Source organism: Treponema sp., assembly GCF_045641405.1.
Taxonomy (GTDB): Bacteria; Spirochaetota; Spirochaetia; order Treponematales; family Treponemataceae; genus Treponema_D.
The window spans coordinates 1-51,453 of record NZ_JAZUGX010000011.1 but is presented as its reverse complement, the minus strand read 5'-3'; the positions used below and the strand labels follow the sequence as shown (position 1 = coordinate 51,453).

Below are 51,453 nucleotides of genomic sequence, written 5' to 3'. Positions count from 1 at the left end.
ATTAAATCTGGAATTGATTTTCAGGTCGGCCAAAGAACTTGACCGATTCATTTTGCTGACATATTTAAGATTTGTCTTTTTTCCTTCCCTGTTCCTGTCGAAGAGCGACCGTCCTGTGCGACGGTGACGAAGAATATACATTCCATTTTAAATAATGTCAACTGAATTTACCGGTATTTTGAAGAATTTTCATGAATTTTTATAAATTTCTTGCCTTAATGGCGTTTTTGACTGAAAAGGCTTGAATTTGTTGGAAATCCTGGCATTTTCACATTGACAACATAGGGGTCTGTCCCCGTTAATTATGAATTATGAATTGTGAACTGGGAAGTATATCTGGATCGGGGGATTCTTTGGCGGCCTAGCCCCGGGTGAAGCGGAATGCGCGGAGCCCTGGCGAGCACATTGGAGCGCAAGACGGGTTTAGCAAAACCGGTGCGCTCCTGAAAAAAATCAGTAAGACCTATTCAGCCTCTGTATAATCTGCATTTTCTGCCGATTCTTCTTCAACTTTTTTTGCTTTCTTGTTTTTCTTTTCCTTTTTTGACTTCGTTGTCTGTTTTTCGTCTACTTCATCAGAAGCTTCATCATACTCTTCGACTGATTTGTCTGCGTCTGCCTCCTGATACTCGTCATCCTCCGGCATATCAACAACAAGAGAAGACAAGGCATTCCCTATCTGAGATTCTTCCATGGCAGAAAGAAGTTCCTTTAACTGAGCTCTTGTGAAATAGAGGATATTTCCAACATACTGAACAACAATATCACCTTTTTTTTCTTCCGCAACGGTCTGAGGAATCTTGATGGCAAAATACGGTGATTTTCCTACGAAAACATAACCGAACTGAAGTTTAGGATGTGCTACAGCTTTGTCGCTAATCATCTTCCATACAATCTTAGCTCTTGCTACACCGTATGCATTATTAAACTTTTTTCCCTTGCTAAGCTTTTTGCCTTCATAATCCTGAAAGTACTGGTCAGCGGCTTTACGAAGTGCTTCTCTTGCATCTTTGTCAAAACGAAGAGATTCCTTTGACGCAAGATCCGTCTTATATGCAATGCCAAGAGTTCCATCTTCACTGTACAGCTTTACGGCATAGTCTGTTGCCAGAAGCTGAGAACCAAAGGTTTTCTTTATCCTGAAAGTTCCTTCATCAATATCTAGTTCCTTGAACTTTCCGATCTTTTCTTCGTAAATCCTATCCTTGACGCTTTTCTTTGCTGAAACGCCAGCCAAGGCAACCGCTGCCAAAACAAATGCTGCAATAATTTTTTTCATTCCAATGCTCCAAATTTATTTTCAATAATTCTATTCCAAATCCAATGAATTGAGGAGTTTCTTAAGCTCTGCCAATTCAGCCTTGGTAAAAGTAACACCTTTCCCCATCTTGTTATGTTCAGGATCCCATGAGCGGATGTCATACTTTGCAGGACGTCCTCCCCATGAAACAAAATTCAGCTCAAGCTTCCATCCTGCCTTTGATTCTGAAAGAACCCCCAATTCCTTTTCGATTACTGGTGGCGTAAATTCTTCTGCCATGACGACCTCCGTTCATTACATAGAAACAACCAGTTTCAATCTGGTTACACAAAAGATATGCAATTCTAGAACAGATTGCAAGTTTTGTAAAACGAAAAGCAAATTCCCATTTAACAGCTTTCCTTTATTGCCGAAACTATATACATATAGTAGACTTTATTAATGCTATTATTCCAATAGGGAGGATACAATGATCAAAAGTAAATTGGTAATGCTTACAGCGATTTTTGCCGCAGCATCACTCTTCATGGTTTCCTGCGGTTCAAAGCCAGAACCAGAGCCAGCTCCAGTAGAAGATTCTGCTGACGAGACAAAGACTGAAGAAACAGCTACAGATGAGACACCTGCAGAAGAAGACACATCAAGCGAAGATGCAGATTCAACAGGCGGAATCGATTCAATCTGGGCTTCACTTGATTCAATGAGAAAAGATGCAATCGATGCAGGTGCAGACAAGGCAGCTCCAGATGCATTCAAGGCAGCAGAGGACGAATACAACAAGCTCAAGAACGGAAATGCATCAGAAGAAGAACTCCTTGCGCTCAAAGCCCGCTACGCAGCACTCAAGGCATTTGCAGACGCAAAGGCAAAGAAAGAGAAGATCGATTCACTCGGACTTGCTTCCTACAACCAGAAGGTTTACGACGAAGGAAGCGCTTTGATTGCAGAGCTTGATGGGGACAAGACCATTTCTTCCGCCGACTGGAGCGCAAAGGCAGTTGCCGCAAACACTTCAATGACAGTCGTACTTGAAACTGGACTCAGGGCAAAGGCAAGGGAAGAACGCGACGCAGCAGTAGCAGCACAGAAAAAGGCAAACAGCGTAAAATGCTACGTTTCTCGCAAGGCTGAATACGAAACATTCGTAAATGCATTCAAGGCTGGCGACCAGAACTTTGTTACAAAGAATCCTGAGGGTGCCCTTGAAAAGTACACAAAGGCAAAGGTTGGATTTGAAGGACTTTACACAGAAGTTTCCGAAGCAAGGGCAAAGGCACAGACTGCCATTGACGAAGCAAAGAAACGCGTCGCAGCATCAGAAAAGACCGCAGTCCAGGCTGACATCGAAAAACCTCTTGGAGATGAACCTGTAGAAGGCATCGAAGCAGCAGACACAAAGCTTCTTGAAGAAGACGATTATTCAGAATCAGCAAGCGCTGAAGTTGACCTTACAGCCGAAGAAGTTCCTGCAGAGGATCTTGTTGAAAAAATTGAAAACAAGGTCAATTCCGTTCTTGATACATTGGAGGCAAAATAATGAAAAAGATTATTACTTGTATTGCCGCTGCAGTGATAGCAGCATCAGCATTTGCCGCCAGCTACACAAACAACACATACCAGAAGCTTGCACGTGAATACACGATCAAGGCAGAAAAAGCACTTGACGCAGGCGAATATGCACTCGCTGAAGAATACGCAGCAAAGGCAAAGGAAAACGCAGATCTTTCCGACCAGTACATCAACCACATGCTTGCAAAGGAAAATGCTGAAAAGAACCTGAACCTTGCAAAGAACAGAGTTGCATATGTAGAAGGCATCCACGGAAAAGAAAACTATCCTATCGCCTACGAAGCAGCAACAAAAGCACTTGCACAGGCTGAAGCAGCTTTCGCAAAAGAAGACTGGGACAACGCAAACGCATACGCATTGCAGGTTCTCGACATCCTTGCTGAAGTAAAGGAAATCACTCCTCTTCCTAAGTACTATGTTGTTCGTCCATGGGCAACAGACAGGGACTGCTTCTGGAACATTTCGGGACGTCCTTATGTCTACAACAACCCATACCTTTGGGAAAACCTTTACGAAGCAAACAAACAGGCTCTTCCAAAGCCTAATGATCCAAACCTTATTCTTCCTGGCATGAAGATGGAAATTCCTTCTTTGACTGGCGAATACCGTGACGGAACATACAATCCTAAGACAGAATACGAACCATACAAGGGTCGCTAATTCAGAGTCCAGGAACTAAAAAGAAGCCTTCAGTTTTTGCTGAAGGCTTTTTCATTTTAAATCAATATTAATTTTCCATTACAAACTTCTTGCCATATAAAGGGCCGCTGCAGAACACATGAGGGCATGGGGATATTCTGCAGACCCCATTTTTTTAAGGACATCTTTCTTTGGAAGTTCCAGGTAATCAAGAAGTTCATCATGATCAAGTTCCTGTTTGCCGCTGAAAGTCAAACCGGTTGCAAGATAAACATGAAAATGATTAGCAAACAACGCAGGATTTGGATTCATGGAACCAAGGTGGACAAGACTCGATGCCGTTGCCCCTGTCTCTTCAAGGAGTTCGCGAGCGGCAGCCTGTTCTGGAGTTTCTCCTGCATCAATTACGCCGCCAGGAAATTCAATGCTGAGTCTTTCTTCTCCGTGACGGAACTGCTTTACCATCAGGAAGCTGTCATCCTTTTCCGCAATGACTATTACCCAGTCAGGGCATTCATTTACGATGTAGTCGCCTTCCACTCCTGAGGCACTTCTATTATGCCTTGATGTGACCGTGAACACAGGTGTCTTGCAGACTTCCTTTTTGCTCAACCTTGTCCACATCAATTCTTCGTCTTTTTTCATTTTACTTACTCTACTGTAACGGACTTTGCAAGATTGCGTGGCTTGTCAGGATCGATTCCACGGAGAACGGCACAGTAGTAGGCAAAAAGCTGAGTTGGAATTACAGTCAAAAGGCTTGAAAGGGTTGATGAACATTCAGGGATTTTGAACACTTCATCGGCTTTCCCTTCAAATGCTTTTTCATTCTGAGTGATTACAAGTACCGTAGCACCACGAGCCTTTACTTCAACCATGTTTGATCCGATTTTGTCGTAAAGTTCCGGCTCACTGGAAATTGCAACGACAAGGGTCTGAGGATCAATCAGGGCAATAGGACCGTGCTTCAATTCACCGGCGGCAAAAGCTTCCGAATGCATATAGGAAACTTCTTTAAGCTTGAGGGCACTTTCCAAGGACGTGGCGCTGTCAAACTGACGACCAATATAGAAAATTTTATCCTTGTTGAACTGCTTGGAAGCAAACTTCTGGATGATGTCCTTACCGTCAAGAATCTGCTGAACCTTTTCAGGCATTGTCTCAAGTTCGGCAAGAAGCCTTGATGCTTCATCATCACTCAAAGTTCCCCTGAGTTTTCCGGCCTTGATGGCAAGCATGTACATGCAGAGCACCTGGGTTGTATATGCTTTTGTTGAAGCAACGGCAATTTCAGGCCCCGCAAGTGTATAGATTACATCATCAGCTTCTCGGCTTACAGTTGAACCAACACAGTTTGTAATGGCAACAACCTTGAGACCGTTCTGTTTGGCAAGGCGAAGTGCGCTCAATGTATCTGCAGTTTCACCGGACTGAGAGACAACAATGAAAATATCATCCTTGTCCAGGATAGGATCACGATAGCGGAATTCTGAAGCAACATCGATATCAACCTTCATGCGTGCAATCTTTTCAAAGGCGTACTTTGCAACAACACCAGCATGGTAGGCAGTACCACAGGCAGTGATAACGACACGCTTTGCATTGCGCCATGACTCATCCATCTTGTTCTCTTCAAAATGAACATCGACAGACTTTCCAGACGAATCCTTAACGATGCGAGGACGCATGGTATCAGTAAGCCCCTTTGGCTGCTCGTGTATTTCCTTTATCATGAAATGAGGATAGCCACCCTTTTCTGCGGCTGCCATATCCCATGCTACATGGCTTGGTTCCTTAATGATTCTTTCACCTTCAAAATTAAAAAGATCAACATGATCAGCGTAAAGAACTGCAAGTTCCTTTTCACCCAGATAGTAAACATCACGGGTGTGCTCGAGAAGAGCTGGAACGTCAGATGCGATGAAGTTTTCTCCGTTGCCAATGCCGACAACAAGAGGACTTTCCTTGCGGCAACATATGATCCTGTCTGGAAAATCCTTGCAGATGACGCCAAGAGCATATGAACCTTCGAGAAGATGAATCACCTTAAGGACAGCCTTGAAAATATCTTTTTTTTCTTTATATGCTTTGTCTATGAGATGAACTACAACTTCTGTATCTGTCTGAGACTGGAACACTACGCCTTCAGCCTGAAGCTTCGCCTTGAGTTCAGCGTAGTTTTCTATTATTCCGTTATGAACGATGGAAATACTTCCGTCCATATTTGTATGAGGATGGCTGTTGGTATCACTAGGCTCTCCATGAGTAGCCCATCTGGTATGTCCTATACCGACATTTCCCTTTATGAAATCGGCAGTCCTTTCATAGATTGCCATTTCCTGCTTTTCGTATTCAGGATCCGTTTTCGATGCCGTAACAAGTTCACCAGTGATTCTTTCACCAAGATTCTTGAGGGCACCCTTTACCTTGCGAACCACGATCTCGTCAGCTGTATATACTGCAATTCCTGCGCTGTCGTAGCCACGATATTCAAGCTTCTTCAAAGCCTTGATTAAAATTGGTGTCGCATTTTTAGTTCCGATATATCCTACAATTCCACACATAGGTAAAAATATAACCTAAAGACACAATAAATAGAAGTATCATGCCATTCTTTATGGAATCTTCTTAATATGCTAAAATAATCAAGATGATACGAAGAACCATATTCACCGCATTCCTATTATTCTCATGCTTCGTAACGGCACCTCTGCTTCATGCCGCCACAATCAAGGATGCAGAAGCCAGAATTCAGACTATCGAAACCTACAAGCTGATACTAGCCTCGGGCAACAGCAGCTATGTTTTTACTCCAGAAGAAATCGCCACCATCAATGCCATGTATGCAGAACTGGAAAACGATGTGTATACCATTTCCACAAGAGACGGTTCCCTTAAGATGGATATTGGAGAATACAATATAGACAGGACTATGTGGCCAGTAAAACTTTCGGGTTCCTATTTTGAAAAGCACGTCACGATCAACAGGGACATTCCTCTTCTATATTCAACACTGATGGAAAGACGCTATGTTGCAGAGAAGGACATGGCTGACTATCAGAGAAGGGACTACGAATACTATGTGACTGAATATGAATCAAAGATAAGATCAGGGGAAGATGTTTTCTATGCAGAGATCCACTTTAAGATACAACGATGGAACAAGCCATCGCAATATCGATTCATGCCTGAAGATCTGGTTCTTTATAAGATTGCAAAGCAGGATAGAATCATAGACACGGCAAACGACCTGACTCCTGTCATCTGGTCTTACAAACCAGAAATTGAATACAGGACAAAAAAGGAAATTGAATCAGACATCCAGAAGACCAAAAGGATTCTCTATGCTGAATCAAGGCAGTCATCGAAGGACAATGAACCTGAACCAGAAACAGAAGAGGATGAGTACAAGGGAAGACGCGCCATCTATTTTTCACTGGAAACATTCAAGGATAAATCAGATGATCCGAATTCTCCGTCAATCTCTACCATCAAGCTGAACAGCTTTGACGCAGCGTTGACTTTCGGAATCGGAAACTACGCCTTTGCAGGACTTGAACTTTGCTTTGACCTGAACGAACAGAAGAAACATACGGTCTATTCATTCGGCAGTCTCCTTGGCGGAAACATTGAGGTATTCAATTTTTTTAGACCCTACATCCAGACGGGCTTTGCTGTACGGACGGACGACAGGTTTATCTTCAAGGCAGGTTTAGGACTGGACATAAAAATTGGTCATCTTTTGATTACAGGCTCCTTCAACCATGTCTGGAACAATGCATTCTCATCTGACAAAGCAAATTCAATGGACAGAGAGGACAAGGCATACAACGCTTTTTCAACAGGCATTGGAATCACCTGGTGACAGAAGGACAAAGATCGGAAAGGACACATTCATTGCATCTTGGATTCCTCGAGAGGCACACATAGCGGCCATGGAGCAAAAGCCAATGATGGGCATGCAATCCAAATTCCTCAGGAACAATTTTCAGAAGATCTTTTTCAACTTCCAGCGGAGTTTTACCACCACTTAAGCCAAGACGATTTGCAACGCGAAACACATGGGTATCTACAGGCATGGTAGGCTTCTTGAACCAGACATTCAGCACGACATTTGCAGTTTTTCTTCCGACTCCAGGCAGAGTAACAAGCTCTTCAAGATTATCGGGAACAACAGAATTGAATTTTTCAACTAGAGCCTTGCTAAGCTCAATGACATGCTTTGATTTGTTCTGGTAAAGGCCGATGGGTTTTATATAAGGAATGAGTCTTTTCTGTCCAAGGGCAACCATTTTTTCAGGCGTATCTGCAACTTTAAAAAGATCTTTTGTCGCAAGGTTTACGCTCCTGTCAGTCGCCTGGGCAGAAAGAACCACCGCCACAAGCAGAGTATAGGCGGAGGTAAAATCAAGCTCAGGAAGAGGATTTGGATTCCCGTCCCTGAGTCTTTCAAATATTTCTTTTACTTCTTCTGAACGCATTTCTTGAGGGCTTCAACCTTGTCTGTCTGTTCCCAAGGGAATTCCTTGCGCCCAAAGTGACCGTAAGCTGCAGTTGCAGAATAGATTGGGCGCTTAAGGTTAAGTGTCTTAACGATTCCAGCTGGAGTACAGTCGAATACTTTCTTTACTGCTGCTTCGATATCTGCAACAGGATACTTTTCTGTTCCGAAAGTTTCGACCATGATCGAAACAGGATATGGAACGCCGATTGCATAGGCAAGCTGAACTTCTGCCCTGTCGGAAAGTTTTGCCGCAACAATGTTCTTTGCAATGTAGCGTGCCATGTATGCTGCAGAACGGTCAACCTTTGAAGGATCCTTTCCGCTGAAGGCACCGCCACCATGACGACCCATTCCACCGTATGTATCAACGATGATCTTGCGTCCTGTAAGGCCAGAGTCTCCATGTGGACCACCAGTTACAAAGCGGCCTGTAGGATTAACATAGAACTTTGTCTTTTTATCAAGGAGACCTGTTGGTTCAAGAACAGGCTTGATGATCTGTTCGATGATTGTCTTTTCGATTTCTGCATACTTTACTTCTGGTGCATGCTGATGGCTTACAACAACTGTATCGATGCGGACTGGCTTGAATCCTTCATATTCGATTGTAACCTGTGACTTTGCATCAGGACGAAGCCACTTGATCTTTCCGCTCTTACGAAGCTTTGCAGCCTTGAGGAGAATCTTGTGTGAATACATTACTGGAGCAGGCATAAGCTCTGGAGTTTCGTTGCATGCAAAACCGAACATCATGCCCTGGTCGCCTGCACCCTGCTGTCCCTTGAATTTCTTAAGACCTGTTCCGACAACACCCTGGTTGATGTCAGGTGACTGTGTGTGGATTGCATTGAGGACCGACATTGAATCGCAGTCAAGACCAAATTCAGCATCCGTATAGCCGATTTTTCTTGCTGTTTCGCGGGCAATCTTCTGGATATCGAGAGTTGCCTTTGTAGTGATTTCTCCGCCAACAAGAACCATGCCTGTCGTTGTAAAAGTTTCGCATGCTACATGGCTTTCTGGATCCTGACGAAGACATTCATCAAGAACTGCATCTGAAATCTGGTCGGCAACCTTGTCTGGGTGTCCTTCGCCAACTGATTCTGAAGTAAATAAATAGTGATTTTTTGAAACGATAGTACTCATATAGAGCCTCCTGTTTAGCAATTAGCGCCTGCAATTTGGATAAATCAGCGTCTAGAAATGTTAGGGAAAATATACCGAATTCTCCATTTTATAGCAATATGTTCAAACAGAATGCTCAGATTGAAACAAAATTCAGCAGCCTTATTGTAATTTTTTCCCAAAAAATATAAACTACAAAAGGATTTTAAGAAAAAAGTTTTTGGGTCAGAAGACCTTTGTTTATGCATTTTTGAAAGGAGATAAAAAATGTCATTGAAGAAAACTTATTCAAAAGATAAGAAGACATGCACAGTAACATTCACTGTAAAGGCAAATGAAACACACGGAGCTGAAAAGATCACTCTCGCTGGAGACTTCAACAGCTGGAGCAGCACAGATACACCACTCGTCAAAGGAAAGGACGGCTCGTTCTCAGCAAAGGTAAAGCTTGAACAGGGAAAGGAATACCAGTTCCGTTACCTTCTCGATGGAAAGCATTGGGAAAACGACTGGGAAGCAGACAAGTACATTCCTGCTCCATTCAGCCACACAGACAACTCTGTGGTAATCTGCGAACAGAAATAATCAGGCATACATCCATAGAAAAGGCTGCAGTTCATTTGAATTGCAGCCTTAATTTTTTTCATCCCTTCTAAAATCTATCTTTCAAGAATTCTATACATCGGTGATTCACCAGGGTGGAGCTCAAGAACATGCCTTTCGCACGGAAGCACTTCTGATAGATCATGAGTGACATGGAGCAATGTCGTAGTTCCTGTTTCCGCAATGGTCTCAAGGAGATCAAGAATTTTTTCACGGTAATCTGCATCAAGACCGTGGCAAGGTTCATCAAGGATTAAGACCCTAGGAGATTTGACTGCAGCACGGAGAATCAAAACCGCACGCTGCTCACCATAACTAAGGTTGCCAAAGGCCTCATGCTCACGTCCTGAAAAGCCAGCAAGCTTAAGCCATGCTCTGGCAACTGCAATTTCATAGTCAGTCGGCATCTGATAAAGACCGATACTGTCGTGGAAACCAGAAATGATGACATTCTGAAGGTCAGTACCACCAACCATCCTGTACTCAACATGAAGACGGTAACTTACGATTCCAAGACGTCGCTTGATGTCCCAGATGGTTTCACCAGTACCTCTTCTATTGCCAAAAAGATATACAGGTTCTCTAAAAACCTGCATATTGTCTCCAGTGATAAGCTCCATAATCGTCGTCTTTCCACTGCCGTTAGGTCCACGAACAAGATAATGGTCTCCTTTCCTGACTTCCCATTCAAGATCGACAAGTACACGATGGTCTTCCCAGCCGACATTCACTTTGTCAAATTTTATAAGGCTGTCGGGAACATCCTCCGAATTGATGTCATCTGAAATAGCCTTGCTTTCGCTTCGGATTTTTTCAAGCTCTGCAAGAAAAGCTTTTTTGTCTGCTTCGCGGGTCTTGGCATTTTCTTCTTCCACCTTCTTAAGAAGAACTTCATAGTCTTCCCGTGTTCCACAAAAGGAAATTTTCCTGTCCTTGAATTCCACAACCCTGTTTATGGAAGCAGGAATTTCATGAAAGCGTTCCATGCAGAGGATGATGTTTGTCGATTCACCTCCAGTCATCTGTCTGGAAACTATCGTGGTAAAAAACTCAAGAAGGATTCTTCTGGACTCAGCATCAAGACCTGCAAAAGGATCGCTGAGCACAAGAAGTCTGCATCCAGAAAGAAGGGCACGGCAAAGAAGTGTACGGCGAATCTCACCTGTCGACATATACCTAAGTCCACGATCAAGGATTTTTTCCACACCGCAAAGCTTTACCTCTGGCATGGTTTCAAGACGCCAGGCAATTTCAGGAAGAGGTGCATTCTTTTTGCTTGATCCACCAAGCACTTCAGAAATATATGCACGTCCAGTTCGACCTATATCTTCCTTGTCCATGTATTCGCTTTCATCGCGGTTTCTTTCTTCCTCGATAAGAGATGCTGCTTCTTCCAGGGAAACTACCGCAACACTTTTTTCAAAGCAGTTCATGTATTCAGCATCAACATCATCATTTGGAACAATCGAAAGCTGTCCCGCAAGTGCCTTTACAAAATCAGCCTTGCCTCCACCGTTTGGACCAATCACAAGCCATGACTCGCCCTTCTTGAATTCCCAGTCCAACATCGGGAAAAAAGTCTTTATCTTGTTCTGTATCCTGCAATTCTTTGCTGTAATCAATCTGTCCGCCATTTTGTCCACCTTGATGGAAAAAGAGTTTATCACTTTGTTCCTAATTTTTCCAAGGGTATGTTCCGATAATGAAAACAGAATTCTATGTTTACATAGGGAGGAAATGAAAATGAAAAAAATCACATTGCTCGCAGCTACAGCTCTTATGGCAGGAAGCCTCTTTGCCTTTGACAATGACCTTCTTGAATTCAAGGGAAAGCCTGAATCCTACACAAAGACAGAATATGCAGTTACATCAAGATTTGGGGAATACTTCCGCACAGTTTCAATCAAGCATGTACACACATTTGCAAATGGACTCAGAATGGAGACTGTTTCATACAGTCCAAAGGATGAAGTTCTTGATTCTGTAACATATGAATACAATGCAGGAAGAAAACTGATCGCAGAAGTAAGCAAGGATGCGGAAGGAAAGATTACAAGAAAGCTCGTATATGAATACAGCGCAGACGGAAAGGTCAAGGCTGAATCGGCATACAACGCAGATGATGTACTTACTTCTAAAAACATCTACAAGTATGAAGCAAACAAGACAATCGAAAGCCTTTACAATGCAGAAGGCAAGCTTGTAAGCCGCATAAACCACATCATGGAAGACGGAAAGGAATCTGAAGTCGCATACTATTTCGGAGATGGAACTCTTTCACACGCAGAAAAATACACCTACACAGAAAGCGGGGACATCGCATTGATCGAAAACATCGATTCTGACGGAAACAAGGCAGGAAAGACGGTCTACCGCTACGACGACAAGGGCGCACTTGCAGAAATTCAGATCTATGCAACAGACACAGATCTCATTGAACGCGACATCTACAAAAACGACGCCAAAGGAAATCCTTCAAAAGTCAGCATCTACAGCATCGCAGAAAAGTTTGGATCTACAGCAAATGAACTTATCTCCATCACAGACTATGTTTACGGTACTTCAACTGCAAACGCAAAATAATTAAAAACAAAAGATTACCAGCCCCCTCAGGCACCGGCTTCCAGGGGGCAAGGCGTTCACCATTTTTTTACATGGCCTATACACGAATTGCCCCTGCAATTCGTGGGACGAAAGTTACCCCTGGTACCGGCCCCCAGGAAACAGAGCTTTCGTCAAGTTTTCTCGTGACCTATACACGAATTGCCCCCGCAATTCGTGGGGCGAAAGTTACCCCTGGTACCGGCCTCTAGGAAACAGAGCTTTCGCCCACCAACTTTATTTTTCTACCTATATATTGTATTCTTTTAGAATGAATCCTGAATTTACAAGGCATCTTCAGAACATCGAAGAATCTATAACATCATTTCTCCCCTCAAATGCTGAACCAAAATGGCAGAAAGACAGCTTTGGAATTCTACCGACGGCGGTAAAGGCAGAGCACATACACCCTCTTCTTGAAACCACCCGTTCCCTTGTGGACTTAGGCGGCAAAAGATGGAGACCTCTTTTGCTTGTCCTTTGCGCCCGTGCAAGTTCATCGGAAAACAAAAAAACTGAATCAGAAAAATTCGCCTACCAGTTAAGTACCCTTGTAGAATTCGTCCATACGGCAAGCCTTATCCATGATGACATTGAAGACAAATCTGAATCCAGACGAGGGAAACCTGCTGCCTACATAACCTATGGAACAGACACAGCTATAAACGCGGGTTCATGGCTTTATTTTCAGGCTCCAGTCTGCATCAACGGATTGGATTGCAATGCTGAACTCAAGCTCCGTCTTTACGCAACCTATGCCGAGGAATTACGCAGGCTTCATCTTGGACAGGCCATGGACATCAAGTGGCACAACGACAACACGAAGGAACCATCTCAGGAAGAATACATCGCCATGGTCAAGAACAAGACTGGAACACTTGCTTCCCTATCTGCAAAAATTGGAACACTCGCAAGTGGTGCCGATGAAGAAACCGTCGCAAAGGCTGGAACAATAGCAGCCGAAATCGGCGCTGGATTCCAGATAATAGATGACGTCATAAACCTTACGACAGGAAACCCTGGAAAAAAACGCGGAGATGATATTGTTGAAGGCAAGAAGTCTCTGCCTGTCCTTTCTTTCATTGAAAAGAACAAAGGCAGGCAGGATAGAATAAATGCCCTCCACGGTTGCTTTGAGACTGCAGGCAAGGAAGGAATCGACAGTCCAGCAGTCGAGGAAGCAGTCCACATGCTTATTGAAAGTGGTGCTGTTGAAGAATCACGGCGCAAGGGAATCGAATACATAAGCAATGGATGCGACAGATTCCTTGAGCTTTTCGGAAAGGACAATTCAGAAGCCCTTCTCATAAAGGAACTTTTTACCGCAATGATTCCACCTTCAGTAAAAGGAGAAGTCCATGCTTGAAAGCAGCGAACAGCTCAACAATCAGGGAGTAAGGCTTGCGTTCAAGGGAGAATATACTGAAGCCATAGCCTGCCTCAAACGCGCCATTACCGTAGAAAAGGAAAACTATCTCCTCTGGTTCAATCTTGCACTGACCTACAGGGATGCAGGAAATTTCGATGCGGCAAAGACTTCAATGGAATATGCACTGAGACTCAACAGAAGCAACGAAGAAATCATCGAAGCCCTTGCAAATCTATGCATCAGCATGGGACTTCATGACGACGCCATGTTCTATTGCATAACGGGGCTTGAAGTAAATGACATGAATCCACATTTCTGGAACACAGCGGGAGTCATTCATTTTCAGATCGAGGAATATGCAGAGGCTGCTGACTTTTTCGAACATGCGGTTTCTCTTTCACCACACTACTATGATGCACTTTTCAACCTGAAGGATACATACGAGCAGTTGGGAAATCACGCAGGTATCGAAGAATGCAGCAGAAGACTTGAATCATTCAAAGGAAACAACTGATGAAAGAAAAGGCACTTATAATTTCAATGGAAGACAAAATCGAAGCGATTCATTTCGAGAAGGAAGAATGTGCTTCCTGCACCACTGGCTGCGCAAAGATAAAGAACTCTTTTGAAATTTCAAACCCAGACAACCTGGAAATCAAGAAAGGATCAGTTGTCATGGTTGAAGCAAGCAAAAAGTCACAGGCGCTTCAAGGAATCCTATCCTTGCTCATACCTTTCCTCAGTTCCATCGCAGGGTACATATTCGCTCCCAGCATCATGGGTCTTTTGGGAAAAACAATATCAAATGATGCAAGAGCTGTTTTTGTACTTCTCTTCTTGACCGTCTCCGCATCCATAGTATTTGTCATCACAAGAAAATATCCAATGCCAGGAAAACCAGAAATTGTTGAAGTTCTTTGACCTTTTACCGACAGTTCTACTATCCGCATTTCTCATGCTTTCATGCTCACTTAAATATGATGAACCTGTGAACACCGAGGATATTTCTCCAGAGCTTCAATTCACAAAGGTGGATTATAAAAGATACAAGGAAAAAAAGCTCGACACTCAGATAAAGGCCGACATTCTTGAACGATACAGAAGTGACGGATCGGCATATGCAAAGAACGCAGAATTCTATTCATGGAACAAGGATTCAGAGCTTACGACTGAAGGCAGCTGTGCCCTCCTTGGGATTGACTCAAGCAATGACATCTATTCCCTGTTCAACAGCATTTTTCTTCACAACATCGAGCAGAATTTCCAGCTTAAGGCTACGAACCTTAAATGGAATGGAAAGACTGAACAGCTTGTTTCTGGGAAAGACGACACTGTATACCTTATCCGTGACGACATCGAAATAGAAGGAACAGGTTTTTCTGCAAGTGGAATATCAAGGAGCTTTACCTTTGAGAATTCAGTTTCAGGAATCATAATCACCGAGGAGGAGAAAGATGAAGAAATACAGTAAATGCATCCTGGCATTATTTCTTGCATTCTCCTCACTTGCCTTCTGTGAGAAAATAACCTTCAGCGCAAACAAAATGAGCGGCGTGGCAGGAAACAAGAACAGTGTGACCACGCTAAAAGGTAACGCAAAGGTCAACACAAAGACCATGATCATAAATGCGGATTACATTGAACTATCGGGAAAAGATTTCCGTATGATCAAGGCAGAAGGAAACATCTCAGGAAAGAACACTGAAAGCAACCTGGATTTTACCTGTGGAAAACTGACCTACGACAGGGAAACAAAAATCGCCACACTTGAGAACGACGTAAAGCTTGTGGATCTAGACAATGATGTTGTCGCACAGGCACAGATAATTGAATACAACCAGAATTCAGAAATTGCCGTCATGCAGATAAAGATCAACCTTACTCAGAAAGACAATGTCTGCACTTCAGCCTATGCCATCTACAAAAAGACAGAGCAGATTCTTGAGATGAGTGGAAATCCAAAAATCATCCAGAACGGAGATACCTTCCGAGCACAGACAATCAAGCTGGACATGGACTCACAGGAAATCACACTGTCAGGAAGAGTAAAGGGTTCCGTCGTTACGACCGCCGCAGAAGAAAATGATGAAACCACTGCAGAACCGACATCTGATGGCGAGATAAAAGTCTCGGAAGATACCGCAGAACCAGAAGGAGATACAAATGAGTGATATCATCAGCGAGAATTCAGGAGTCCAGGATTTTCCAGAAAAGAAAGACACTCTAAGGGTTTCCTCACTGTACAAATCGTTCGGAAGAAAACGTGTCGTAAAAGGAATCGATTTTTCCATGACCACAGGAGAAGTTCTTGGACTTCTTGGACCAAATGGAGCAGGAAAGACAACGACATTCTATATGATCGTAGGCTTCTACAAACCGACTGCAGGAGATCTTTTTCTGAACAACCATTGCATCACAGGACTGCCAATGTACAAGAGGGCACAAAGCGGAATTTCCTATCTTCCACAGGAGCCAAGCGTATTCCGAAAGCTCACGGTCGAAGAAAACATCTGGTCCATCCTTGAAACACGAAAGGATCTTACAAAGGTCCAAAAGCATCAGAAGCTTGAGGAACTTATAGATGAGTTTGCCATTGGAAGAATCAGAAAGCAGCAGGCATACACCTTGTCAGGAGGAGAACGCCGAAGAACAGAAATAGCTCGCTCCCTTGCGATCGAACCTAAATTCCTTCTGCTCGATGAACCTTTTGCAGGAATCGATCCTATCGCCGTTGCCGACATCAAGGGCATGATAAAGCTGCTTGCCCAGCGTGGAATTGGAATCCTCATCACAGACCACAATGTCCGTGACACACTTGAAATCACAGACCGCGCCATAATCATTTCAAACGGAACCATCATCACCCAAGGAAACAAGGAGCAGATCCTTCAATCTCCTGAAGCACGCGAGATTTATCTTGGAAAAGACTTCTCGATGTAAATAAAAAAAGGCTCAGGTAATCTACGGCACAATGACCATCCTCATACCGTTGCTGTGTTCCCACTCTGGCGGGGTTTTGAGGCGGACACTTGCATAGCACCTGAACCAATGACTAGAGTATATTTTTATTCTGTCCTTGTGTCAATTAAGCTGGGCTGTTTAACTCCATAAGCCTGCCAAGTGCTCCTTCAGCAAAAACTCAATTATCAACGGCAATACATTTTGATATAATGGAACCATGAAAGTTACTATGATCGGAATGGGGGCAGTTGGTGCTGTCGTTGGAAAAAGGCTGAATGATTTTCTTGGCAAAGAAAACCTTCATTGCATTGCGGAAGGAGAAAGGCTTGAACGCTATAGAAATTCTGGTATCTTAATCAATGGAGAACGAATCGACTTCAATTATGTCACTCCACAGGAAGCTCAGATTGCAGACCTTGTAATCATCGCAACCAAAAACCTTCAGTTGAAAGAAGTTCTTGTACAGATTGAAAAATCGGTCGGTCCAAATACTGCCATCCTTTCACTTCTAAACGGAATACAAAGCGAAAAGGAAATTGCAGAAAAATACGGTGCAGAAAAAACACTTTACGGTTACATCGTAAGTTTAAGTTCTACAAATGAAGGCGGTATGATTACCTGCGGACACGAAGGTACAATATACTTCGGGGAAAACGACAACTCAAAATCAGAGCGTATTCTTGAAATCAAAAAATTATTTGACGATGCAAAAATCAGCAGCGTAATTCCGGAAGACATCCATTTGAGTCAGTGGAAAAAATTTCTCCTGAACGTTTCATGCAACACAATTTCTGCCTTGTGCCGTCAGACCTACAAGGGATTCAGGAATGAAGTCACCCAGAATCTGGTACGCCAGTGTGCAAGGGAAGTTGTAAAGATTGCAAACGCAAAAGGAATTGCCCTCACAGAAGAAATGATCGAAGACAACATCAAGATGACCGCTGCCCTAAATGATGACGGCAAGACTTCCATGTTCCAGGATGTGGAAGCAAAAAGAAAAACAGAAAACAACTATTTTTGTGGAACCATCGTCAGGCTTGGAAAGGAGCTTGGCATCGAAACGCCAGTCTGCGCTATTCTTCAACAGCTTGTTGAATGTGTCGAAGCGGCATTCTAATTGAAACAAAACACATAAAGCATTAAAATTATGGAAACAAATTTCTACACAATGAAGGAGCATTCCTATGAAAAAAATAATCAGCGGTAAAGTACGCGAAGTCTATGATCTTGAAGACGGACGCATGGTTATCGTTACAACAGACCGCATCTCTGCTTTTGATGTAATTCTTCCTACAATGATCACAGACAAGGGCAAGGTTCTCAATGCTCTTTCCAATTTCTGGTTCAACTACACAAAAGACATCTGTGCAAACCATATGATTTCATCGGACCTTAAGGACATGCCAGAAGAATTCCAGAAGCCAGAATTTGAAGGCCGCACAATTCTCGTAAAAAAACTTAAGATGGTTCCATATGAAGTAATCGTTCGTGGATACATGTTCGGTTCAATGTACGAAGCTTACAAGAAGGGAGAACCTTTCCTTGGCCACAGCTTTGACAAGGAATACCAGCAGGCAGAAAAACTTGCCGAACCAATCGTAACACCTTCAACAAAGGCAGCAGAAGGACACGACATCAACGTTACTCTCGAATACATGAAGAACGACCTTGGTGAAGAACTTGGAACAAAGATTGAACAGGCTGCCCTTGCTATCTACAAGAAATGCTACGACCACGCATATAAGAACGGAATCATCATCGCCGATACAAAGTTTGAATTCGGTCTTACAGAAGACGGAACTCTTGTTCTTGCTGATGAAGTCCTTACTCCAGATTCAAGCCGTTTCTGGGACCTTTCAAAGTATGCAGTTGGTTCAAGTCCAGCAAGCTACGACAAGCAGTTTGTACGCGACTGGCTCAAGGACAACAATCTTGCAGGAGACCCTAACATCAAGGAAATTCCTGCAGACGTTGTAGCAAAGACAGCTGCAATCTACAAGGAATGTGAAATCAAGATCTGCTGCTAAACGGTCTGTATGGCAGAACATATCGTAAAAAATGGGGTATACATTCCTGACTCGGGAATCGTGTACCCTGAAAAACCAGACACTCCCATCCACAATCCTAAGATCGTTTTTGATACAGACTTTGAAAACGACTATCCTTTTTTGGATAAATCTCTTTATGGCAAATGGAACAGGTTCATAATATACGCGGGAATATTCCTTATTGTATTCCCATTGCACCTGGTGCTATATGGACTCAAAATAAAGGGAAAGGAAAACATCAGAAAAAACAGGAAACTTTTCATCAACGGTGCAATGACTGTCTCAAACCATGTATACGCATGGGACTTTCTTGCCGTTGTCCAGGCTGTAAAGTTCAGAAGATTATGGTTTCCTGTCCGTGCCCTTCAAGTTAAAAGCAGATCCAAATTCATGATCCGTGGAGCTGGGGGTCTCCCTATACCAGAGACACCTGCGGCAGCCAGAAAATTCAACAATGCATTCAATGAACTTCACTCAAAGAAAAAATGGATCCATATTTTCCCCGAAGCATGCAGATGGGACTACTACGAGCCTATCAGGCCATTCAAGAAAGGTGCCTTCAAGATGGCATACCGCTATGACATTCCAGTCATTCCAATGGCATTTTCCTACAGGGAGCCAAAGGGAATCTATAAACTCCTTGGCATAAAGCATCCTCTCATGACATTGAACATAGGCACTCCGATTGTTCCAAAGGACATGGAGGGCAACAGCAGAAATGAAATATGTGATTCAATGAGGAAGAATGCCCACGAACAGATAGCAAGGATGGCAGGCATAGAAAAAAACATGTGGCAGCCTGAACTAGATTAGTCGTTGCTTCCGATGATATTTGATAAGAATTGTTCCCAAGAAAGAACCGTAATGTCCTTCTCATTCAATTCGTTTTCCATCTTTCCAATCTTAATGAATTTCATACCGCACTTTATCGCGCCTTCGCCGTCAGTATCAGCCCTGTCTCCGACAACAAGGATTTCCTTAGGATCGACGTTCAAATCCCTAGAAATATTCATCAGCCCACGAGGACATGGCTTTAGGAGGCCCAAAGACTCAGAATCATAGACAGAGGAAACAAGATCACGGGAAAGACCTATTGCCTCCATTCTTTCTTCAACACGATTATAATCAGAAAAAACAACAATCTTTATTCCTGCCGATTTAAGGACATTCAAGACAGAGGAAGTATCTTTTCTTGCCTTGTAACGCTTAAGCACCTTGATCATGGCAGGCATAAAGACATTGTCTTTCCATTGCTTTGCTTTTGGACCGATGAAACGGCAGTACTCTTCATAGAATCCCTCGGAACTACCAAAGTCTCTACCCCTGTTCATGCGTCTGAATTCCCTGTCCCCCTTGAGGTACACGAGAGAAGAAATACATGAAAACATAAGTCGTCTTTTGATTCCGTGAGAAGCATAAAAAGTACCGTCAAAATCAAATATTACGGCTTTGATTCCATCAGTCAAAGTCCGCATCATTTCACCAACTGATCGAACATTGCACGACGTTTTTCATCCTGCATAAGAAGGTTGAGCTTAAACTGTCCATCACGACCGTTACCGCTGCTGATGCAGTTTTCCTTGTAGGTTTCAAAGGAATTTCTGATCATCACATGAGGAACAGGCATTGAAATACGAAGGGAATTACGCTTAGTCTCATATTCACAGTTGACTTTCTTGAGCTTGGCATCGATTGCTTCGTTAAGGATCTTGACTTCTTCTTCCGAGATGTTCTCGTTTTCAAATTCATAGTACATATGGTAAACGGAATTCTGAACATCAGCAAAACCTACAAAGAACCTAAGCTTTATCTTAGTATCCTTCTGAGCCATATCAACAGCCTCGATGAACTGACGCTCATGAAGCTTTTCTCCAGTCATTGAAATGATTCCGTTGATTTTCTGAATGAATTGGATCGTAGGAATCGTTCCGTAGTGGCCAGTAACTTCTATGAGGTCATTCATATTGTAGCGGTAGAGTCCTGCATAGGTCGTAACGAAAATGGAATAACGCTTACCAACTTCAAGCTCATGCAACTGAAGGAATTTTGGATTTGGATTTTCAAGATCCTCCTCGCCGATGAATTCAAAATAATGGAAATGTGGGAAAAGAACGGTATCGCTTTCTCCGTTGAGTACAAGACCAGTACGACATTCAGAAGCAAAGTAAGAGAATTCCTGATAGAGAGTTTTATCTGGGAAAGACTCTGTGAATTTTTCCATATACACATGCGTATTGCCGCATTTCCAGGTTGTAAGGACCTGAAGATTTGGCCAATAGTGCTTTGGAAGAACTGTTGAATGCTTAGCCTTGATGTCACGAAGCTCCTGAGCACGCTTTGGATTAGGAGAAAAAACAGGAGCAAGAGCCTTTCTTACCTCAGGTGAAATATCAAGCTTCTCATTGAGTGTTCCGTTCTCAATGTCCCTTACGTAATCATCGTAGAATTCATTCATGTTGTTCTGCATCTCGATGATGGTCGATGGATTTGCGGTAATGACGATATGGACATCCTGTTCGATGGCAATACGCATGATGGTATAATAGCGTGCCGTATAGTCAGTGATGTCAAATACCTCAGCAGGTGCAGAGTGGATAGGCTTAACGAAATCAGGAATGTCACGGCGTGTAACACCAGAAACAGAGCCATATACTGTTCCATCAGGAGCATAGCCTTCAATAGATTTGCCGACAATGGAAACCGCAGGACCATAGAAAGACTTTTTCCTATGCATAAGGAATGTATAAAGCCAAAGCTTAGTCATCTTGTTGTAGATGTTGTCATAATATTCATTTGTGATTGGAATCCATTTTGGTTCTTTTGTCGTTCCGCTTGTAGTGGCATACATTTTTGGTTTGCCAGGGAAAAGGACATTCTCTTCTCCATGCTTATGCCTTTCTACCATGGGACGAATATCTTCGTAATCCGTAGGAGGTACATTTTTCTGCCAAAGCGAAAAAAGTTCTTCATCAGTCTTTGCCTCTAGGATTTCTGCATAATTGTGGTTCTTTCCCCATTCAGAATCTTTTGCATACTCAAGGATACCACGAAGTGTTGTTGCCGATGTCTTCTTGCAGTCCTTAGCTGCCTTCTTCACTTTTTTTAACTGAGCACGACCTGCAAAACCAAGCGCAAATGTAATGAGCGCAGGGTTTCCCTTCTTTGTTGCCATAATGAACTCCAAAAAAAATAGTATATCTCCTCTTCTAAGGCAAATAATACCGTTTTTAGGACTGAATTTCAAACAAAAGCAGATATAAAAAACAATCAGTTCTTTACAGAAGGAACATAAAGAACCTTTCCAATCTTAAGGATTGCATTTTCCTTGATTCCGTTGGTATCGCACAGAGCCTGTACAGTTACACCAAACTTACGGGAAATGCTCCAAAGGGAATCTCCTTTTACAACCGTATACTGAAACGGGAATTCAATAGGCTGGATTCTAGTGAGGGCAAGCTCCACATCTTCTTTTTTACCTACAGGCAGACGAAGTTGATATTCCGCCGCTGGAGGAGTGAATCCTTTGGTAAGGGCTGGATTAAGATGCTTGAGAATCTTTTCACTTACGCCTGATTCCTTGGCAATGGCAGAAACCATGTAAGGCTTCTTTACGGGAACATAGTCAAAGATCGCATCACGCTCATCAACCAGTTCTTCATATTCAGTATCATGTCGAGGCAGATCCACTTCATATTTTTCATAGTTGATCGCAAGATCAGCAATGGCTATCAGCTTAGGGAGATATTCCGCAGTCTGCTTTGGCAGCGCTTTTTTTTCCACAAGCTCCCAATAGTCACTGGTTCCTGCCCTACTTATGGTCTTTCTCATTTTGCCGTTGCCACAGTTATAGGCAGCGATGGCAATCAGCCAATCATTGAAAATCTTATAGTTATCCTTGAGTTTTGCAATTCCTGCCTGTGTTGAAAGCCAAGGATCATAACGCTCATCAACATATTCATTAAGCTTGAGGAAGGGCTTTACGCTGTTTGCCATAAACTGCCACATACCGATCGCACCAGACTTTGAACGAACTGCGGTCTTATACCCAGATTCAACAACAGGAAGATATTCAAGCTCAAGAGGAACTTCCTTTTCCTGAACGCACTTTCTTACATATACACGATATTCAACTGCATTCTCAAGAATTCCCCTCAGGACCTTCTGCCATTTTTCAGTAAGATATATGTTTCTCCAGTATTCAACCTCTGGACGATCTCCATATAAGGCAACAAGATCAGGGACCTCTACAGGTGCATTCTCTGATTCAACTTTGGAATCAGCTTCCGCAACCTTGTCGTCTGTTTTTTCCTTTTCTTCTGCAGGCTTATCTTCTATAAAAACATTTGAATCCACAGGTTCAGAGGCATTGTCACCAGCAACGGAATTATCCTCCTGGGCATAGACAATTGAAAATGCGAGTATCGAAGTAACAATCAGTTTTTTCAGGCTCAATTTCATGTAAGTGCAAATTTACCATGTAAATAAAGTATTGTAAATTCATTTGAAATCAGAAATAAAATGCTATATATTCAATTTTAAGAGGAGGAAAAACATATGGCAGGAATGCTTACTTCTGACATTTACAAGGAATTCGTAAGGGCAGTTGTTGCCGACAATTATATTTCCATTCAGCAGCTGGAGGCTGGACTAAAAAAACACATCTCGCTCATCTCCAAACAGATCAACCTTGGTCAGCTGAGCTGCGTTTATATCGCTCCGCCTACACCACAGAACCCTGAAGGAATGAAAAACTTCAGCATCCTTTTCTATTCATCAGAAGGATTCGGAAGCGAACCATATGAAAAGAATTTCGGTACAGGTGAAGGAGGAACCATCACACTTACATTCAACACATGTGGTGAAAGGGATTGGACCGATGAAGAACTGAAGGAGCTGGACACATTGGCAGACTTCATCTACCTTCTTTCATCAAAAGCCAGACTGACATCAAAGGTCATCGAAATGTCCGATGTAATATCAAGGTTTTCAAGAGGCTGAAATTCACTTTCAGGAAAAAAATGGGGATGTCCGACAAGCATTTATTCCAGAAGGCATTGGATATGGCAACTTCCGTATCCAACCATCCTGGGATATGCTTTTGGAACATCCCCATTTTTTTATAGGACTGGAGCCTCTTCTTCTGACGGCTCTGGTTCAGTTTTCTTTTCCTTGATATCCTCAGCTGTTGCTTCGAAAGTCGACCTCAAAGCCCCCTGAACAAGACAGACAGGAGACTTACCATCTATGCGCACATAGCTTTGGCTTCCCGTCGCCGTGTTCTTTCCTATGAAAAGGCTGCGTACAAGTTTTTCCCCAGAGTAGGCTTCAACCGTAATTCCACCATCAAAACCGTAGCGTTCATTGTCAGCAGCAGACCCCGCCGCAACATTTCCTAAAACCTTGACTTCGCTTATTGCATTTACGATTCCATTGGCACGGCTTTCCTGACATGGAAATTTTTCATCTCCCACGTACCATATGTCACCGTTCTTGCGGATGGAAAGCTTTGCTCCATTGTTATCGATCATCACATAATCAATTGGTTCCTCAGTCGTAAGAACCTTTACCTTATTTCTGCCACCAACAGCAAGCTGAAGAATGTACACCGCAAGAAGCACAGCTATAGCAGAAAGCAGAATTATTTTTCTTGTGTATATCCTATTCATTTTTTACTCCCCCATCCTTGGATCATTGGGATTATATGTCCTGCGGATTCTTTCCCTGTGATTTTTGCGGACCGCAAGAACAATGAGACCTGCGATGGCTACAAGAACAGCAAGGCCAAACTGATTGAAATACTTCATCGCAACAGCAAGACCGTTCTTTGTTTCCTTAAGCATGTTTGTACTGAGGTCCTTTGTCCTCATGAGACAGAGATCTTCCTTGCCGCACATGTAGTCCACTGCATTGCGCATGAAATACACGATAGGTTCCCTTGCATCAGGCTGAATGAGCTGAGCGGTCGTAATGAATGAAGTTCCCGCAACAAAAATCTTTGACTTCTGTTTTCCGTTGAGAATATGGGACACAGAACTCAAGGCACCTTCCCTGTTTTCTTCTTCCGATGGAGCTGAAGCATATGCACTGTCAAAATTTCCCTCCAGAAGGACACAAAGATCCCTGGATCCAAGCTTTGCATCGTCAGAAGGAACGGCAAAGGCAAATGGAGAAAGCATGAATCCCTCTGTAACTGGAACCGTCCAGGAGCGGGAAGAACTTTTTGCAAGAACCGTGACATCAACGCTCTTGTTCTCCTTTGCATTAGATGAATCCAGAGCAAAAGATTCAAGGAAGAATACATCACCAAGATTCCTTCCGATTGGATTTTTCTGGTCAAGACAGTTTTTCTGAATTCTTGGTACATGATAGAAATTCATTTTTCCATACTGCTGGTCCATGCGGACAAAACACTTTTCATCAAGAACATATTCGCTGCCGACCTCAACTCCATACTTTGAAAGCAGCTTTTCAAGACCAGTGCGAACAGGCACATAGGATGGCTGCTGATAACCTGAAATCTGTTCATCATAGGAATCGATGAAGAACATTACGTTTCCACCACGCATTATGAATTGGTCGATCTTATACAGTTCCTTTTCGTCAAAGGCTGATTTAGGACCGTTGATTATGACAGTTTCTGCGGCAACAGGAATGTCATCCTCAATAAGATTTACACTCTCAAGGCTGTATGTGTCGGACAGCATCCTACGGAAATACATGGCATCATTTTCATCTTCGATATTGCGTTCTCCATGCCCCGTAATGTATGCAACGACAGAGGTCTTTGAAACAAGGCTTTCAACCGACTGGCTGATGCTTTCATCAAGGTTTTCAAGACCAGATATCACATAAGAGAAAATGGCATTGGTAAGCCTCAATGGAACAATGCGGAATTTATCTCCGTACTCAAGGACAAGTCCCACGGTTCCTTTTCCTGTCGTTCCGTCAGGGTTGTTCCATGTCACAGCCTGAAGCCCATACCTTTCGGCAGCCTCGTCAGTTGTAGCGGCATCAGGATTGATTTTCTGGTATTCAATCCTACCTCGAAACTTTTTGTTGGCGGCAGAAAATGCATTGCTTACGGCACTGTCAATGGCATCGAAATTCCCGATGTTGAATTTTGCAAGGGCTTCAGACTTATAAAGCACAAGGCGAACATTTTCGGAAAGTCCTGAAAGAATGTTTGTACTGGCAATGATCTTTCCAATAAGTCCCGTAATCTTGTATTCGAGACCGTCACTTGAGGAGATGCCGTCAAGTTTTTCAATCTGATCCGCATAGACGATGGCAATTCCCATGTATGCATTCTTAAGGCCCACTTCGTTGTTTTTTACTTCACGGACCTGAACCATCTGCATTCCATAGCCCCTGGCTATCCTCTGGTTTTCCTGCTTGTTCATGTCAAAGAATTCATAGTCAAAATTCTTTCCAGAGGCATTCTTATATTCCGCAAGAAGATCCTTGAGATACTGTTCGACATTTGAATAAGGAGCAGGCAGGTTCTTTGAGAAGAAAACCTTTACGCTCATAGGCTCCTCAAGGTTGCGAACTACTTCACGGCTGGCAGAAGAAAGCGAATATGATTTTGGTTCCGTAAGGTCCGCTCTGAAAAAACATCGTGATGCAACAAGATTAAGAAGCACCAACGCAATGATAAAGAGCCACACATCGCTTGAGGAACTCTTTATCCATGAAATAAATCTATTGTTCTTTTTCATTTCTATTCACCCCTTTCTTTCGTTGTCAAGAACATTCACTGTGAGAACATAGAAAGCTGCCGACACGGAAATAAAATAAAGGATATCACGGGAATCAAGGATGCCTCTTGCAATGGAACGGAAATGTCCCTGCGCAGAAACAAAGGTTGCAGCTGGCACCATGAATCCTGGAAGGAAAATCGCAAACACCATCACAAACGTGAGGAACAGACAGATTGAAAGCGAAAGCAGGAATGCCACTATCTGATTCCTTGTTATTGCTGAACAGAAAATTCCTATTGCAGAAAAAGCGGAAGCAAGAAGGATCGAGCCGAAATAACCTCCCAGGACAGGACCTGCATCTATTCCACTTGAAGCAAACAGAACACATGTAACGACATAGAACAATGTTGGAGCAATCATGACAAGTGTGCTTACAAGCACTGCCATATATTTTCCCCATACGATATCAGCAGTCTTGACTGGAAGAGTGACAAGAGTTTCCATCGTTCCGCTTTTCTTTTCCTCACTGAAGATACGCATAGTAAGGGCAGGAATAAGGAAGCTGAAGAAAATTGGAAGAAGCTCAAAGAACCCCCTCAGTTCCGCTCTTCCCATAAGGAAAAAAGTATTGAAGAAGAATATCCCCGAAAGAAGAATAAAAATAGCTCCGACAATATATGCCACAGGACTTGTGAAATAAGCGGAAAGCTCACGCTTCATTATGATAACCCAAGGCATGGTTTTCTTTGTTTTTCTATCGCCCATCACTTTGCCTCCGTAAGAATCTTAAACACATCCTCAAGGCTGTTTTTCTTGAGCTGCATTTCATAAAGCGGCAAGCCACCTTCAACACAGGCCTTAGCAATATCAGGTCTGATTTCAGCATTGCCTTCGACCGTTACGGCAGCCTGAACCTTTCCGTCGATGCTGCATACCTTTATTCCAGCAGCACCAGAAATGGTCGACAGCCTGCCTTTCACTTCGTCTTCTGTTCCACCTGCAAGAACCATGACTTCAGATGTATTGCCGTAATGAGTCCTAAGTTCCTCCGTTGAACTGTCGGCAACCTTCTTTCCACCAGAAATAATTATGACCCTGTTGCAGAGCATCTCAACTTCACTAAGTATATGGGTGGAAATTATTACAGTCCTTGTCTCACCTATCTTCTTGATAAGGTCACGGACATCAGAAACCTGATTAGGATCAAGTCCAGAAGTAGGTTCATCAAGAATAAGGATTTCAGGATCATTCATAAGGGCATGAGCAAGCCCTACACGCTGCTTGTTGCCTCGGCTAAGTTCTCCGATATTCTTATGCATGACTTCCTTAAGACCGCATATCTCTGCAAGATGAGGAAGCTTTTCCGCAGGATCCTGCCCTTCCATCCTTGCAATATATTCAAGGTAATCGGCAACGATCATGTCGCTGTACATCGGAGCACTTTCTGGCATATAACCGATTTTTGACTTTGTCTCCACAGGATTATCCTTTACATCTGTACCGTCAATCTTTACGAATCCAGAGGTTGCATCAAGGAAGCCTGTGATCATTCTCATTGTGGTAGTTTTTCCTGCACCGTTTGGGCCGAGGAGTCCTACGATTTCACCAGTCTGGATAGAAAAACTGATGTCGTCGACCGCACGGAAGTCCCCGAAAAGGCGGGAAACATGTGATACTTCGATCATTTTTTACCTCACTACTGTGTTCACTTTTCTCCATATATAGTAATTATTATTCCCAAAAAATGCAATTTTTTGACCACCGGTGGAGTTCCGCCAACAAACCTTGTTTATACAGGAAAGTGCTATATAATTGAAGGAGCATGAGGGCACCTTTGCAATGCAACGAAGGTTACCCATAACCAGGAGGATTTTATGGATCTATGCGAAACACTTGCTACTATTGATGTTGATATTGACGAAGCCCTCGGTCGTTTCATGGGCAACAAGGATCTTCTTGTCATGATGTACAAAAAGATGCCTGATTCCATCAACAAGAACAAGGACATCATTCCTGACATTCAATCAGGCAACATCGATGCCGCCATCCAGAAAGCACATACACTCAAGGGAAACATGGGAAACCTTTCCATCAAACCTATGTATGAAGCCTACGCAAAGATCACCGAGCAGTTGAGGGCTGGAGACACAGCTGGAGCAACAGAGGGTGTAAACGCCATCCAGGATTACCAGAACAAGCTTTTGGAAATTCTTGCAAGCTGCTGATTTTTTTCAGGTCCAACGGCAATGTACAATCTTCTCGGCGAATTCTGCATTTGCATCCTCGCATTGATTCTCACCCTGACGACGTTCATGTCATTCTACCTGAAGGATGAACGCAATCTTGCATTCCTATGCTGCGCCATCCTTGGTTTTCTGACACCGTTGACCAACATCATTTCCATCGAATGCATAACAGGTTTTCCAAGGCATTCCATCACCTTTTCAACTTTCATAGCAGAGGTCTATTTCATCCTTCTTGGAATGCAGATGATGTTCTATTCATCGTATTGCTATTCCTTCATATCAACATTCAAGAAGCACAGAAAGCTGTTCCACATTTTCCTGGGAATTCCATTCGCCATCTACATAATCATAATGCTTCTTAACCTTAAGACAGGATGGGTCTTTAAGTATGATGAAACCAGCGGCTACACACGCGGTCCTTTCAAGCTCATCACTTATGTCACATCACTCTTTTACATAGGAACTGTCATCTTTACGATTCTTGTCCACAGGAAAACTACATCCACAAGAATTTTCTACGTATTCCTCAGCTACCCTATCATAAGCTGCCTTATTTCAGCAATTCAGTTCTATTCTCCATATACCGTACTTACAGGACTTTCATCCTTTGCACCTTTGATGCTCATGTATTTAGGAGTCCAGTCGGAACAGATTGCCCATGACTTTGCAACTGGAGTTTTTACGGAAAAACAGCTTCCAAGCACCATAAACAACAGAAAGCACAACTGGTGCCTTACCGTCATTTCCGTTGAAAACTACACAGCATACAAGGATACCTATGGAACCCTCGAAACAGACAGGATGATGCTCATAATGGCAAAGGATCTGCTGAAGCTTTACGGAAGAAAGGTATTCCGCAGTCCTACAAGCTTTGCCGTCCTTACAAGAAGTCTAGAAGAAATCGAATCGACAATAAGCTTTTTCTACAATCTGCAGAAAACATCGGAAAGCCATAGGGAAGCACCAGAACTCATTGCGGCAAGCGTCCAGCTTCCAGAAAATGCAGAAACCTATGAGCAGGCAATTGCAATCATCAACAATCTTCTTGCTAAAAACAGGGCTAATGGAACAGACTACTGCTACTGCGATGACATATATGTCGCAAACATAAAAAGGGAAAAAGCAATCTACGACATTCTGGACCGTGAACTTAATCCAGACTCGGAAAAATTTCAGGTTCATTTCCAGCCAATCTATTCAGTCCACGAGAAAAAATTCAAATACTCAGAAGCCCTTGCTCGCCTTCAGAATACGGAACTTGGAAACATATCGCCTGGGGAATTCATTCCAGTCGCAGAATCAAAGGGCCTAATCGAACGTCTTGGACAGATAACCTTTGAAAAAATATGCAAGCACATCCGCGACAACAAGGATACGGTGGAAGCAGTTTCCGTAAACTTTTCCGTCCAGCAGATGTCCAACCCAAGGATTGTCGACACGGTGCTCGATACGATTGAAAAATACAACATCGATCCAAAGAACATCATCATGGAAATAACGGAAAGCATTTTCATAGAGAATTTTGAAGAGATACAGAAGAGAATGGAAAAGCTTGCAAAGGCAGGAATCGTCTTCTACCTTGATGACTTTGGCACAGGCTTTTCAAATTTTGCAAACGTAATCACATTGCCTTTCAGCACAATCAAGATCGACCGTTCCTTTGTTTTGATGATGGAAAAGAATGAAAAGATGTACAATCTGGTCAAATCCCTCATCCAGACATTCAAGAACAACGGACTCAAGATTCTTGTGGAAGGTGTCGAAACGGAAGCACAGGATGTCATCGTAAAAAACGCAGGAACAGACTACATACAAGGCTTCCTCTACTCCCGCCCGCTGCCAGACAAGGAATGTCTGGAATTATTCAGCAAGCAGAAGTCTGTATAAACATCTGCTATTCAACCTTTGCAGTAAGCTCGGTCAAAAGAGGAATCAACTGCTTCTTGCGGGAAACAATGTCCTTCATGAAGTAGATATGCTTGTCGCGCTTAGGGAAATTCAGGACTTCCTCAAATTTCTGTTCACCAGCCACAAGCATGATGGAGCTCAGTTCAGTAATGTCAGTAACAAGCAAGGCACTGAACAAAGCGCCCATTGATTTTCTTTCGGACTCAAGCTGCTCAAGGAATTCCTTCCTGCGGGTGATGATATCCCTGGTACTGTCGACTTCAATCTGGCTTACACTGTACTTGAACTTTCCTTCCTTGTATTCCTTCATATCCTGATGGATGACTTCCTCTGCAGTGCGACCATCGATGTGGCTTCCGCTCTTGATGATGTCATCACCCAGGGTCTTGATGTCCAGATCCGTGATGCTGCTCAAATATTCCGCCGTGTCGATATCATACTGAGTCGTAGTCGCAGACTGAAGGACAAGAGTATCGCTAAGGATTCCACAAAGAAGAATCGAAGCAATATCCTTTGGAATGGAAACGCGCTGTTCCCGATACATGTTTGCGATGATGGAACTTGTTGAACCTACACACTTATTGATGAAGGTCATCGGCAGCTTTGAAGAGAAAGTATTGATCTTGTGATGGTCAATGATCTCCTGAATGGTATAGTTTTCAAGTCCTTCTACCGCCTGCTGAGGTTCATTGTGGTCTACAAGAATTACCTGAATGTTTGCCTCGTGAAGAAGGTCGCTTTCGCTTATGATACCGATCACCTTGTAGTCGTTGTCTACTACAGGCAGACATCTGCTGGGACTGTCCTTAAGCTGAGGCTTTATTTTCTGCAAAGTATCCCTTGCGTGCACAGGAAGGACATTCATGTCCGCCATGGAGCTTACAGGCGATGAATATTCGATGAGCATGGCTGTCTTCAAGGTGCTGTCATGTCCACTGAGTATGGAAACCCTGTTCTGCTTTGCAAGCTCAGCAACTTCCTTTGGAACAACATAGTCATGGGTAACTATGAGCGCACGGACCTTAGCTTCTATGCAAAGACGCTGGATATCCTGTCTGTCACCGCAGACGACCACGATGTTCTCGCTCTTATGTTCATCAAGGATAGTCTTTGTAGATTCAAGCTCATCATCTGCAACCATGATGGAACATTTAAAGTAGTCGTTCTCATCGAAAGAGACAATTGGAGTTGCATTCAAGGTCTTTTCAATGAGATGGATGCTTGTAAGGAAAATTTCATTGTGCTTTGGATTCAGGATCTTGAATGAATTGAGCGCAAACGCATTGTAGTTTAGAAGCCCCTGATAGGTACCGTCCACATTGATGATCGGAAGAACAGGAGCGTTTGTGCTGATCATCCTGTCCACTGCTTTCCAAAGGGAAACATCATGATCCACTGCGACAAATTTATCCGACATATAGTATTCTGTCTTCGGAATGAGATCAGGAATGTATTCAGGAGGCTCCACCTTGAATCTTTTAAAGATGTATTCTGTCTGCGGTGCAAGCTTTCCAGCACGTGCGGCAACATATTCATTCATGCCAAGAAGATGCTTTAGCTTTGCATAGGCTGTTGCGGCCACAACTGAATCTGTATCTGGATTTCTATGTCCGATTATATATACCTTGTTTATCATATGCTGAATTATACTCCGTTTTATGAGTGTACTGCTACCAATCTTTTAGTTTAAATAAAAAAAAGCACCTGTCAGATCGACAAGTGCTTCTCTTCGGGATGTACGGGACTCGAACCCGTGGTCTCCGGCGTGACAGGCCAGCGCGATAACCAGCTTCGCTAACACCCCATAAGGTTATTCCACTATATAAAATAATCATCCGTATGTCAAGCACATACACGATTTTTTATTAAAATAATTAAAAATATTTTTCCCACACATTTCATGCCCTGAGCGGCTTCCTCTCTGTTTTATAAAGTCCTTTCGCTATATAATTATGCAATGACTATTTTACAGACTATCATTCCAGTTTTTCTTATCATTGCGCTTGGAAAAATTCTTTCCGCAAAAAAGATTCTTTCCGATGTCGGAATTTCCAACATCAAGAATCTTTGTGTCACCGTACTTCTCCCTGTCATGGCCTTCGATGCCCTTATCCATGGAACATATTCAAGGGATTCCATACTGTTGATACTCCTTGAATTCTTCATGCTGTTTTCGGCATGGGGAGTCGGTTTTGCACTCAAAAGATTCTTCGACATATCCATCAGGGACTACATTCCCTATTGTCTTACAACCTATGAAGGCGGACTTTTCGGCTGGGCACTGATTTCCATCCTTGTTGGACCAGACAACCTTTACTACATAGTAAGCATGGACATCTTCAGCGGAGTATTCGGATTCACAGTCATGTACATAGGGTACAAGCTCATAAATGGAGAAAAGCCTTCAAAGAAAGAAATAGTCCTATCGATCGCAAAGAATCCCCTAATCATTTCCGTCATCCTTGGTTTCGGAGGTGCCTTCCTTGGACTCGGGAAAATCATCGACCAGTCTGAGTTCGCTGGACTTTACAACAAGATCATAACAATGTTCACAGCCCCACTCACATCATTGATCCTTATATCCATAGGAGCAGGCCTTGTGTTCGACAGGACAGTACTTTCCCGCGGAGCAGTCTTTACACTTGTAAGATATACAGTACAGACAATCATCTGTCTTATCGTCCTTATAATGATAGATACAACCATCGGTCTCAATAGGGTTCTGTTCACGACTCTGCTCATGTACTTCAGCTGCCCTCCAAGCTTCCTTGTTTCGATATATTCACGAAAAAAAGAAGCCGTGGAATTCACGTCCGCAATAATCAGCCTGCAGATCATCGTAGCTCTATGCATGTTCTCCGTACTGCTGATTCTTTCCATGGGATTGTAGAGCTTGTTTCAGTTGCCGATTTATACATACAAAACCACAGGCAACTAATATATAATGAAAAAGTTATAATTTTGGACCTTGGGCAACTCTGTTTCCTAGGACACCAATTTTCGGAGGAACTATGTCCGCATACACAAAAGAAGAAGTCATTGAATTCATCGAGCAGGAAGACGTAAAATTCATCCGCCTTGCATTCTGTGACATCTACGGCAACCAGAAGAACCTGGCGATTCTACCTAGTGAACTTGAGCGAGCCTTTGAACAGGGAATCGGTTTTGACGGAAGCGCCATCGATGGCTTTACAGATTCAGCCCATTCAGATCTTTTTCTTTTTCCTATTGCATCGACTTTGACAGTTCTTCCATGGAGATCGACTTCTGGAAAAGTTGTCCGCATGTTCTGTGAAATCAAGAGACCTGACGGCTCACTTTTTGAAAAGGAAAGCCGCTATATACTCAAGAAGGCAGTTCTGGCAGCACGCGAACAGAACCTTGAAATCAACATCGGAACGGAATGTGAATTCTATCTTTTCAAGACTGATGAAAAAGGTGACCCAACCAAGATTCCTTTCGACAATGCTGGATACATGTCGGTCGCTCCCGAAGACAAGGGAGAGAATATCCGCCGTGAAATATGTCTTACACTCAAGGAAATGGACATTCACCCAGAAAGCTCCCATCACGAGGAAGGACCAGGACAGAATGAAGTAGACTTCCGCTATGCAGCTCCTCTCAAATCGGCAGACAATGTAATGAATTTCATCACGGTAGTCCGTGCCGCAGCTGCCAGGAACGGTCTGTACGCAGACTTCTCTCCAAAACCTCTCAGCGGTCAGTGCGGCAACGGATTCCACATCAACATCTCCGTAAAATCAGAAGAAGGAAAAGATGTGTTTGAAAGCTTCATGGCAGGTGTTCTTTCCCACATAAAGGAGATGACAGTATTCCTCAACCCTATAGCAGAATCATACGACAGGCTTGGTTCAGGAAAGGCACCTTCCACAATAGGATGGGCAAAGGAAAACAGAACCCAGCTTATACGCATTCCTTCTACAAGAGACAACGAAAAGAGATTTGAGGTACGCTCACCAGACCCAACAGCAAATCCATACATTGCATTCGCATTGCTTATCTACGCAGGTCTTGATGGTATCAAGGGAAATTTCAAGCTTCCAGAACCAGCAAATCCAGACATCAAACGCGAAAGTCTTCCTAAATTCTGGGGAGAAGCGGCGGACCTTGCACGCCAAAGTGAATTCATCAGAAACATACTCAACAACGATGTAGAATCTTTTTTACGCAGATAGGAAAAGCAACATATAGATGAATCCATTGAGCAGCAGAAGAAAGGTACTCATCGTATCAGAGAGCGACACTTTCTTTGACAACATTTCAAGCATCCTCCCAAGAGAACAGTTCTTTCCTATTGTCCATGCCAAAAACGGCGGGAATGCCAGAAGAAAGCTGCTGGAAAGTGATTTCGACATCCTGCTTATCGACTGTCCACTCCCAGACGAACACGGTGTGCTTTTTGCAGAAAATTTCTGTGAGACAAACATGGGAATACTTCTACTTGTAAACGCAGACATGTATGATGAAGTTGCATCAAAGGTGGAAGACCATGGAATCATCACCCTACCAAAGCCTAATTCCCCACAGATGTTCTACATGGCTGTAAAGATGCTTTCTGCAATGACACTGCGTCTTGAAAAGATGGAGACAAAGAACAGAAGTCTTCAGGAGAAGATGGCAGACATAAGAACCATCAACAAGGCAAAGTGGATGCTCATAGAAAACAAGAAAATGTCGGAAAGCGAAGCCCACCATTACATTGAAAAGAAAGCAATGGATGAACGCCTTAGCCGCAGGGAAGCAGCCGAGCGCATCATCGAAAAATATGAGCTCTAGTCAGCGAAACTTATATCCCCACGAAGAATAAGCCTGAGCATGGCATCAGCAACATCAGGATCAAACTGGAATCCAGAATTCTTGCTGATCTGACCTATGATGACATCAGGCTCCATATGGTTTCTGTAGCACCTGTTTGAATTCATCGCATCAAACGCATCGGCAAGACAAACAATCCTTGCGTAAAAAGGAATTGCGTCCCCAGCAAGTCCATCGGGATATCCTTTCCCGTCATAGCGCTCATGATGATATCGTGCAACCATGCAGGCCTCAGGAATAGCCGTAAGACCAGAAAGGATCTCGAACCCACGTATCGTATGGCTTTTTATTATGGAAAATTCTTCATCCGTAAGTCTATTAGGCTTTGAAAGAATGTCATCATGGATGCTGATCTTACCACAGTCATGAAGGAGTCCACAGTAGAAAACCTTCTGGCACTGTTTTTTATCAAGCCCCATTTCCTCGGCGATCTGCCTTGAATATTTACCGACACGGATTGAATGACCGCCAGTATATGGATCCTTGGCATCAACAAAGCCTGAGAATGTTTCCATTATTTCCTGAATCAGCTTCTTGTCTCGAATCTCCAACTGCTCAAGATCCATGATTCTACCTTCGGAAAAAAGAAGAAACACAAAGGAAAATATCCATAAAATGGACAGGAATGCAAGAATATTGAATGCAGGATCCTGACTTATCCTTCGTCTAAGACGATAGGTAAGCACAGCTGTCGAAAGATCGGATGAGGTAACGGTCTCTTCCCCGTAGAGGATAAAACCTACCTTCGCAAAGGAATTTGCCCTATTGGGAGAAGTTCTTAAGAGAGGATATTCCTTATCTTCCAGACTTGGATGGTAGACGAACCTATCACCCTTGCTCAAAGGAAAGAACACCTGATCATTGTTCATTATGTAGTCGATGAAAATCATCTTGTGGTTATAATTTCTTAGATTAAAATCCTGCTCAAGGGTATCCTCGCCTCTTTGCTGAATGATATCGACCTTTCCACACCATGCGGTCTCTATGAAGCAAGGGGTTTCAATGTCAAAGGATAATTTCCATTCAGATATTTCATAGGGTGTCTTGTTTTCAACAGTTACATCAAATGTATTTCCCTTGAGAATGTAAGTACCTGTCCTCTCATATGATTCTTCAGTAAGAACCGTATCCCATTTTCCAAGCATACCGCCACGTTCTTCGATTGAAAAACTCAATCCTGCATCTTCTCCTGAAGAGGTCCGTAAATCCGACAGACTGACCTTTCGTTCCGTTTGATTGAAGGTGCTGTTTCTTATAAGGATATAGCAATAGCTGGACACTATGACAAAAAAAGCCACAAAGAGAATTGTAAAATTCAGGCGATTCTTCTTTGAAATCATCTTCAGTTAATTCTCACATTGAACTCAGAAATCATCATCCCCATCTTGAATTGAACAGATTTCTGGACCTCATATTTTTTTATGAAAGCTTCAATTTCAGGAACACTCAGATTGAAGTCAATTGTATCATTGATATTCTTGATGATTTTCTTTGACGCATCCGTCTCTTCAATCCTTTCCAATTCTTCTGGATTTCCGTCCGTATACCTGGAGCGCATTTCAATGTTCATCCAGGCGCCTGACAGATACATGGAAACAGACATTTCCTTTACATAATATTGAGAACAACTTCTTATGGCATAATGCAAGAGCCTTTCAACAACAACGGCATATTCAAATTCAATTGCACCAAGATGCTCAGGAACATTGAGATTGTAGTTGACCTTGACGCCTGATTTGACGGCAAATTCATCCGCTTCAAGGACAACGGAATTGATGGCATTGTTTGAACATTTCCTTTCTGGCATATTGAGGCGTGAATCCGACATGATCGCAGACACGAGCGTTCTTATGTCATCATATTGCCCCTTATCAAGAAGATTAAGGATTTCCGAAGTAACGGCAAGCATGGCACCGCTCATTTCCTCGATGCGGCATGACATTTCGTTTACCTTTGCGGATTCCGCCTTTAGTCTGTCTGAATATTCAGCAAGAAAAACAAGGCTCATGTCCTGCTTCTGTTTAAGTCCTCTTCTTGAGTACATCTTGAAGGCACTTGCAAATGTTATGACCATGAGGACAAAGAGAAGAACCACTCCTGGCACTGCAACTGGATAGTCAATGAGACTCATAGGCCAGACACTGAGCCATGTGGTAGCCAAAAAGAAAAGGAGAGGTATAAGACAGAGCACTGCCCACCCGCCTGTTTCCTTTTCATTTTCCTTGTATTCCTTAGCAACCGTCTTGACTAGAACAAGAAGCAGAACCGACTGAACCATTGTCTGAATGAGAATGCTTGAAAAGATGTCCTTGGTATGATTATAGACAATATAGCAAATAGTATTACCTGGAAGAATAAAGTCAGCGCCACACAGCACTGTAAAAACAGAACGCCATCCCTTCTTTTCAGAAAGTATTTGACCGACACAGACAATACAAGCAAAGGTCAAGGCTGTCAGTACCAAATAAAGGCGCCCTCCAGCAGAGAAGAAAACACCCCAGACATCGGTAATGGAGGTAAAAATATAGGCTGCTGCAAGAATGAGAACGGTCCTCAACTGGCCGAATTTAGAGCGCGTAAAAAGGCTTATGTAAGCCAGGAGAAAAATCATCGCTACTCTATAGGAACAAAAATATAAAAGGTTCATTCCCTTCATTATATCACAGAAACCTCTTTTTAACAAAATTTGATATTTATAATTATTGCTTTATAATAGAAGAAGAGGCGTTGATATTACACCCATTAACCCACAGGAAGGAGGCACACTATGTCAGTTACAGCATATTCACTTGGAGCAGCACAAGAAGTTACGGGAAGCAAGCACGTTCTTGAGATTGAAGGACGCAGCTTTATGATTGACTGCGGTGCTTTCCAGGGAAAAAGACAGGAAGCAGACAGAAAGAACCGCGACTTTGATTTTGCTGCAGATAAGATTGAAAGCGTAGTTCTTACACATGCACATTTTGACCACTGCGGACTCTTGCCAGTGCTCACAAAAAACGGATATGGCGGAAGCATCTTTGCAACTCCAGCAACCCGCGACCTTGCAAACATCGTCATGATGGACAGCGCAAGGATTCAGGCACGCGACGCTGAGTTTCTTGCCAAGCAGGCAAAAAAGAAAGGTGAGAAATTCTCCTGGAAGCCTCTCTTCACGGAGATGGACTGCGTAAAGGCAGCAAATCAGATCATAACCCTTGGATACAACAGGAAGATGTACATAGCACCTGATGTCCAGCTTGAATTCTACGATGCAGGACACATACTCGGATCTTCTCTTGCATACTTTACGATCACAGGACAACGAAAGAACCCGTTGAATTCAAAGATTTCTGGCGGACTTGGAATTTCAGGACGCAGACTATGGCACAGGCTTTTTGGACCAAAGACAAACCCGGCAAAATCTCAGAAGGAATCAAAAGAAGAGGCACTGCGCGGAGCACCATCCGATGAAATAAGAATTCTCTATACAGGCGACCTTGGAAGACGCAACAAGCCTATAATACGCGATCCCGCAACAAACATGCCAGCTCCTGACTATATCTTCCTTGAAAGCACCTACGGAAACAGGCTCCACCATGAACCAGACAGCGCCCTTAAGGAACTTGAAAAAATCGTTCGCCGTGCAATCGACACAAAGGGAAAGATCATCATTCCTACCTTTGCAATCGAGCGCGCCCAGGAGCTTGTATATTACCTGCACCTTCTTGTCGATAAAAAGAAGATTCCTCAGATCCCTATATATATGGACAGTCCTATGGCAGTCAATGCAACAGGAATCTACCAGCTGCATCAGGAATGCTATGATGAAGCTACAAAGGAAGCTTTCCTTTCACATCATAAGAATCCTTTCGGTTTCAATTCCATGACATTCGTCCAGAGTGTCGATGAATCAAAGGCTCTCAATGACAAGCAAGGTCCTATGATCATCCTTTCTGCAGATGGAATGTGCGAAGCAGGCCGCATCCTCTATCATCTTGCAAACAACATTTCTGACCCAAAAAACATCATCTGTATCGTAGGCTATATGTCGGAAAATACTTTGGGAAGAAAGATTCTTGATGGAGAAAAGGAAGTAAAGATTCTTGGTGACTGGTACAAGGTGAACGCCGAGGTGGTCAACATCGACTCTTTCAGCGCCCATGCCGACTACCACGAAAGCCTTGAATGGCTCAACACCATCGACACAAGCCGTCTCAAGAAAATATTCCTTGTCCACGGAGAAAAAAACGGACAGGAGCATATGAAAAAATTCCTTGAAGACAATGGATACGAAAATGTAGAAATTGTAAAATATGGCGAGACCTACGACCTGGAGTAACAGCCATCATGGACAAGGACACAGAAGAAAAAATCATCGGACTTGAAACAAAACTTGCGTACCTTGAGGATTTCCTGAACCAGCTTCAATCTGTGGCTGTGGAAAATTCCACAACCATAGAAAAGCTGAGGGAAGAGAACAAGCTCATGGCACAGAAGATAAGAGATCTTTCAGACCAGATGGAAGGAGACGTCCCCAACAGAAGACCTCCACACTACTAAGAGACACTCCATCAAAGCATAAGCAATGCTCTATGCCATCAGCATATCTATCAGAAGCACCTCCTCCTTATTAAAAGAAATTTAACATATGCAAACTTTTCGCGCATTCACATTTTTGATGTTTCTCTGTACACTATTAGATATGTCGATCCATTCACTTGCGAAAGAACTTGGAATCAGCGAATATGCATTGAGACAATATGCTGAAAAACACAACCTTCAGAAGACTCGAACCAAAAACAATCGACGCTGCGGCTATAAATTCACTGAGCAGGATCTGGCTAAAATCAAACTTGCTTACACATCAAAGAAAACTCCAGATGTTCTTTTTTTGATGTATCGTCTATATGATAAAATTGCAAGAAATCATCTTTATGTCGGCGCTGGAATTTTTCTTAAGCGGGATGAGGAGCTTATAGAAAAATTCGTATCCATGCAATATTCCGTTTCCAATAGCTTTCATAAAAAATGTTTCAATTTTTTTATTTGCACCCAAAGGCAATACGAAACCAGAACCATGAAGTTTGCAAGCATTCTAAGTGAACCCATGTATAGGCAGTTCTGTGCTGAATTCCAGCCTCTCACACTTGAATTAATCAAGAAATATGTTGATGAAAAAAAAAGGGTTAGCTTTGAGGAGTTCATTCCTGATGCAGTCAGATCCATGATTTGTGATACTGTACCTCGTTTTGTCAGCTTTGATGATCAATTCTTGAATGGACAGGAACTGGATTCTACCACAGAGAAATAAATTGATTTTAATTAGAAATGTAATTACACTTTATAAATTGACCGCAAATAAGTCCACAGGAGAAATAAATGACTTTAGATCAAACACATCTTTTTGAAACAAAAGAAAAACTGAACGGTCTAGATGGTATACGTCTTGAAGGCGAAAATCTGGAAAAGATGAATATAAAACAGCTTCAGGATCTGCTTGATAAAGTTGAAAAGCTTGAGGCGGGAAAAGATTCTATAATTCTCAATATTCCCGAAGGATTTTTGGGATTTTACGAGAGGGATTGGGGAAGCATTCTGAACATTCCTTCATGTATAAAAAATATAGTCTTCCCTTCCACTTTTATCGGTATTCGTTTCATAAAAAGTGGTGTCCAGTTTCTGCCAAAAAACAAGGGAAATATAATGTTTCCTAAAGGTAAATATATAATCACAACAGAAGACTATCCCTGTACTTATGGTATCTTAGGTCGTTCTAAAGCAAAAAAACTCTTGAGTAAAGAAATATCATGCATTGAATTACTGGATCATGCAGATGAATGGGGCAGTCTATATGGAGTTGAATTTCTGCAACACGGTACTTGTTTTACAATAAATCGTGTCGCCAGCTTTGATTCAGAATCAGAGGTTCTTGAAAGTCATACTCTTGAAATTTCCAGCAAAACAGAAGTCTCACTTGATGGATTCCCGATCGAACTTAGTAGTATTGAATCTGCAAAAAGCTATATACATGAATCTCAATTTCCATTGAACAAAAAGCTTCTGGTTTTTTCAACCTGGAGAGAAACCTATGGCATCGAACATGAGTTTGAAGAAGGTTTTTCTCTGGATGATATTATCTTTGGGCAAAACCGCCCTTTCTGCTACGAGGATGTAAATTCTAAAAAAACACTTTACGGATTTGCTAACATTAGCATTAAATGCCCTGGTGACCACTACGTACGTGGAAGTGCTTTAACTGATGCCTATCATGAATATGGTGATGTTTTCTTCAATGGAAAATTATATGAACCAGGACCTGAATTATTGTCCGCTATAGAAAAGGATATTGCTCAGGAAAACGAAGCTAAACTTGAGAGAAAGAGAAAACTTGAAGAAAAGAAAAAAAATCTTGAAGAAATAAAACAGCAGGAAAAGCAGCATAAAGAAGAGGAAAAGAAAAGAGAAGCGTCGTTCGCCAACAAGCCAAAAGAAACAATGAAGTTCATGACAGTAAAAACAAATGATCTGGAAATAAAATTCGGCTCATTGATGAAATACAAGGGCAAAGAAACAGAAATCGCTCTTCCTTCCACCGTTGAAAGAATTTGGGCCGCAGCCTTTGCAGGAAACAAGTCATTAAAAGCTGTGGAAATTCCAGAATCTGTCTTTGACATTCAGACATCTGCCTTTCAGGGATGTTCAGGACTGGAAACGATTAATCTTCCAGACAATATCAAAAGCATCGCTGAAAAGACTTTTTCTGGATGCTCATCTTTGAAGGAAATAACGATTCCAGAAAGTGTCATCAGAATCTGCGAGGAAGCATTTTCAAACTGCACTTCCCTTACCAAAGAAAACATCCATTGTGATGACTGGATAAACAAAGATGATTTGCTGGCTGGAAAGAAACTGGAAAAGATTTAATTGAATATGTTAAAGGGCTGCCCTAAAAGTATTTATTCTAGCGATCATTGCGGCTGCATGTCGAAATGACCGTACCGTAAAACATACTTATCGGGCAGCCCTCTTTTTTTATGTATTTTCCCTGATCGTCATGATGATCCAGACAACAAACAGGAGCAACAGAAGCTTAAATCCTATCCTCCCGACAGAACCCTCTGTCAGAAGTTCATTTCCAAACCAGTTAATGAAATCTGCCATAATTTTCCCCCTTGCCGAGTTTTGATCAGCTGCTGAAACAGTTCAACAGGCAGTCTAAAAGATCCGAAGAATCATGGTTCAAATCTTTTAAGAATAGATAAACTATTACTGTTTCAATAATTCCAGAGTTTTACGATCTCTTTCTCCATTAAAAAATTTATTGAGCACGGCATTGAATAGCATATTGTCGGGATCCACAGCATCAAATAACGTCATCGAAGATTTAAGTTTGATGGCATCTATCTGTCCAAATATTTCTTCTGCGTTGTCTGATTCCAGTCCAAGAAGCAGTCTTGCAAGCTTTTTATATCTTGAACCAAGCAGACCATCATCAAGATATGCCTGAGCCTCTGCAATTCCAGATATTCCATAGAAATTTGACATATCAGAAAGTCCCAGTCCCTTTAACTGAGGAAAGACATACCACATCCAATGAGATCTTTTGCATCCCGCCATAAGTTCCTTGACGGCATTCTTAAAATCTGATTCCTGAGCCTTTTTGAAACGCAGAAGATTATGCTTATCGACTCGTCCTATTCTAAGCTTATCGAACCTACGAAATACCGAAAACATGTCCTTTGTCGTATAGTAACCGCACTTGAAGATGAGTTCTTCTGGAATATCGTAGTAAGCTTCCGCCATTGCAGCTGCAATATCAGCAAGAGTGTCTGTATCTCCACCAAGACTAACCGCAGTCCTCACCACATCCTCAAAGGATTCTCCTTCAAGGAAGGCACTGATAGCTTCGGGTACTGTCCTCTGGCAGCTTTCATCATGACAATAATCTGGTCTTATTTCATCAATTGTCCTTGAAAGGTCATAACCAAATTCTTTTGCCACAAATTCCTTGATCTGTTCCTTTGTGGAACCTGTTCTAGCCAGCCAAATGACAGACGCAGTAGCCTCTGCCCCTTTTATACCTTCAGGATGATTGTGAGTAACTTCCGCACTCCAGCGGGCAACTTCTCGAGTCCGCTCCATGGTATCGAAGAACCAACCGATGGAAGAAACACGCATCGCAGATCCATTTCCATAGCTTCCATAGGGCTCAGTACTTTTAGAAGTCAGCCATTGATAAAAGCTTCCGCCATATCCAGCGTCTGGATATTTTTGCCCCCAACGATGCATGGATTGGATGATCGCACTTTTCATCTCACTTTCGTCGGCATCAAGACCTGCTTTCATGACGGCATCACAGACTGCCACGGTCATTACCGTATCATCCGTAAACATTGGACAGTCATCAAACAAAGGAAAGTCTTTTGTTTTATCTCCACCATCAAACTCATAAGGTTCCCCAATAATATCTCCTAAAATTGCTCCGTACATTTTTCATTCCTCCATCCAATAGCCATAGAGCCGTAACGATAAAAAGCTTCAATCAACTATCCAGCCAGCTGCGACCAGATCTTCTACAGTGGAAAATTTTTCAACCTCACCGTTATCGGTCAAAACATCCCAGCCGTCACCATTGATTCCCTGGATAACCGAAACGGAACCAAAGCTGTTTTCTTTTCGCCAATGCTTTACACGACAAGGCTCCATGCATCTTCCATTCCAGATAACATCGATTGATAATTCCTGCAATTCCTTGCTCCATTTGTTGCCCATACAAATCCTCCTCTTTTCATTCGTTCTTGCACAATTAAAATATATGCAAACTATTCGCGCAAAAATTTCATATTCAAAAAAAAAGAATTTACCTATATATGCTAAGACACATGAAAAGCATGAGTGATTTTTTTATCCAGACATGGAAGATTATATTCCTGGCGGGTCCTATGACACTTTTGGGGAAAGCGGTCCTTTGGAAACTAGGCAGTCAAATGGGATGATACTTTACAGGTTCCAGATGTCCATCCACAACAGGGTGGAATGCATGGACACACAAGAACACTATTCATAAAAGATAGAAAACAGAGCGGCAGCTAAGAAAGCAAATAATAGACTGCAAAGAAGTGGAAAATGCTTCCGCCTAGTGCAAGAAGATGGAAGATACTGTGTGACCACTTGTAATTGCGAAGCATGAAGAATCCACCGCTCACAACATACAGTGCGGTTCCTGTAATAAGAAGTGAACCACATCTTGCAAAAGCCAGTGTCATTATGACAAAGGATACAACAAATCCAAATACAGAAAATCCCCTTACCTTGTTGCCAAAGACAGCATAAAGGGCCGCCATAAGACCATAGAGAGACCACACTATGGAAACAAAGGCTGTCAATGTCGTTCCGCTCATGGTTGCAAGGGCAAATGGAACAAAAGTTGCAGGAACAAGAATCCAGATTGTCATGAAAGTCATTCTTTCAAAAACCTTTCTTCCACCCATGGCAGAAATAGCATGTGACAATGTAGATGTTAGATAATAGATGAATAAAAAAGCTCCAAGCAATGAAAAGGAAGCTGTCCAAGCGCCAGAGTTTGCTGAAGGAGCATGGAAAACACTTCTGACTATGAGAAGAACGATTGCCGCAACACTCAACCCAGCACCGATACCATGGGAAATGGAACTAAAAAGATCCTCACCCAATGAAAAAGGACGCGGCTGACGTTCATTGTAGGAAATGCGCGCATTTGCCTTCTGGGCTTTTAGCTCTTTTCTCTGTTCTTTTTCCTGGGCCTTAGTTTTTTTTCGGTCAGCATCGATAGAACATTCAAGTTTTACCTGACGGATCTTCTCCTTTGCCTGTACCTTTATTGTCTTTATCGCAGCCTTTCTTTTTGCCTTGAGAGACTTGCGTGTAATTTTGCGTGAAATATCTGCCATGAAGTAACCTCAATTTCTAGTGTCAGATAAAATTATAATGCATAGATACATTATTTGCCATAAAAAAAGGACATAAAAAAACCCGACAGTATTCAACGAATTCTGTCGGGAAAACAATGAAGGAAATCGGCAATTTCTGGAAACCAGAGCCTTGCCAGGGCTATATTTTGCAGCAAGGAACGGAGGAGTCCTTGCTGCCTTCATACATTTTACTTGCTTGACTTCTTCTTCTTTGAAACTACATCGAAGATAACAGCCAAGAGGAGAACCATACCCTTAACAGCGCGCTGCCAGTTAGAGTCAACACCAAGGATAGACATACCGTTGTTAAGAACACCCATGAAGATAGCACCGATTACAGCACCACCAACTGTACCTGTTCCACCGTATGCAGATGCACCACCGATGAAGCACGATGCGATGGCATCCATTTCGTAGCTCTGACCAACTGTTGGAGCGGCAGAGTTAAGACGAGCAGCACAAACGAGACCTGCGATACCTGCGATAAATCCCATGTTTGTATATGCAAACATCATTACATTGTCAGTGTTGATACCAGAGAGGCGGGCAGCCTTTTCGTTACCACCGATTGCATAGAGGTAGCGTCCTGGAACTGTATTCTGTGTGTAGTAAGAGTAGATTCCAACGATTACACCTACGATTACGAGGATGAGTGGAAGACCCTTGTCCTGTGCGAGGAGCAACCCTACGATGAGGATTACTGCACAGAGGATTGCCTGCTTAGCGATGAATCCTACGGTTGTTGAAACTGAGTATCCCTTTCTGATCTTTGATGCACGGCTGATTACTGCAGCAGCAACTGTTACAACACAGCAGATTACAGAAATGATCATTGTTACAAGGAAAGTGATGGAAGCATTTTTGTCGATGATGGCATCGTATACTTCTACTGACATATCATCATTTGCCTGCTCAAGGAAAAGGTCAGGAATGTAACTTCCGAAGATGTTGAGGAATGAATCTGGGAATGGTGAAATTGTCATACCATTAAGAAGGATGAGGGCAACACCACGCCACAAAAGCATACCAGACAAAGTACAGATGAATGGAGGAATGTGAACATAAGCGATGAAGAATCCATGCCATGCACCGATTGCTGTACCAACGATAAGACAGATGAGGATCGATGGAAGAACAGGCCAACCCATATTGACTATGAGAATACCAGCAAAGGCACCGACAAGACAGATTACAGAACCGACAGAAAGGTCGATGTTACCACCAGTAAGGATACAGAGAAGCATACCCGTTGCAAGGATAACAACCCAAGCATTCTGGTTGATAAGGTTTGTGATGTTTTCAGGAGCAAAGAGCGATCCCTTGTCTGCACCCTGAATAAGAACTTCAAAAAACAACATGACAGCAAGAAGGATAAGAATCATTGTGTTACCCTTCAGTGTCTTCTTTAAACTCTGAATATTAGCCATTTCTATTACTCCTAAATTACTTACCTGAGTTGATGATGCATGCCATGATTTTTTCCTGGTCTGCATCCTTTGCGTCCATTTCGGCAACCATGCGTCCTTCGTTCATAACGTAGATGCGGTCACTCATTCCCAAAACTTCTGGCATTTCAGAAGAAATCAGGATAACAGACTTTCCTTCTGCAACCATCTTGTTGATGATGCAGTAGATTTCGTACTTGGCACCAACATCGATACCGCGTGTAGGTTCATCAAGGATGAGGATGTCTGGATCAGCAAAAAGCCATTTACCAAGAAGAACCTTCTGCATGTTTCCACCAGAAAGATTGCCGACATTTTCATCAACAGTAGCACACTTTGTATGCATTTCCTTTGCTGTATCCTGAGCAACACGGCGGCACTCATCGTAATCGTAGATCCAGTGCTTTGAAACCTTTTCTGGTTTTGCGGCGACAGTATTCTTTGTGATTGATTCCGTAAGAATAAGTCCGTTACCTTTACGGTCTTCAGTTACATAAGCGATTCCGCTCTTGATTGCAGACTTGACGTTAGGGAATTCTACTTCTTCTCCGTTAAGGAAAATCTGTCCGCTGATGTTTGCCCCGTAAGACTTACCGAAGATACTCATGGCAAGTTCAGTACGTCCAGCACCCATAAGCCCAGAAATACCAAGAACTTCACCTCTTCTAAGCTTGAAGTTTACGCCGTTGCAAACCTTGATTCCATCGAATACTGGATGGTCAACATTCCAGTCCTTGACTTCAAGGCAGACTTCACCGATCTTTGGAGTACGCTTAGGGAAGCGGTCTGTGATGTCACGACCAACCATAGCTGCGATGATTGTATTTTCACTGAATGATTCGTGAGCCTTATCCATCGTCTTGATGACGGCACCATCGCGGATAACAGTGATCTTGTCTGCAACATAAGAGATTTCATTAAGCTTGTGGGAGATGATGATCGATGTCATTCCCTGCTTCTTAAACTCCAGGAGAAGGTCAAGAAGATGCTTTGATTCATTCTCGTTAAGAGAAGCTGTTGGTTCATCAAGAATAAGAAGACGAACTTTCTTACCAAGTGCCTTTGCAATTTCAACAAGCTGCTGTTTGCCGACACCGATGTCTTTAATTAATGTATGTGATGACTCTTTAAGGCCAACTTCAGAAAGAAGCTTGTCTGCCTTATCGAAGGTTTCTGCCCAGTTGATTTTGGCTTTTGAACCACGTTCATTACCAAGGAACATGTTTTCTGCAATTGTCAAAAGTGGAACAAGAGCAAGTTCCTGGTGAATAATTACGATACCTAAGTCCTCACTGTCCTTGATGGAGTGAAATTTACAAAGGTTTCCGTCATAGAAAATATCACCTGAATATGTACCGTATCCGTAGATACCGCTGAGTACATTCATCAAGGTTGACTTACCAGCTCCGTTTTCACCGCAGAGAGCGTGGATTTCACCTTCTTCAACAGTAAGAGTTACATCGCTAAGGGCTTTTACGCCAGGAAACTCTTTAGTGATATTTCTCATTTCCAATAATGCTTTTGCCATTGGAATCTCCTATTTTTTATTTTTAATTACTTTAATTAAAACCCATAAAAAAGGCGGGATTGGTTAGAACCCCGCCTTGTCTCAGTTCAGCTCAGACTATTTGAGCTGTGCTTCTGTGTAGTATCCAGAATCGATAAGGAGAGACTTGTAGTTGTTGATGTCTCCGTATACTGGATCACAAAGGTATGAAGGGATAACTCCTGTTCCGTTGTCATATGTCTTTGTGTCGTTGATTTCTGGCTTTGTTCCCTTCATGAGGGCATCAACCATACCTACAACCTTTGTTGCGAGTGTACGTGTGTCCTTGAAGATTGACATAGCCTGTGTTCCAGCGAGCATGTTCTTTACAGAACCGATATCACAGTCCTGTCCAGTGATGATTGGGAAGTTAGCCTTTGTGTAACCTGCAGCCTTGAGAGCGTTTGTGATACCCATTGCACAAGAGTCGTTTGATGAGTATACAGCGTCAAGCTTTGTACCCTTTGGACCATACTTGTTAGATGTGATGAGGTTTTCCATACGCTTCTGTGCTTCTTCTGTTGACCAGTTGAGAGTTGCACACTGTGCCTTTGATGTCTGTCCTGAACGGCAAACGAGAACTCCACTCTTGAGGTATGGTGTAAGGATGTCCATAGCACCACCGAAGAAGAAGTTGATGTTGTTGTCATCTGGTGAACCTGTGAAGAATTCGATGTAAGCAGGATCATCCTTTGAGCGGCTCTTGAGGTTGAGCTTGTCTACAAGGTATTCACCCTGGATTGTACCAACTTTGTAGTTGTCGAATGTTGCATAGTAAGAAACTGCCTTTGAGTTCATGATAAGGCGGTCATAAGCGATAACTGGGATCTTCTTCTTTCTTGCCTGATCGAGAACACCCTTAAGTGCTGAACCATCGATAGAAGCGATAACGAGAACCTGGCACTTTGCTGTTACCATGTTTTCAATCTGTGAAACCTGTGTTGCACTGTCGTTGTTTGCATACTGAAGGTGTACTGTGTAACCAGCCTTTTCGAGCTGTGCCTTCATGTTTGCGCCGTCCTGGTTCCATCTCTGGAGATCCTTTGTAGGCATAGAAACACCAACCTTTGTTCCCTTCTTAGCAGCGAAACAAGGGAGTACCAATGCTGCAGCCAATAATACAGCGATAATTTTTTTCATAAGATAATCCTCCTTAATTTGATATCTTACAATAAAATAGCTAGTATCAGTCCTCCCCGCAGGGAGAACCAACACTACCTTTGTTCTTAGGATGATTATATCCTACACCAAAAGTCCCCTCCTGGATCGCCAATCTTCTTGAATATTTTGTGAATTTATGGGAATTTTCGCAAAATTCTGACATTTACAATTCACCCTGCTCTAGAAAATCTTGTTGTAAAAAAAGTTAAGATTGTCCAGCTCAAAATTTTGTTGAAAAAATCTTAATTCTTACTTATTATATGAATATTATGGGTGGAAATTTCATAAAAGATTTGCTTAGCACTTTTTTTGGCGGAAGTGATCCTGAAGCACAGAAAAAGAAAATTTTAAAAGGTATTGCAAAGTCTCTCTCCAAGACTAAATACAAGTTCTACAAGATGGGATCAAATGAGGTTGATCCTAGCTTTGCAAAATTCATGCTTGACCTCTACAAGGCAATATCACCTGCGCAGGCTATGATTCAGTCCTTCGAGAATCCAAACGCACTAAAAAGACTGGTGCTTAACCATTCCCTTACAGAGAAGCAGCTGGAGGCATTGGAAAATCTTTCCGAGGAATCCATCGTGGAACTGGCACGCAAACAGCCTCTCAAGGCAGTCAATGAGATTGTCAGGGGCCATATGGAAACCTTTACTTCCGCTTATGACAGCACAAGAATCGCAAAGACAGATTCCCTCTATACAAAGCTCATGTGTTTTGCAAACTTCGTTCAGTTTGACTATTACTTCACCCTCAAGAAATTCGACAACACGATCAAGGAACATGATTTTTCAAAGGCTCCTAAGTTTGCCGCAATCAACGGGTCCTACATCATCGAGGACCTTAAGAATTTCATCGATGTCGCATGGGTTCTTCCATTTGACGCAGACTGGAGCGATGTATTCAAGCTCATCAAATCCGTGAAGGGTGCAGACCCTATTCCTATGGGCACCTGGAAAAAGATCCTTGCCCGCATCAAGTACCTCCGAGACAACCGCATCATCGAAATGTTGATTCAGCTCATCTCAGAAAATCCTTTGTACCGTGATGAAGTATCCCCTAAAGAGCTTTACATCGTTGACGACTACATCGCCGACGTCAAGAAAGCAGCAGACAAGACTCTGGATGAGCTCCAGGCAAAGCAGACAGCGGGAAAAGTTGACGGACTTCTCGTTCAGATTTTTGGAACAAATGAAGTCGAGCATCTTAAATACTACAACGAAGCAGGAAGCGCACCTTTTGAACGAAAAGGAATCGGTTCTTTTGCCTATGCCGAGCCTCTTGGATACCTCAAGCAGTTCATCCTCGACTATATAAAGAAGGACATAAGAGAACTTTCCGACATTCTTCTTGTCCGCGGTGAATGGGCCAACCAGCAGCTTGCAACACCAATGAGCGACGCTTTCCATAACCTTGTAGACATAGCGGCAGACATCACAGCCTTGGACAACAGCGTGAATGAAACCGTTGACCTTGGTCTTAAGATGAAGACACACCTCCCTCGTGCAGACCGAGACAAGGAATCAAAAGGAATCATCCAGACTACCCTCAATCAGGTAAATGATACAGCAGGAAAACTTCTCAAGAGATCCATGGCACTCCTCATCTCATACGACAGAAACCTAAAGATGATTCTTGAAGACTGCGTAAAGAAACATCAGGAGCTGATCCTCAACTGGAATGACATCGACCACTTTGCGGAAGGACAGCTTAAGCAGATGTCCATCGATGCCTACAAAAAGATTTTTGCTTTTGTATCGCTGATCCAGAACTTCCCGATCGAACTTACAGAAGACGAAGAATAGAATTCCAGATATCAACAATCTGTAAAAAGGCCGATTTTTTTCGGTCTTTTTTATTTGATGAATTTACAATCTAAGTGCAACAAATGAAAAGACCCATAAAATCAACTATAATGGTGTTTGTTCAAGACATTATTACAGGAGATAAAATGGGTCACTACAAACATCTTAGCACAATAGAGCGAGAAATCATACTG

At 42.7% G+C, this 51,453-nt stretch carries 50 protein-coding genes, 1 tRNA gene and 1 other RNA gene; 26 read left to right on the top strand and 26 right to left on the bottom strand.

Annotated features, from left to right (window positions below; all coding sequences use genetic code 11):
• Window positions 1–463: 463 nt before the first annotated feature.
• Together ACKI39_RS02335 and ACKI39_RS02330 are read right to left on the bottom strand one after the other, a co-directional pair.
• Complete coding sequence (locus ACKI39_RS02335; RefSeq protein ID WP_407397276.1) at window positions 464–1,279, bottom strand: hypothetical protein; 816 nt, start codon at window positions 1,277–1,279, stop codon at window positions 464–466.
• A 30-nt stretch (window positions 1,280–1,309) separates the two neighbouring features.
• Entirely contained in the window at window positions 1,310–1,540 is a 231-nt protein-coding gene (locus ACKI39_RS02330; protein WP_407397274.1) for a YdbC family protein, read from the bottom strand.
• Between the two features lie 190 nt (window positions 1,541–1,730).
• Here ACKI39_RS02330 and ACKI39_RS02325 point away from each other — a divergent pair, with 190 nt between their 5' ends.
• Window positions 1,731–2,798 carry a hypothetical protein gene (locus tag ACKI39_RS02325; RefSeq protein ID WP_407397272.1) on the top strand — a complete coding sequence of 356 codons (1,068 nt, stop codon included), beginning with the start codon at window positions 1,731–1,733 and terminating at the stop codon, window positions 2,796–2,798.
• Window positions 2,798–3,490, top strand: a complete 693-nt coding sequence (locus ACKI39_RS02320) for a hypothetical protein (RefSeq protein WP_407397270.1) — start codon at window positions 2,798–2,800, stop codon at window positions 3,488–3,490. The genes ACKI39_RS02325 and ACKI39_RS02320 overlap by 1 nt, the downstream gene beginning before the upstream one ends.
• 78 nt (window positions 3,491–3,568) lie before the next feature.
• On the opposite strand, the gene ACKI39_RS02315 is transcribed toward ACKI39_RS02320, so the two are convergent.
• Together ACKI39_RS02315 and glmS are read right to left on the bottom strand one after the other, a co-directional pair.
• Window positions 3,569–4,114 (bottom strand): NUDIX hydrolase, encoded by a 546-nt coding sequence (locus ACKI39_RS02315; protein WP_407397268.1) that lies wholly within the window; start codon window positions 4,112–4,114, stop codon window positions 3,569–3,571.
• Between the two features lie 5 nt (window positions 4,115–4,119).
• A complete protein-coding gene (gene glmS / locus ACKI39_RS02310; RefSeq protein WP_407397266.1) occupies window positions 4,120–6,033 on the bottom strand; it encodes a glutamine--fructose-6-phosphate transaminase (isomerizing) in 1,914 nt (637 codons plus the stop codon).
• 86 nt (window positions 6,034–6,119) lie between these two features.
• Between glmS and ACKI39_RS02305 the strand changes: the two genes are divergently transcribed.
• Window positions 6,120–7,334 carry a hypothetical protein gene (locus ACKI39_RS02305; RefSeq protein ID WP_407397264.1) on the top strand — a complete coding sequence of 405 codons (1,215 nt, stop codon included), beginning with the start codon at window positions 6,120–6,122 and terminating at the stop codon, window positions 7,332–7,334.
• On the opposite strand, the gene nth is transcribed toward ACKI39_RS02305, so the two are convergent.
• On the bottom strand, window positions 7,324–7,950 hold the full coding sequence (gene nth / locus ACKI39_RS02300) for an endonuclease III (RefSeq protein ID WP_407397262.1): 627 nt from the start codon (window positions 7,948–7,950) through the stop codon (window positions 7,324–7,326). The two genes, ACKI39_RS02305 and nth, sit on opposite strands and share 11 nt — an antisense overlap.
• A complete protein-coding gene (gene metK, locus ACKI39_RS02295) occupies window positions 7,932–9,119 on the bottom strand; it encodes a methionine adenosyltransferase (RefSeq protein ID WP_407397260.1) in 1,188 nt (395 codons plus the stop codon). Before metK ends, nth begins: the two co-directional genes overlap by 19 nt.
• 246 nt (window positions 9,120–9,365) lie before the next feature.
• On the opposite strand from metK, the gene ACKI39_RS02290 reads away from it, so the two are divergent.
• Window positions 9,366–9,683 carry an isoamylase early set domain-containing protein gene (locus ACKI39_RS02290; protein ID WP_407397258.1) on the top strand — a complete coding sequence of 106 codons (318 nt, stop codon included), beginning with the start codon at window positions 9,366–9,368 and terminating at the stop codon, window positions 9,681–9,683.
• Between the two features lie 74 nt (window positions 9,684–9,757).
• On the opposite strand, the gene ACKI39_RS02285 is transcribed toward ACKI39_RS02290, so the two are convergent.
• Entirely contained in the window at window positions 9,758–11,335 is a 1,578-nt protein-coding gene (locus tag ACKI39_RS02285; protein ID WP_407397256.1) for an ATP-binding cassette domain-containing protein, read from the bottom strand.
• A 109-nt stretch (window positions 11,336–11,444) separates the two neighbouring features.
• Here ACKI39_RS02285 and ACKI39_RS02280 point away from each other — a divergent pair, with 109 nt between their 5' ends.
• The 7 genes from ACKI39_RS02280 (at window position 11,445) to lptB (ending at window position 16,611) form a co-directional block, all read left to right on the top strand.
• On the top strand, window positions 11,445–12,284 hold the full coding sequence (locus ACKI39_RS02280) for a hypothetical protein (protein WP_407397254.1): 840 nt from the start codon (window positions 11,445–11,447) through the stop codon (window positions 12,282–12,284).
• Window positions 12,285–12,573: 289 nt separating this feature from the next.
• Window positions 12,574–13,668: a polyprenyl synthetase family protein gene (locus ACKI39_RS02275; RefSeq protein WP_407397252.1), complete on the top strand. Its 1,095-nt coding sequence runs from the start codon at window positions 12,574–12,576 to the stop codon at window positions 13,666–13,668.
• Window positions 13,661–14,185, top strand: coding sequence for a tetratricopeptide repeat protein (locus ACKI39_RS02270; RefSeq protein ID WP_407397250.1), 525 nt, complete (start codon window positions 13,661–13,663; stop codon window positions 14,183–14,185). The genes ACKI39_RS02275 and ACKI39_RS02270 overlap by 8 nt, the downstream gene beginning before the upstream one ends.
• Window positions 14,185–14,592 (top strand): SoxR reducing system RseC family protein, encoded by a 408-nt coding sequence (locus tag ACKI39_RS02265; RefSeq protein ID WP_407397248.1) that lies wholly within the window; start codon window positions 14,185–14,187, stop codon window positions 14,590–14,592. Before ACKI39_RS02270 ends, ACKI39_RS02265 begins: the two co-directional genes overlap by 1 nt.
• Entirely contained in the window at window positions 14,576–15,142 is a 567-nt protein-coding gene (gene lptC / locus ACKI39_RS02260) for an LPS export ABC transporter periplasmic protein LptC (protein ID WP_407397246.1), read from the top strand. Before ACKI39_RS02265 ends, lptC begins: the two co-directional genes overlap by 17 nt.
• Window positions 15,126–15,842 carry an LptA/OstA family protein gene (locus ACKI39_RS02255; RefSeq protein ID WP_407397244.1) on the top strand — a complete coding sequence of 239 codons (717 nt, stop codon included), beginning with the start codon at window positions 15,126–15,128 and terminating at the stop codon, window positions 15,840–15,842. The genes lptC and ACKI39_RS02255 overlap by 17 nt, the downstream gene beginning before the upstream one ends.
• Window positions 15,835–16,611 (top strand): LPS export ABC transporter ATP-binding protein, encoded by a 777-nt coding sequence (gene lptB / locus ACKI39_RS02250; RefSeq protein ID WP_407397242.1) that lies wholly within the window; start codon window positions 15,835–15,837, stop codon window positions 16,609–16,611. Before ACKI39_RS02255 ends, lptB begins: the two co-directional genes overlap by 8 nt.
• A 7-nt stretch (window positions 16,612–16,618) precedes the next feature.
• Here lptB and ffs read toward each other — a convergent pair.
• Window positions 16,619–16,717: signal recognition particle sRNA small type (gene ffs, locus ACKI39_RS02245), an RNA gene on the bottom strand.
• A 132-nt stretch (window positions 16,718–16,849) separates the two neighbouring features.
• Between ffs and ACKI39_RS02240 the strand changes: the two genes are divergently transcribed.
• The 3 genes from ACKI39_RS02240 (at window position 16,850) to ACKI39_RS02230 (ending at window position 19,493) form a co-directional block, all read left to right on the top strand.
• Window positions 16,850–17,749: a ketopantoate reductase family protein gene (locus ACKI39_RS02240; RefSeq protein WP_407397240.1), complete on the top strand. Its 900-nt coding sequence runs from the start codon at window positions 16,850–16,852 to the stop codon at window positions 17,747–17,749.
• 67 nt (window positions 17,750–17,816) lie between these two features.
• Window positions 17,817–18,659 carry a phosphoribosylaminoimidazolesuccinocarboxamide synthase gene (locus tag ACKI39_RS02235; protein ID WP_407397238.1) on the top strand — a complete coding sequence of 281 codons (843 nt, stop codon included), beginning with the start codon at window positions 17,817–17,819 and terminating at the stop codon, window positions 18,657–18,659.
• A 9-nt stretch (window positions 18,660–18,668) separates the two neighbouring features.
• A complete protein-coding gene (locus tag ACKI39_RS02230) occupies window positions 18,669–19,493 on the top strand; it encodes a lysophospholipid acyltransferase family protein (protein ID WP_407397236.1) in 825 nt (274 codons plus the stop codon).
• On the opposite strand, the gene ACKI39_RS02225 is transcribed toward ACKI39_RS02230, so the two are convergent.
• From ACKI39_RS02225 to ACKI39_RS02215, 3 genes are all read right to left on the bottom strand, one after another.
• A complete protein-coding gene (locus ACKI39_RS02225; protein WP_407397234.1) occupies window positions 19,490–20,158 on the bottom strand; it encodes an HAD family hydrolase in 669 nt (222 codons plus the stop codon). The two genes, ACKI39_RS02230 and ACKI39_RS02225, sit on opposite strands and share 4 nt — an antisense overlap.
• Complete coding sequence (locus ACKI39_RS02220; protein WP_407397232.1) at window positions 20,155–21,852, bottom strand: GH3 auxin-responsive promoter family protein; 1,698 nt, start codon at window positions 21,850–21,852, stop codon at window positions 20,155–20,157. Before ACKI39_RS02220 ends, ACKI39_RS02225 begins: the two co-directional genes overlap by 4 nt.
• A 95-nt stretch (window positions 21,853–21,947) precedes the next feature.
• Window positions 21,948–23,138 (bottom strand): lytic transglycosylase domain-containing protein, encoded by a 1,191-nt coding sequence (locus ACKI39_RS02215; protein WP_407397230.1) that lies wholly within the window; start codon window positions 23,136–23,138, stop codon window positions 21,948–21,950.
• A 96-nt stretch (window positions 23,139–23,234) separates the two neighbouring features.
• Here ACKI39_RS02215 and ACKI39_RS02210 point away from each other — a divergent pair, with 96 nt between their 5' ends.
• On the top strand, window positions 23,235–23,678 hold the full coding sequence (locus ACKI39_RS02210) for a hypothetical protein (protein WP_407397228.1): 444 nt from the start codon (window positions 23,235–23,237) through the stop codon (window positions 23,676–23,678).
• 119 nt (window positions 23,679–23,797) lie between these two features.
• Here the strand turns inward: ACKI39_RS02210 and ACKI39_RS02205 are convergent, their stop codons facing one another.
• The 4 genes from ACKI39_RS02205 to ACKI39_RS02190 are packed head-to-tail and all read right to left on the bottom strand — an operon-like array spanning window position 23,798 to window position 28,065.
• Entirely contained in the window at window positions 23,798–24,346 is a 549-nt protein-coding gene (locus ACKI39_RS02205; protein WP_407397226.1) for a DUF4340 domain-containing protein, read from the bottom strand.
• Between the two features lie 3 nt (window positions 24,347–24,349).
• Window positions 24,350–26,398 carry a GldG family protein gene (locus ACKI39_RS02200; RefSeq protein ID WP_407397224.1) on the bottom strand — a complete coding sequence of 683 codons (2,049 nt, stop codon included), beginning with the start codon at window positions 26,396–26,398 and terminating at the stop codon, window positions 24,350–24,352.
• Between the two features lie 6 nt (window positions 26,399–26,404).
• On the bottom strand, window positions 26,405–27,145 hold the full coding sequence (locus ACKI39_RS02195; protein ID WP_407397222.1) for an ABC transporter permease subunit: 741 nt from the start codon (window positions 27,143–27,145) through the stop codon (window positions 26,405–26,407).
• Window positions 27,145–28,065, bottom strand: a complete 921-nt coding sequence (locus ACKI39_RS02190) for an ABC transporter ATP-binding protein (protein WP_407397220.1) — start codon at window positions 28,063–28,065, stop codon at window positions 27,145–27,147. Before ACKI39_RS02190 ends, ACKI39_RS02195 begins: the two co-directional genes overlap by 1 nt.
• Before the next feature lie 189 nt (window positions 28,066–28,254).
• On the opposite strand from ACKI39_RS02190, the gene ACKI39_RS02185 reads away from it, so the two are divergent.
• Window positions 28,255–28,605, top strand: coding sequence for a hypothetical protein (locus tag ACKI39_RS02185; RefSeq protein WP_407397218.1), 351 nt, complete (start codon window positions 28,255–28,257; stop codon window positions 28,603–28,605).
• Window positions 28,606–28,692: 87 nt separating this feature from the next.
• A complete protein-coding gene (locus ACKI39_RS02180) occupies window positions 28,693–30,513 on the top strand; it encodes an EAL domain-containing protein (protein WP_407397216.1) in 1,821 nt (606 codons plus the stop codon).
• Window positions 30,514–30,520: 7 nt separating this feature from the next.
• On the opposite strand, the gene ACKI39_RS02175 is transcribed toward ACKI39_RS02180, so the two are convergent.
• Together ACKI39_RS02175 and ACKI39_RS02170 are read right to left on the bottom strand one after the other, a co-directional pair.
• Complete coding sequence (locus ACKI39_RS02175) at window positions 30,521–32,170, bottom strand: putative manganese-dependent inorganic diphosphatase (RefSeq protein ID WP_407397214.1); 1,650 nt, start codon at window positions 32,168–32,170, stop codon at window positions 30,521–30,523.
• 94 nt (window positions 32,171–32,264) lie between these two features.
• A tRNA-Asp gene (locus ACKI39_RS02170) sits at window positions 32,265–32,338 on the bottom strand.
• A gap of 153 nt (window positions 32,339–32,491) precedes the next feature.
• Here ACKI39_RS02170 and ACKI39_RS02165 point away from each other — a divergent pair.
• From ACKI39_RS02165 to ACKI39_RS02155, 3 genes are all read left to right on the top strand, one after another.
• On the top strand, window positions 32,492–33,424 hold the full coding sequence (locus ACKI39_RS02165) for an AEC family transporter (protein WP_407397212.1): 933 nt from the start codon (window positions 32,492–32,494) through the stop codon (window positions 33,422–33,424).
• Window positions 33,425–33,545: 121 nt separating this feature from the next.
• Window positions 33,546–34,730, top strand: coding sequence for a glutamine synthetase family protein (locus tag ACKI39_RS02160; protein WP_407397210.1), 1,185 nt, complete (start codon window positions 33,546–33,548; stop codon window positions 34,728–34,730).
• Window positions 34,731–34,746: 16 nt separating this feature from the next.
• Window positions 34,747–35,331: an ANTAR domain-containing response regulator gene (locus tag ACKI39_RS02155; protein WP_407397208.1), complete on the top strand. Its 585-nt coding sequence runs from the start codon at window positions 34,747–34,749 to the stop codon at window positions 35,329–35,331.
• Here the strand turns inward: ACKI39_RS02155 and ACKI39_RS02150 are convergent.
• Window positions 35,328–36,668, bottom strand: coding sequence for an HD-GYP domain-containing protein (locus tag ACKI39_RS02150; RefSeq protein ID WP_407397206.1), 1,341 nt, complete (start codon window positions 36,666–36,668; stop codon window positions 35,328–35,330). The genes ACKI39_RS02155 and ACKI39_RS02150 overlap by 4 nt on opposite strands.
• Window positions 36,669–36,712: 44 nt before the next feature.
• Entirely contained in the window at window positions 36,713–38,017 is a 1,305-nt protein-coding gene (locus ACKI39_RS02145; protein WP_407397204.1) for a hypothetical protein, read from the bottom strand.
• Window positions 38,018–38,137: 120 nt separating this feature from the next.
• On the opposite strand from ACKI39_RS02145, the gene ACKI39_RS02140 reads away from it, so the two are divergent.
• From ACKI39_RS02140 to ACKI39_RS02125, 4 genes are all read left to right on the top strand, one after another.
• Window positions 38,138–39,691 carry an MBL fold metallo-hydrolase RNA specificity domain-containing protein gene (locus ACKI39_RS02140; protein WP_407397202.1) on the top strand — a complete coding sequence of 518 codons (1,554 nt, stop codon included), beginning with the start codon at window positions 38,138–38,140 and terminating at the stop codon, window positions 39,689–39,691.
• A gap of 8 nt (window positions 39,692–39,699) precedes the next feature.
• On the top strand, window positions 39,700–39,912 hold the full coding sequence (locus ACKI39_RS02135; RefSeq protein ID WP_407397200.1) for a SlyX family protein: 213 nt from the start codon (window positions 39,700–39,702) through the stop codon (window positions 39,910–39,912).
• A 142-nt stretch (window positions 39,913–40,054) separates the two neighbouring features.
• Window positions 40,055–40,663: a MerR family transcriptional regulator gene (locus ACKI39_RS02130; protein WP_407397198.1), complete on the top strand. Its 609-nt coding sequence runs from the start codon at window positions 40,055–40,057 to the stop codon at window positions 40,661–40,663.
• 68 nt (window positions 40,664–40,731) lie between these two features.
• Window positions 40,732–42,276 carry a leucine-rich repeat domain-containing protein gene (locus tag ACKI39_RS02125; RefSeq protein WP_407397196.1) on the top strand — a complete coding sequence of 515 codons (1,545 nt, stop codon included), beginning with the start codon at window positions 40,732–40,734 and terminating at the stop codon, window positions 42,274–42,276.
• 108 nt (window positions 42,277–42,384) lie between these two features.
• Here the strand turns inward: ACKI39_RS02125 and ACKI39_RS02120 are convergent, their stop codons facing one another.
• From ACKI39_RS02120 to ACKI39_RS02110, 3 genes are all read right to left on the bottom strand, one after another.
• The gene (locus ACKI39_RS02120) at window positions 42,385–42,513 is read right to left on the bottom strand and encodes a hypothetical protein (RefSeq protein ID WP_407397194.1); all 129 of its coding nucleotides are present in this window, start codon (window positions 42,511–42,513) and stop codon (window positions 42,385–42,387) included.
• A 105-nt stretch (window positions 42,514–42,618) separates the two neighbouring features.
• The gene (locus ACKI39_RS02115) at window positions 42,619–43,842 is read right to left on the bottom strand and encodes a DUF1810 family protein (protein WP_407397192.1); all 1,224 of its coding nucleotides are present in this window, start codon (window positions 43,840–43,842) and stop codon (window positions 42,619–42,621) included.
• A 48-nt stretch (window positions 43,843–43,890) separates the two neighbouring features.
• Window positions 43,891–44,124: a hypothetical protein gene (locus ACKI39_RS02110; protein WP_407397190.1), complete on the bottom strand. Its 234-nt coding sequence runs from the start codon at window positions 44,122–44,124 to the stop codon at window positions 43,891–43,893.
• A 142-nt stretch (window positions 44,125–44,266) separates the two neighbouring features.
• Between ACKI39_RS02110 and ACKI39_RS02105 the strand changes: the two genes are divergently transcribed.
• Window positions 44,267–44,419 (top strand): hypothetical protein, encoded by a 153-nt coding sequence (locus ACKI39_RS02105; RefSeq protein ID WP_407397188.1) that lies wholly within the window; start codon window positions 44,267–44,269, stop codon window positions 44,417–44,419.
• Between the two features lie 22 nt (window positions 44,420–44,441).
• On the opposite strand, the gene trhA is transcribed toward ACKI39_RS02105, so the two are convergent.
• From trhA to chvE, 4 genes are all read right to left on the bottom strand, one after another.
• Window positions 44,442–45,281, bottom strand: a complete 840-nt coding sequence (gene trhA, locus ACKI39_RS02100) for a PAQR family membrane homeostasis protein TrhA (protein WP_407397186.1) — start codon at window positions 45,279–45,281, stop codon at window positions 44,442–44,444.
• 209 nt (window positions 45,282–45,490) lie between these two features.
• Window positions 45,491–46,729 carry a multiple monosaccharide ABC transporter permease gene (gene mmsB, locus ACKI39_RS02095; RefSeq protein WP_407397184.1) on the bottom strand — a complete coding sequence of 413 codons (1,239 nt, stop codon included), beginning with the start codon at window positions 46,727–46,729 and terminating at the stop codon, window positions 45,491–45,493.
• Between the two features lie 16 nt (window positions 46,730–46,745).
• Entirely contained in the window at window positions 46,746–48,275 is a 1,530-nt protein-coding gene (mmsA, locus tag ACKI39_RS02090) for a multiple monosaccharide ABC transporter ATP-binding protein (protein WP_407397182.1), read from the bottom strand.
• Window positions 48,276–48,371: 96 nt separating this feature from the next.
• Window positions 48,372–49,433 (bottom strand): multiple monosaccharide ABC transporter substrate-binding protein, encoded by a 1,062-nt coding sequence (chvE, locus tag ACKI39_RS02085; RefSeq protein ID WP_407397180.1) that lies wholly within the window; start codon window positions 49,431–49,433, stop codon window positions 48,372–48,374.
• A gap of 290 nt (window positions 49,434–49,723) precedes the next feature.
• Here chvE and ACKI39_RS02080 point away from each other — a divergent pair, with 290 nt between their 5' ends.
• On the top strand, window positions 49,724–51,259 hold the full coding sequence (locus ACKI39_RS02080) for a DUF5312 family protein (protein WP_407397178.1): 1,536 nt from the start codon (window positions 49,724–49,726) through the stop codon (window positions 51,257–51,259).
• The last annotated feature ends 194 nt before the right edge of the window (window positions 51,260–51,453 follow it).

Excerpts from the sequence above, each read along its gene's own strand:
- ACKI39_RS02335 (WP_407397276.1), bottom strand. The coding sequence starts at position 1,279 with ATGAAAAAAATTATTGCAGCATTTGTTTTGGCAGCGGTTGCCTTGGCT.
- ACKI39_RS02330 (WP_407397274.1), bottom strand. The coding sequence starts at position 1,540 with ATGGCAGAAGAATTTACGCCACCAGTAATCGAAAAGGAATTGGGGGTT.
- ACKI39_RS02325 (WP_407397272.1), top strand. The coding sequence starts at position 1,731 with ATGATCAAAAGTAAATTGGTAATGCTTACAGCGATTTTTGCCGCAGCA.
- ACKI39_RS02320 (WP_407397270.1), top strand. The coding sequence starts at position 2,798 with ATGAAAAAGATTATTACTTGTATTGCCGCTGCAGTGATAGCAGCATCA.
- ACKI39_RS02315 (WP_407397268.1), bottom strand. The coding sequence starts at position 4,114 with ATGAAAAAAGACGAAGAATTGATGTGGACAAGGTTGAGCAAAAAGGAA.
- glmS (WP_407397266.1), bottom strand. The coding sequence starts at position 6,033 with ATGTGTGGAATTGTAGGATATATCGGAACTAAAAATGCGACACCAATT.
- ACKI39_RS02305 (WP_407397264.1), top strand. The coding sequence starts at position 6,120 with ATGATACGAAGAACCATATTCACCGCATTCCTATTATTCTCATGCTTC.
- nth (WP_407397262.1), bottom strand. The coding sequence starts at position 7,950 with ATGCGTTCAGAAGAAGTAAAAGAAATATTTGAAAGACTCAGGGACGGG.
- metK (WP_407397260.1), bottom strand. The coding sequence starts at position 9,119 with ATGAGTACTATCGTTTCAAAAAATCACTATTTATTTACTTCAGAATCA.
- ACKI39_RS02290 (WP_407397258.1), top strand. The coding sequence starts at position 9,366 with ATGTCATTGAAGAAAACTTATTCAAAAGATAAGAAGACATGCACAGTA.
- ACKI39_RS02285 (WP_407397256.1), bottom strand. The coding sequence starts at position 11,335 with ATGGCGGACAGATTGATTACAGCAAAGAATTGCAGGATACAGAACAAG.
- ACKI39_RS02280 (WP_407397254.1), top strand. The coding sequence starts at position 11,445 with ATGAAAAAAATCACATTGCTCGCAGCTACAGCTCTTATGGCAGGAAGC.
- ACKI39_RS02275 (WP_407397252.1), top strand. The coding sequence starts at position 12,574 with ATGAATCCTGAATTTACAAGGCATCTTCAGAACATCGAAGAATCTATA.
- ACKI39_RS02270 (WP_407397250.1), top strand. The coding sequence starts at position 13,661 with ATGCTTGAAAGCAGCGAACAGCTCAACAATCAGGGAGTAAGGCTTGCG.
- ACKI39_RS02265 (WP_407397248.1), top strand. The coding sequence starts at position 14,185 with ATGAAAGAAAAGGCACTTATAATTTCAATGGAAGACAAAATCGAAGCG.
- ACKI39_RS02255 (WP_407397244.1), top strand. The coding sequence starts at position 15,126 with ATGAAGAAATACAGTAAATGCATCCTGGCATTATTTCTTGCATTCTCC.
- lptB (WP_407397242.1), top strand. The coding sequence starts at position 15,835 with ATGAGTGATATCATCAGCGAGAATTCAGGAGTCCAGGATTTTCCAGAA.
- ACKI39_RS02240 (WP_407397240.1), top strand. The coding sequence starts at position 16,850 with ATGAAAGTTACTATGATCGGAATGGGGGCAGTTGGTGCTGTCGTTGGA.
- ACKI39_RS02235 (WP_407397238.1), top strand. The coding sequence starts at position 17,817 with ATGAAAAAAATAATCAGCGGTAAAGTACGCGAAGTCTATGATCTTGAA.
- ACKI39_RS02230 (WP_407397236.1), top strand. The coding sequence starts at position 18,669 with ATGGCAGAACATATCGTAAAAAATGGGGTATACATTCCTGACTCGGGA.
- ACKI39_RS02225 (WP_407397234.1), bottom strand. The coding sequence starts at position 20,158 with ATGATGCGGACTTTGACTGATGGAATCAAAGCCGTAATATTTGATTTT.
- ACKI39_RS02220 (WP_407397232.1), bottom strand. The coding sequence starts at position 21,852 with ATGGCAACAAAGAAGGGAAACCCTGCGCTCATTACATTTGCGCTTGGT.
- ACKI39_RS02215 (WP_407397230.1), bottom strand. The coding sequence starts at position 23,138 with ATGAAATTGAGCCTGAAAAAACTGATTGTTACTTCGATACTCGCATTT.
- ACKI39_RS02210 (WP_407397228.1), top strand. The coding sequence starts at position 23,235 with ATGGCAGGAATGCTTACTTCTGACATTTACAAGGAATTCGTAAGGGCA.
- ACKI39_RS02205 (WP_407397226.1), bottom strand. The coding sequence starts at position 24,346 with ATGAATAGGATATACACAAGAAAAATAATTCTGCTTTCTGCTATAGCT.
- ACKI39_RS02200 (WP_407397224.1), bottom strand. The coding sequence starts at position 26,398 with ATGAAAAAGAACAATAGATTTATTTCATGGATAAAGAGTTCCTCAAGC.
- ACKI39_RS02195 (WP_407397222.1), bottom strand. The coding sequence starts at position 27,145 with ATGGGCGATAGAAAAACAAAGAAAACCATGCCTTGGGTTATCATAATG.
- ACKI39_RS02190 (WP_407397220.1), bottom strand. The coding sequence starts at position 28,065 with ATGATCGAAGTATCACATGTTTCCCGCCTTTTCGGGGACTTCCGTGCG.
- ACKI39_RS02185 (WP_407397218.1), top strand. The coding sequence starts at position 28,255 with ATGGATCTATGCGAAACACTTGCTACTATTGATGTTGATATTGACGAA.
- ACKI39_RS02180 (WP_407397216.1), top strand. The coding sequence starts at position 28,693 with ATGTCATTCTACCTGAAGGATGAACGCAATCTTGCATTCCTATGCTGC.
- ACKI39_RS02175 (WP_407397214.1), bottom strand. The coding sequence starts at position 32,170 with ATGATAAACAAGGTATATATAATCGGACATAGAAATCCAGATACAGAT.
- ACKI39_RS02165 (WP_407397212.1), top strand. The coding sequence starts at position 32,492 with ATGACTATTTTACAGACTATCATTCCAGTTTTTCTTATCATTGCGCTT.
- ACKI39_RS02160 (WP_407397210.1), top strand. The coding sequence starts at position 33,546 with ATGTCCGCATACACAAAAGAAGAAGTCATTGAATTCATCGAGCAGGAA.
- ACKI39_RS02155 (WP_407397208.1), top strand. The coding sequence starts at position 34,747 with ATGAATCCATTGAGCAGCAGAAGAAAGGTACTCATCGTATCAGAGAGC.
- ACKI39_RS02145 (WP_407397204.1), bottom strand. The coding sequence starts at position 38,017 with ATGAACCTTTTATATTTTTGTTCCTATAGAGTAGCGATGATTTTTCTC.
- ACKI39_RS02140 (WP_407397202.1), top strand. The coding sequence starts at position 38,138 with ATGTCAGTTACAGCATATTCACTTGGAGCAGCACAAGAAGTTACGGGA.
- ACKI39_RS02135 (WP_407397200.1), top strand. The coding sequence starts at position 39,700 with ATGGACAAGGACACAGAAGAAAAAATCATCGGACTTGAAACAAAACTT.
- ACKI39_RS02130 (WP_407397198.1), top strand. The coding sequence starts at position 40,055 with ATGTCGATCCATTCACTTGCGAAAGAACTTGGAATCAGCGAATATGCA.
- ACKI39_RS02125 (WP_407397196.1), top strand. The coding sequence starts at position 40,732 with ATGACTTTAGATCAAACACATCTTTTTGAAACAAAAGAAAAACTGAAC.
- ACKI39_RS02120 (WP_407397194.1), bottom strand. The coding sequence starts at position 42,513 with ATGGCAGATTTCATTAACTGGTTTGGAAATGAACTTCTGACAGAGGGT.
- ACKI39_RS02115 (WP_407397192.1), bottom strand. The coding sequence starts at position 43,842 with ATGTACGGAGCAATTTTAGGAGATATTATTGGGGAACCTTATGAGTTT.
- ACKI39_RS02110 (WP_407397190.1), bottom strand. The coding sequence starts at position 44,124 with ATGGGCAACAAATGGAGCAAGGAATTGCAGGAATTATCAATCGATGTT.
- ACKI39_RS02105 (WP_407397188.1), top strand. The coding sequence starts at position 44,267 with ATGGAAGATTATATTCCTGGCGGGTCCTATGACACTTTTGGGGAAAGC.
- trhA (WP_407397186.1), bottom strand. The coding sequence starts at position 45,281 with ATGGCAGATATTTCACGCAAAATTACACGCAAGTCTCTCAAGGCAAAA.
- mmsB (WP_407397184.1), bottom strand. The coding sequence starts at position 46,729 with ATGGCTAATATTCAGAGTTTAAAGAAGACACTGAAGGGTAACACAATG.
- mmsA (WP_407397182.1), bottom strand. The coding sequence starts at position 48,275 with ATGGCAAAAGCATTATTGGAAATGAGAAATATCACTAAAGAGTTTCCT.
- chvE (WP_407397180.1), bottom strand. The coding sequence starts at position 49,433 with ATGAAAAAAATTATCGCTGTATTATTGGCTGCAGCATTGGTACTCCCT.
- ACKI39_RS02080 (WP_407397178.1), top strand. The coding sequence starts at position 49,724 with ATGGGTGGAAATTTCATAAAAGATTTGCTTAGCACTTTTTTTGGCGGA.